Source organism: Planococcus maitriensis (assembly GCF_003289925.1).
Classification (GTDB): Bacteria; Bacillota; Bacilli; order Bacillales_A; family Planococcaceae; genus Planococcus; species Planococcus maitriensis.
Genome location: NZ_QLZQ01000010.1, coordinates 1 through 56,732, shown reverse-complemented (window position 1 = coordinate 56,732; position 56,732 = coordinate 1). Strand labels below are relative to the sequence as shown.

70 protein-coding genes and 2 other annotated features (1 of these 72 running past the window's edge) are annotated in these 56,732 nt (G+C 48.4%); all 70 genes read left to right on the top strand.

Features of this window, described 5'->3' with window-relative positions; translation table 11 throughout:
• Positions 1-137 carry the 3' portion of a 2-C-methyl-D-erythritol 4-phosphate cytidylyltransferase gene (gene ispD / locus DP119_RS15310; RefSeq protein WP_112233948.1) on the top strand. It extends 553 nt beyond the left edge of the window, so 137 of the gene's 690 nt are visible here — the last part of the coding sequence; the start codon falls outside the window, past its left edge; its stop codon occupies positions 135-137.
• A 2-nt stretch (positions 138-139) separates the two neighbouring features.
• Positions 140-640 (top strand): 2-C-methyl-D-erythritol 2,4-cyclodiphosphate synthase, encoded by a 501-nt coding sequence (ispF, locus tag DP119_RS15305; protein ID WP_058382195.1) that lies wholly within the window; start codon positions 140-142, stop codon positions 638-640.
• Between the two features lie 42 nt (positions 641-682).
• Positions 683-2,146, top strand: a complete 1,464-nt coding sequence (gltX, locus tag DP119_RS15300) for a glutamate--tRNA ligase (RefSeq protein WP_112233947.1) — start codon at positions 683-685, stop codon at positions 2,144-2,146.
• A 45-nt stretch (positions 2,147-2,191) separates the two neighbouring features.
• Positions 2,192-2,404: a binding site (T-box leader), on the top strand.
• Positions 2,405-2,455: 51 nt separating this feature from the next.
• On the top strand, positions 2,456-3,130 hold the full coding sequence (gene epsC / locus DP119_RS15295; protein ID WP_112233946.1) for a serine O-acetyltransferase EpsC: 675 nt from the start codon (positions 2,456-2,458) through the stop codon (positions 3,128-3,130).
• Positions 3,127-4,524, top strand: a complete 1,398-nt coding sequence (gene cysS, locus DP119_RS15290) for a cysteine--tRNA ligase (RefSeq protein WP_112233945.1) — start codon at positions 3,127-3,129, stop codon at positions 4,522-4,524. Before epsC ends, cysS begins: the two co-directional genes overlap by 4 nt.
• 5 nt (positions 4,525-4,529) lie before the next feature.
• Complete coding sequence (locus DP119_RS15285) at positions 4,530-4,946, top strand: Mini-ribonuclease 3 (RefSeq protein ID WP_112233944.1); 417 nt, start codon at positions 4,530-4,532, stop codon at positions 4,944-4,946.
• Positions 4,943-5,692: a 23S rRNA (guanosine(2251)-2'-O)-methyltransferase RlmB gene (rlmB, locus tag DP119_RS15280; protein ID WP_112233943.1), complete on the top strand. Its 750-nt coding sequence runs from the start codon at positions 4,943-4,945 to the stop codon at positions 5,690-5,692. The genes DP119_RS15285 and rlmB overlap by 4 nt, the downstream gene beginning before the upstream one ends.
• Positions 5,693-5,696: 4 nt before the next feature.
• On the top strand, positions 5,697-6,206 hold the full coding sequence (locus DP119_RS15275) for an NYN domain-containing protein (RefSeq protein WP_112233942.1): 510 nt from the start codon (positions 5,697-5,699) through the stop codon (positions 6,204-6,206).
• 113 nt (positions 6,207-6,319) lie between these two features.
• A complete protein-coding gene (gene sigH / locus DP119_RS15270; RefSeq protein ID WP_240616455.1) occupies positions 6,320-6,928 on the top strand; it encodes an RNA polymerase sporulation sigma factor SigH in 609 nt (202 codons plus the stop codon).
• A 69-nt stretch (positions 6,929-6,997) separates the two neighbouring features.
• Positions 6,998-7,144, top strand: a complete 147-nt coding sequence (gene rpmG, locus DP119_RS15265) for a 50S ribosomal protein L33 (RefSeq protein WP_058382187.1) — start codon at positions 6,998-7,000, stop codon at positions 7,142-7,144.
• 59 nt (positions 7,145-7,203) lie between these two features.
• On the top strand, positions 7,204-7,389 hold the full coding sequence (gene secE, locus DP119_RS15260; protein WP_058382186.1) for a preprotein translocase subunit SecE: 186 nt from the start codon (positions 7,204-7,206) through the stop codon (positions 7,387-7,389).
• A gap of 96 nt (positions 7,390-7,485) precedes the next feature.
• The gene (nusG, locus tag DP119_RS15255) at positions 7,486-8,019 is read left to right on the top strand and encodes a transcription termination/antitermination protein NusG (protein ID WP_112233940.1); all 534 of its coding nucleotides are present in this window, start codon (positions 7,486-7,488) and stop codon (positions 8,017-8,019) included.
• Between the two features lie 173 nt (positions 8,020-8,192).
• Positions 8,193-8,618, top strand: a complete 426-nt coding sequence (rplK, locus tag DP119_RS15250) for a 50S ribosomal protein L11 (RefSeq protein WP_058382184.1) — start codon at positions 8,193-8,195, stop codon at positions 8,616-8,618.
• Positions 8,619-8,724: 106 nt separating this feature from the next.
• Positions 8,725-9,423 carry a 50S ribosomal protein L1 gene (rplA, locus tag DP119_RS15245; RefSeq protein WP_112233939.1) on the top strand — a complete coding sequence of 233 codons (699 nt, stop codon included), beginning with the start codon at positions 8,725-8,727 and terminating at the stop codon, positions 9,421-9,423.
• Positions 9,424-9,465: 42 nt separating this feature from the next.
• Positions 9,466-9,616: a sequence feature (ribosomal protein L10 leader region), on the top strand.
• A gap of 35 nt (positions 9,617-9,651) precedes the next feature.
• Positions 9,652-10,152 carry a 50S ribosomal protein L10 gene (gene rplJ / locus DP119_RS15240; protein ID WP_068871323.1) on the top strand — a complete coding sequence of 167 codons (501 nt, stop codon included), beginning with the start codon at positions 9,652-9,654 and terminating at the stop codon, positions 10,150-10,152.
• A gap of 56 nt (positions 10,153-10,208) precedes the next feature.
• A complete protein-coding gene (gene rplL, locus DP119_RS15235) occupies positions 10,209-10,568 on the top strand; it encodes a 50S ribosomal protein L7/L12 (RefSeq protein WP_112233938.1) in 360 nt (119 codons plus the stop codon).
• Between the two features lie 114 nt (positions 10,569-10,682).
• Entirely contained in the window at positions 10,683-11,285 is a 603-nt protein-coding gene (locus DP119_RS15230; protein WP_112233937.1) for a class I SAM-dependent methyltransferase, read from the top strand.
• Positions 11,286-11,501: 216 nt separating this feature from the next.
• Entirely contained in the window at positions 11,502-15,056 is a 3,555-nt protein-coding gene (gene rpoB, locus DP119_RS15225; RefSeq protein WP_112233936.1) for a DNA-directed RNA polymerase subunit beta, read from the top strand.
• 110 nt (positions 15,057-15,166) lie between these two features.
• Positions 15,167-18,772 carry a DNA-directed RNA polymerase subunit beta' gene (rpoC, locus tag DP119_RS15220; protein WP_112233935.1) on the top strand — a complete coding sequence of 1,202 codons (3,606 nt, stop codon included), beginning with the start codon at positions 15,167-15,169 and terminating at the stop codon, positions 18,770-18,772.
• A gap of 305 nt (positions 18,773-19,077) precedes the next feature.
• On the top strand, positions 19,078-19,497 hold the full coding sequence (rpsL, locus tag DP119_RS15215; protein ID WP_112233934.1) for a 30S ribosomal protein S12: 420 nt from the start codon (positions 19,078-19,080) through the stop codon (positions 19,495-19,497).
• Between the two features lie 44 nt (positions 19,498-19,541).
• On the top strand, positions 19,542-20,012 hold the full coding sequence (rpsG, locus tag DP119_RS15210; RefSeq protein WP_058382176.1) for a 30S ribosomal protein S7: 471 nt from the start codon (positions 19,542-19,544) through the stop codon (positions 20,010-20,012).
• A 50-nt stretch (positions 20,013-20,062) separates the two neighbouring features.
• Positions 20,063-22,141: an elongation factor G gene (gene fusA, locus DP119_RS15205; protein ID WP_112233933.1), complete on the top strand. Its 2,079-nt coding sequence runs from the start codon at positions 20,063-20,065 to the stop codon at positions 22,139-22,141.
• Positions 22,142-22,256: 115 nt separating this feature from the next.
• Positions 22,257-23,444 (top strand): elongation factor Tu, encoded by a 1,188-nt coding sequence (tuf, locus tag DP119_RS15200; RefSeq protein WP_068871334.1) that lies wholly within the window; start codon positions 22,257-22,259, stop codon positions 23,442-23,444.
• 422 nt (positions 23,445-23,866) lie between these two features.
• Positions 23,867-24,769, top strand: a complete 903-nt coding sequence (gene ilvE / locus DP119_RS15195; RefSeq protein ID WP_112233932.1) for a branched-chain-amino-acid transaminase — start codon at positions 23,867-23,869, stop codon at positions 24,767-24,769.
• Positions 24,770-25,108: 339 nt separating this feature from the next.
• Positions 25,109-26,842 carry a biosynthetic-type acetolactate synthase large subunit gene (gene ilvB / locus DP119_RS15190; RefSeq protein ID WP_112233931.1) on the top strand — a complete coding sequence of 578 codons (1,734 nt, stop codon included), beginning with the start codon at positions 25,109-25,111 and terminating at the stop codon, positions 26,840-26,842.
• On the top strand, positions 26,839-27,351 hold the full coding sequence (gene ilvN / locus DP119_RS15185) for an acetolactate synthase small subunit (protein ID WP_112233930.1): 513 nt from the start codon (positions 26,839-26,841) through the stop codon (positions 27,349-27,351). The genes ilvB and ilvN overlap by 4 nt, the downstream gene beginning before the upstream one ends.
• A gap of 34 nt (positions 27,352-27,385) precedes the next feature.
• Positions 27,386-28,414 (top strand): ketol-acid reductoisomerase, encoded by a 1,029-nt coding sequence (ilvC, locus tag DP119_RS15180; protein ID WP_112233929.1) that lies wholly within the window; start codon positions 27,386-27,388, stop codon positions 28,412-28,414.
• Positions 28,401-29,942: a 2-isopropylmalate synthase gene (locus DP119_RS15175; protein ID WP_112233928.1), complete on the top strand. Its 1,542-nt coding sequence runs from the start codon at positions 28,401-28,403 to the stop codon at positions 29,940-29,942. The genes ilvC and DP119_RS15175 overlap by 14 nt, the downstream gene beginning before the upstream one ends.
• 29 nt (positions 29,943-29,971) lie before the next feature.
• A complete protein-coding gene (gene leuB, locus DP119_RS15170) occupies positions 29,972-31,072 on the top strand; it encodes a 3-isopropylmalate dehydrogenase (RefSeq protein WP_112233927.1) in 1,101 nt (366 codons plus the stop codon).
• Positions 31,073-31,091: 19 nt separating this feature from the next.
• Positions 31,092-32,510 (top strand): 3-isopropylmalate dehydratase large subunit, encoded by a 1,419-nt coding sequence (leuC, locus tag DP119_RS15165; RefSeq protein WP_112233926.1) that lies wholly within the window; start codon positions 31,092-31,094, stop codon positions 32,508-32,510.
• A gap of 18 nt (positions 32,511-32,528) precedes the next feature.
• On the top strand, positions 32,529-33,122 hold the full coding sequence (gene leuD, locus DP119_RS15160) for a 3-isopropylmalate dehydratase small subunit (RefSeq protein WP_112233925.1): 594 nt from the start codon (positions 32,529-32,531) through the stop codon (positions 33,120-33,122).
• Between the two features lie 143 nt (positions 33,123-33,265).
• Positions 33,266-34,594, top strand: coding sequence for a Na+/H+ antiporter family protein (locus DP119_RS15155; RefSeq protein ID WP_112233924.1), 1,329 nt, complete (start codon positions 33,266-33,268; stop codon positions 34,592-34,594).
• 256 nt (positions 34,595-34,850) lie between these two features.
• Complete coding sequence (gene rpsJ, locus DP119_RS15150) at positions 34,851-35,159, top strand: 30S ribosomal protein S10 (RefSeq protein WP_068459695.1); 309 nt, start codon at positions 34,851-34,853, stop codon at positions 35,157-35,159.
• 49 nt (positions 35,160-35,208) lie between these two features.
• Positions 35,209-35,838: a 50S ribosomal protein L3 gene (gene rplC / locus DP119_RS15145; protein WP_058382164.1), complete on the top strand. Its 630-nt coding sequence runs from the start codon at positions 35,209-35,211 to the stop codon at positions 35,836-35,838.
• Between the two features lie 28 nt (positions 35,839-35,866).
• Positions 35,867-36,490: a 50S ribosomal protein L4 gene (gene rplD, locus DP119_RS15140; RefSeq protein WP_112233923.1), complete on the top strand. Its 624-nt coding sequence runs from the start codon at positions 35,867-35,869 to the stop codon at positions 36,488-36,490.
• The gene (rplW, locus tag DP119_RS15135; protein WP_058382162.1) at positions 36,490-36,774 is read left to right on the top strand and encodes a 50S ribosomal protein L23; all 285 of its coding nucleotides are present in this window, start codon (positions 36,490-36,492) and stop codon (positions 36,772-36,774) included. Before rplD ends, rplW begins: the two co-directional genes overlap by 1 nt.
• A gap of 47 nt (positions 36,775-36,821) precedes the next feature.
• Positions 36,822-37,652 carry a 50S ribosomal protein L2 gene (rplB, locus tag DP119_RS15130; protein ID WP_112233922.1) on the top strand — a complete coding sequence of 277 codons (831 nt, stop codon included), beginning with the start codon at positions 36,822-36,824 and terminating at the stop codon, positions 37,650-37,652.
• 60 nt (positions 37,653-37,712) lie between these two features.
• On the top strand, positions 37,713-37,991 hold the full coding sequence (gene rpsS / locus DP119_RS15125) for a 30S ribosomal protein S19 (RefSeq protein ID WP_112233921.1): 279 nt from the start codon (positions 37,713-37,715) through the stop codon (positions 37,989-37,991).
• Positions 37,992-38,010: 19 nt separating this feature from the next.
• The gene (rplV, locus tag DP119_RS15120) at positions 38,011-38,352 is read left to right on the top strand and encodes a 50S ribosomal protein L22 (RefSeq protein ID WP_058382159.1); all 342 of its coding nucleotides are present in this window, start codon (positions 38,011-38,013) and stop codon (positions 38,350-38,352) included.
• A gap of 3 nt (positions 38,353-38,355) precedes the next feature.
• Positions 38,356-39,012, top strand: a complete 657-nt coding sequence (gene rpsC, locus DP119_RS15115; protein ID WP_068871364.1) for a 30S ribosomal protein S3 — start codon at positions 38,356-38,358, stop codon at positions 39,010-39,012.
• Between the two features lies 1 nt (position 39,013).
• Positions 39,014-39,448 carry a 50S ribosomal protein L16 gene (gene rplP / locus DP119_RS15110; RefSeq protein ID WP_058382157.1) on the top strand — a complete coding sequence of 145 codons (435 nt, stop codon included), beginning with the start codon at positions 39,014-39,016 and terminating at the stop codon, positions 39,446-39,448.
• The gene (gene rpmC / locus DP119_RS15105; RefSeq protein ID WP_068871366.1) at positions 39,438-39,638 is read left to right on the top strand and encodes a 50S ribosomal protein L29; all 201 of its coding nucleotides are present in this window, start codon (positions 39,438-39,440) and stop codon (positions 39,636-39,638) included. Before rplP ends, rpmC begins: the two co-directional genes overlap by 11 nt.
• Positions 39,639-39,661: 23 nt before the next feature.
• The gene (gene rpsQ, locus DP119_RS15100) at positions 39,662-39,925 is read left to right on the top strand and encodes a 30S ribosomal protein S17 (RefSeq protein ID WP_058382155.1); all 264 of its coding nucleotides are present in this window, start codon (positions 39,662-39,664) and stop codon (positions 39,923-39,925) included.
• Between the two features lie 47 nt (positions 39,926-39,972).
• The gene (rplN, locus tag DP119_RS15095) at positions 39,973-40,341 is read left to right on the top strand and encodes a 50S ribosomal protein L14 (RefSeq protein WP_033542790.1); all 369 of its coding nucleotides are present in this window, start codon (positions 39,973-39,975) and stop codon (positions 40,339-40,341) included.
• A 36-nt stretch (positions 40,342-40,377) separates the two neighbouring features.
• Entirely contained in the window at positions 40,378-40,689 is a 312-nt protein-coding gene (gene rplX, locus DP119_RS15090; RefSeq protein ID WP_058382154.1) for a 50S ribosomal protein L24, read from the top strand.
• 27 nt (positions 40,690-40,716) lie between these two features.
• Positions 40,717-41,256, top strand: a complete 540-nt coding sequence (gene rplE / locus DP119_RS15085; protein ID WP_058382153.1) for a 50S ribosomal protein L5 — start codon at positions 40,717-40,719, stop codon at positions 41,254-41,256.
• A gap of 19 nt (positions 41,257-41,275) precedes the next feature.
• The gene (locus DP119_RS15080) at positions 41,276-41,461 is read left to right on the top strand and encodes a type Z 30S ribosomal protein S14 (RefSeq protein WP_068489164.1); all 186 of its coding nucleotides are present in this window, start codon (positions 41,276-41,278) and stop codon (positions 41,459-41,461) included.
• Between the two features lie 29 nt (positions 41,462-41,490).
• Positions 41,491-41,889 (top strand): 30S ribosomal protein S8, encoded by a 399-nt coding sequence (rpsH, locus tag DP119_RS15075; RefSeq protein WP_112233920.1) that lies wholly within the window; start codon positions 41,491-41,493, stop codon positions 41,887-41,889.
• 30 nt (positions 41,890-41,919) lie between these two features.
• Entirely contained in the window at positions 41,920-42,459 is a 540-nt protein-coding gene (gene rplF / locus DP119_RS15070; RefSeq protein ID WP_112233919.1) for a 50S ribosomal protein L6, read from the top strand.
• 33 nt (positions 42,460-42,492) lie between these two features.
• The gene (gene rplR / locus DP119_RS15065) at positions 42,493-42,855 is read left to right on the top strand and encodes a 50S ribosomal protein L18 (RefSeq protein ID WP_112233918.1); all 363 of its coding nucleotides are present in this window, start codon (positions 42,493-42,495) and stop codon (positions 42,853-42,855) included.
• Between the two features lie 20 nt (positions 42,856-42,875).
• Complete coding sequence (gene rpsE / locus DP119_RS15060) at positions 42,876-43,376, top strand: 30S ribosomal protein S5 (RefSeq protein ID WP_058382149.1); 501 nt, start codon at positions 42,876-42,878, stop codon at positions 43,374-43,376.
• Positions 43,377-43,390: 14 nt separating this feature from the next.
• On the top strand, positions 43,391-43,573 hold the full coding sequence (gene rpmD, locus DP119_RS15055; protein ID WP_038701926.1) for a 50S ribosomal protein L30: 183 nt from the start codon (positions 43,391-43,393) through the stop codon (positions 43,571-43,573).
• Between the two features lie 33 nt (positions 43,574-43,606).
• Positions 43,607-44,047: a 50S ribosomal protein L15 gene (gene rplO / locus DP119_RS15050; RefSeq protein WP_058382147.1), complete on the top strand. Its 441-nt coding sequence runs from the start codon at positions 43,607-43,609 to the stop codon at positions 44,045-44,047.
• Positions 44,047-45,342, top strand: coding sequence for a preprotein translocase subunit SecY (secY, locus tag DP119_RS15045; RefSeq protein WP_112233917.1), 1,296 nt, complete (start codon positions 44,047-44,049; stop codon positions 45,340-45,342). Before rplO ends, secY begins: the two co-directional genes overlap by 1 nt.
• Positions 45,343-45,399: 57 nt before the next feature.
• Positions 45,400-46,053, top strand: coding sequence for an adenylate kinase (locus DP119_RS15040; protein WP_112233916.1), 654 nt, complete (start codon positions 45,400-45,402; stop codon positions 46,051-46,053).
• Between the two features lie 404 nt (positions 46,054-46,457).
• On the top strand, positions 46,458-46,676 hold the full coding sequence (gene infA / locus DP119_RS15035; RefSeq protein ID WP_006828950.1) for a translation initiation factor IF-1: 219 nt from the start codon (positions 46,458-46,460) through the stop codon (positions 46,674-46,676).
• A 37-nt stretch (positions 46,677-46,713) separates the two neighbouring features.
• A complete protein-coding gene (gene rpmJ / locus DP119_RS15030; protein ID WP_006828951.1) occupies positions 46,714-46,827 on the top strand; it encodes a 50S ribosomal protein L36 in 114 nt (37 codons plus the stop codon).
• A 24-nt stretch (positions 46,828-46,851) separates the two neighbouring features.
• On the top strand, positions 46,852-47,217 hold the full coding sequence (rpsM, locus tag DP119_RS15025; RefSeq protein ID WP_112233915.1) for a 30S ribosomal protein S13: 366 nt from the start codon (positions 46,852-46,854) through the stop codon (positions 47,215-47,217).
• A 25-nt stretch (positions 47,218-47,242) separates the two neighbouring features.
• Positions 47,243-47,632, top strand: a complete 390-nt coding sequence (gene rpsK, locus DP119_RS15020) for a 30S ribosomal protein S11 (protein ID WP_058382143.1) — start codon at positions 47,243-47,245, stop codon at positions 47,630-47,632.
• A gap of 127 nt (positions 47,633-47,759) precedes the next feature.
• Positions 47,760-48,704 (top strand): DNA-directed RNA polymerase subunit alpha, encoded by a 945-nt coding sequence (locus tag DP119_RS15015; RefSeq protein ID WP_058382142.1) that lies wholly within the window; start codon positions 47,760-47,762, stop codon positions 48,702-48,704.
• Positions 48,705-48,749: 45 nt separating this feature from the next.
• Positions 48,750-49,124 carry a 50S ribosomal protein L17 gene (gene rplQ, locus DP119_RS15010; RefSeq protein WP_058382141.1) on the top strand — a complete coding sequence of 125 codons (375 nt, stop codon included), beginning with the start codon at positions 48,750-48,752 and terminating at the stop codon, positions 49,122-49,124.
• 340 nt (positions 49,125-49,464) lie between these two features.
• Positions 49,465-50,313 (top strand): energy-coupling factor ABC transporter ATP-binding protein, encoded by an 849-nt coding sequence (locus DP119_RS15005; protein WP_112233914.1) that lies wholly within the window; start codon positions 49,465-49,467, stop codon positions 50,311-50,313.
• On the top strand, positions 50,289-51,161 hold the full coding sequence (locus DP119_RS15000; RefSeq protein ID WP_112233913.1) for an energy-coupling factor ABC transporter ATP-binding protein: 873 nt from the start codon (positions 50,289-50,291) through the stop codon (positions 51,159-51,161). The genes DP119_RS15005 and DP119_RS15000 overlap by 25 nt, the downstream gene beginning before the upstream one ends.
• Complete coding sequence (locus DP119_RS14995; protein WP_112233912.1) at positions 51,158-51,955, top strand: energy-coupling factor transporter transmembrane component T family protein; 798 nt, start codon at positions 51,158-51,160, stop codon at positions 51,953-51,955. Before DP119_RS15000 ends, DP119_RS14995 begins: the two co-directional genes overlap by 4 nt.
• A 61-nt stretch (positions 51,956-52,016) precedes the next feature.
• Complete coding sequence (gene truA, locus DP119_RS14990) at positions 52,017-52,754, top strand: tRNA pseudouridine(38-40) synthase TruA (protein ID WP_112233911.1); 738 nt, start codon at positions 52,017-52,019, stop codon at positions 52,752-52,754.
• A 216-nt stretch (positions 52,755-52,970) separates the two neighbouring features.
• Positions 52,971-53,408 carry a 50S ribosomal protein L13 gene (gene rplM / locus DP119_RS14985; protein ID WP_068871390.1) on the top strand — a complete coding sequence of 146 codons (438 nt, stop codon included), beginning with the start codon at positions 52,971-52,973 and terminating at the stop codon, positions 53,406-53,408.
• A gap of 29 nt (positions 53,409-53,437) precedes the next feature.
• Positions 53,438-53,830, top strand: a complete 393-nt coding sequence (rpsI, locus tag DP119_RS14980) for a 30S ribosomal protein S9 (RefSeq protein ID WP_058382135.1) — start codon at positions 53,438-53,440, stop codon at positions 53,828-53,830.
• Positions 53,831-53,922: 92 nt separating this feature from the next.
• On the top strand, positions 53,923-54,363 hold the full coding sequence (locus DP119_RS14975; RefSeq protein WP_112233910.1) for a VOC family protein: 441 nt from the start codon (positions 53,923-53,925) through the stop codon (positions 54,361-54,363).
• Between the two features lie 101 nt (positions 54,364-54,464).
• Positions 54,465-55,538 (top strand): Mrp/NBP35 family ATP-binding protein, encoded by a 1,074-nt coding sequence (locus tag DP119_RS14970; protein WP_112233909.1) that lies wholly within the window; start codon positions 54,465-54,467, stop codon positions 55,536-55,538.
• A gap of 146 nt (positions 55,539-55,684) precedes the next feature.
• Positions 55,685-56,365 (top strand): KinB-signaling pathway activation protein, encoded by a 681-nt coding sequence (locus DP119_RS14965; RefSeq protein WP_112233908.1) that lies wholly within the window; start codon positions 55,685-55,687, stop codon positions 56,363-56,365.
• The last annotated feature ends 367 nt before the right edge of the window (positions 56,366-56,732 follow it).

Genomic DNA, 56,732 nt, shown 5'->3' with positions numbered 1-56,732 from the left:
ACGAGGCGATGCTCGTTGAGCGCATGGGGCATCCGGTAAAGATTGTGGAAAGCACGTATGAGAACGTCAAGATGACGACACCGGATGATTTGATTTATGGAAAAGCGATTCTTGCGAGTCGATTACAGGAGGAATAATGATGATACGAATTGGACAAGGGTACGATGTGCATCAATTGGCAGAAGGACGCCCGTTTATTTTAGGCGGCGTTGAAATCGAACACGACCGCGGGCTTCTCGGTCATTCGGATGCGGATGTGTTATTGCATACGATCACGGACGCAGCACTCGGCGCGATCGGCGGAGGAGATATCGGCAAGCATTTCCCGGATACAGACCCGGAATTTAAAGATGCCGATTCCAAGAAGTTGCTGACGCATATTTGGGAATACGTCAAAGAGCAGGGCTATGAACTCGGCAATGTCGATTGCACGGTCATTGCGCAAAAACCGAAGCTTGCGCCTTATATCGAACAAATGCGCGCGTCGATTGCAGAACTTTTGGAGGCTGATATTTCACAAGTGAACGTCAAAGCGACGACGTCCGAACATCTCGGTTTTACCGGACGGGAAGAAGGCATCGCGGCGCTCGCGGTCATCCTTTTGAATCAGCGCCCGCTTTCGCTGGACGTTCCGGAGTGATAGAATAACTAAAGGATTAAGGCAATTTTAGGAGGAAATCAAATGACACAAGAAGTACGCGTACGCTATGCACCGAGCCCGACCGGACATTTACATATCGGCGGCGCCCGCACAGCGCTATTTAATTATTTGTATGCTCGCCATATGGATGGTAAATTCATCGTCCGCATTGAAGACACGGATACTGCACGCAATATCGAAACGGGCGTCATGTCCCAGCTTGATAATTTGAAATGGCTCGGCATCGAGCACGACGAGTCGATTGATGTGGGCGGGGAATACGGCCCGTATCGCCAGATGGAGCGTTTGGACGTCTATAAAAAATACGCCGATGAGCTACTGGAAAAAGGCGATATCTACAAATGCTTCTGCACGCCCGATACGCTCGAGAAAGAACGTGAAGCACAGCGTGCCTCTGGTGTTGCGGCACCTCAGTACAGCGGGACTTGCCGCAATTTGACGGCTGAAGAAGTCGCTGGCAAAGAAGCGGCTGGCGAGGCCTATTCCCTTCGCATGAAAGTGCCTGCCGATGTCACGTATAAATTCGATGACATGGTGCGCGGCGAGATTTCATTCGAATCAAAAGATGTCGGCGATTGGGTCGTCGTGAAGACGAACGGCATTCCGACATACAACTTCGCAGTGGTCATCGATGACCATTTGATGGAGATTACGCATGTGTTCCGCGGGGAGGAGCATCTGTCGAATACGCCAAAACAGCAAATGGTCTACGATTCATTTGGCTGGGACCATCCAACCTACGGACATATGACCTTGATCGTCAATGAAGACCGCAAGAAGCTGTCGAAGCGTGACGAGTCGATCATCCAGTTCATTTCCCAGTACAAAGACCTCGGTTATATCCCGGAAGCGCTGTTTAACTTCTTTGCGCTGCTCGGCTGGTCCCCGGAAGGCGAAGAGGAGATTTTCTCGAAAGAAGAATTGATCCGCATTTTCGACACTGAGCGTTTGTCGAAATCACCGTCGATGTTCGATAAACAGAAATTGACGTGGATGAACAACCAATACATCAAGCAAATGTCGCTTGAAGAAGTCGTCGGGCTGGCGTTGCCGCATCTTCAAAAAGCAGGCAAGCTGCCGGAGGAGTTATCTGAAGAGCAAGCGCAGTGGGCAGAGAAATTGATCGCCCTGTACCACGACCAATTGAGCTTCGGCGCAGAAATCGTCGAGTTGTCCGAGCTGTTCTTTACGGACGATCTTCATTACGGCGAAGCCGAAAAAGAAGTCTTGAGCGGCGAACAGGTACCGGAAGTCATGGCTGCTTTCAAAGAGCAGCTGGCCTCTTTAGATGCGTTCGAACCGGCTGAAATCAAGTCCGCGATCAAAGCGGTACAAAAAGCGACTGGCCATAAAGGCAAAAACCTCTTCATGCCGATCCGTGTCGTGACGACAGGGCAGACACACGGCCCGGAATTGCCGGATGCGATCGCGCTGCTTGGCAAGGAAAAAGCGATTGCGCGCGTCGGCCAATACGCAGGGGCATAAAGTTTTGACTTATGCGCATAAGCGTGTACAATGAATTTACCAATTAGCAAAGCGTTGACGGGAAGAAGTAAGGAGAGCATGCTCCAAAGAGAGGGTCATCACCGGCTGCAAGTGACCTGTGCCGCTGCGCTCCTGAAATGCCTCCCCGAGTGCTGAGTCGAATCAAGTAGACCAGACGTTTGCCTGCGTTAAAGGCTTCGAGAGAAAAGGACATGTCCTTTTAATCAGAGTGGAACCGCGCGGGAAAGCGTCTCTGTCAAGCAATTGACAGGGGCGCTTTTTATATTGGAATAGAAAGGAGAATGCCGAATGTGGAAATTATTGAAAGAAGATATTGACGTTATTTTTGAACAAGACCCTGCTGCCCGCAGTTATTTTGAAGTGGTACTGACTTACGCTGGATTGCATGCCATCTGGGCCCACCGTTTGGCGCATTTCTTCTTCAAGAAGAAATTGTTTTTCATCGCGCGTGCCATTTCCCAGATCAGCCGTTTTTTCACGGGGATTGAAATCCATCCAGGCGCCGTCATCGGCCGTCGGTTGTTCATCGACCACGGTATGGGGGTTGTCGTCGGGGAAACTTGTGAAATCGGGGATAATGTGACGCTTTACCAAGGCGTGACGCTTGGGGGAACCGGCAAGGAGCGCGGGAAACGCCATCCGACCCTCGCAGATAACGTGCTAGTCGCAACAGGGGCCAAGGTGCTCGGCTCGATTACTGTCGGTGAGAATTCCAAAGTCGGAGCGGGATCTGTCGTCTTGAAAGACGTGCCGCCTAACTCGACGGTCGTGGGCATTCCGGGGAAAGTCGTCATCCAGGACGGCGTCAAAGTGAAAAAACCGGATTTGAATCACCAGAATATGCCGGATCCGGTCATGGATAAATGTGATGGCATGGAAATGAAGATCGCTGCCTTGCAGCGCGAAGTGGAACAATTAAAACAACAAAACAACGAGCAGCAGGAAGAAGGGAAATTGTTATGAGTATCCAGATTTTTAATTCATTAACGCGCCAAAAAGAAGCGTTCGTGCCGCTTGAAGAAGGCAAAGTGAAAATGTATGTGTGCGGCCCGACTGTCTACAACTACATCCATATCGGCAACGCGCGCCCGGTCATCGTTTATGATACGGTGCGCCGTTACTTGGAATACCGCGGATACGACGTGAAATACGTATCGAATTTCACCGATGTCGACGATAAATTGATCAAAGCGGCAAATGAACTCGGCGAGGAAGTGCCGGAAATCGCGGAACGCTTCATCAAGGCTTATTTCGATAACACGAAAGCACTTGGCTGCGCAGAAGCGGATGTGCATCCGCGCGTCACGGGGCATATGCCGCAAATCGTAGAATTTATTGAAGCACTCATCGAAAAAGGCTATGCATATGAATCGCAAGGCGATGTTTATTATCATACTCGTAAATTCGATGGATATGGTAAATTATCCCACCAATCAGTAGATGAATTGAAAATCGGCGCCCGTATCGAAGCGGGGGATAAAAAACAGGATGCCCTGGATTTCGTTTTGTGGAAATCGGCAAAACCTGGTGAAATTTCCTGGGAAAGCCCATGGGGCAAAGGACGCCCGGGCTGGCATATTGAGTGCTCGGTGATGGCAAGAGAACATCTTGGCGATACAATCGACATCCATGCCGGGGGGCAGGATCTGACCTTCCCGCACCATGAAAATGAAATCGCCCAATCGGAAGCCTATACAGGCAAGCCGTTTGCGCGTTATTGGATGCATAACGGGTATATTAATATTGAAAACGAGAAAATGTCCAAGTCATTGAATAACTTCGTGCTCGTCAATGACATATTGAAAGAACTCGACCCGCAAGTGCTGCGCCTCTTCATGCTGTCGGTCCATTACCGCCATCCAATCAATTATTCCAAAGGATTGGTAGAAGATGCGCAAGCAGGGATGGAGCGGATCCGTACGGCTTATGGCAATGTCAAACACCGTTTGGAGCATTCAGCCGGGCTTGGCGACCATAACGATATTTGGCTGGCGAAAATCGAAGCGATCAAGCAGGAGTTCATCGAAACGATGGACGACGACTTCAATACGGCGAATGCCATTTCGAAGCTGTTCGACTTGTCGAAACTCGCGAATACCTACTTGCTCGAGAAACAGACGGCTGAACCGGTTCTTCAAACCTTCATCGATGTGTTCGATGAGTTGGCGGGAGTTCTTGGCTTGCCATTCGCACAATCAGAGCTTTTGGATGCGGAAATCGAAGCGTTGTTGGAAGAGCGCATCGAAGCACGCAAAAACCGTGATTTCGCAAGATCGGATGAAATCCGTGACCACTTGAGAGAACAGAACATCATTTTGGAAGATACGGCGCAAGGCACGCGCTGGAAGAGAGGCTAAGGCGGATGGCGTTAAGAAAACAAGACGTTGATCAATTGAATGCCTTGGCACTTGCTTATATGGGCGATGCGGTGTACGAGACGGCAGTGCGTGCACACTTGCTCCATGCGGGCCGCGTCAAGCCGAATATCCTTCACCGGTCGTCGACGGCGTTCGTGTCAGCCAAGTCCCAAGCACTGATCTTGAAGCGCTTTGTCGATGAAGGCGTCCTGACCGATGCGGAACTTGCCGTCATGCGCCGGGGCCGCAATGCGAAATCCGGTTCAGTGCCAAGGAATACAGATGTCCAGACCTATAATTTCAGTACAGCTTTTGAAGCGGTGCTTGGCTGGCTATATTTAAAAGAAGAGCAGGAGCGGCTGGATGAATTGATCAATTACGCGATCACCATTGCCGAAGAGCCGAGAGGAGTGGTCAAATGACAGAGGAAACGCCTGAAATCATCGGAGGCAAAAATCCGGTGCTGGAAGCATTGCGCGCCAAGCGCGACATCAATAAAATCTGGATCGCGGAAGGCGTCCAGAAAAAAGGCATTGCAGAACTTCTGCAATTGGCGAAAGATCAGAAAGTGCTGGTGCAGTTCGTGCCGAAAAAGAAAATCGACGGGTTGACCGACACGAATCACCAAGGAATCGCCGCGGCAGTCGCGGCATACCGCTACGCAGAACTGGAAGAGTTGTTTTCAAAAGCCCAAGACAAGCAGGAAGATCCATTCTTCCTCATCCTGGATGAACTGGAAGACCCGCATAATCTCGGGTCGATCATGCGCACAGCGGATGCAGTCGGCGCCCACGGCTTGATCATCCCGCAGCGCCGTGCAGTCGGTTTGACCGGCGTCGTCGCGAAATCATCGACAGGGGCGATTGAACACGTGCCGGTTGTACGCGTCAATAATTTGTCGCAGACCGTCGATGAATTGAAAAAGCGCGGCGTGTGGATTGCAGGAACCGATGCTAAAGAATCGGTGGACTATCGGCGCATGGATGCGACCTTGCCGCTTGCCGTCATCATCGGCAGCGAAGGCAAAGGCATGAGCCGCATCCTGCGCGACAAATGCGACTTCCTTTATCAATTGCCGATGGTCGGGCATGTGACCTCCTTGAACGCGTCGGTGGCGGCGAGCCTGTTGATGTACGAAGTCTACCGCAAGCGCCATCCACTCGGGTGATACCATGAATATCCTGCTGGTGGATGGTTATAACATCATTGGCGATTGGGCAGAACTGAAAGCGCTGAAGAAAGAACGCCTGGCAGACGCGCGCGACCGGCTGATCGAACGGATGGCCGAATATCAAGGGTTCAAAGGTTGGCGCGTCATCATTGTGTTCGATGCCCATCTGGTGCCGGGCATCGAAGCGAAGAACTTGCACAGTGAGGTGGAAGTCATCTTCACCCGCTCAAGCGAGACGGCCGATGAACGGATCGAAAAACTGGCGATCAGCCTGAATAGCCGGCGCGACCAAATTTACGTCGCCACATCCGATTCAACCGAACAATGGGTAATTTTTGCGAAAGGGGCTCTGCGGATTTCCGCGCGCGAGCTGGAAATCGAAATGGAAGAAATCGATCAGCGCATCGCCCAGAAAGTGCTGGAAATCCAAGAGCAGCGCTCCATATCGAAGATTCCCCTTAAAGGAGAAGTGGCAGAAATTTTCGAAAAATGGCGGAGAGGCCTCAAATGAACTGTTGACGCTCAAATTTTTCTTCCTGTATACTGGAAATATCGAGGCTCACCCAATCGGAGGGATCACCCGTGGAAAATTTTGAGCAAGTTCGCAACCGTAACTTTACTGAAATGGCAGATGAAGAACTTGTCGGTCTGGTCCATAGCGGCAACACGGAAGCCTTGGATTTTCTAATAACCAAGTTCCGCCCGTTTGTGCGGATGAAAGCCCGTTCCTATTTTCTCATTGGCGCAGATAAGGAAGACATCATCCAGGAAGGAATGATCGGCTTGTATAAAGCCATCCGTGACTTCAGGAGTGATAAACTGTCTTCATTCCGCGCATTCGCGGAGCTTTGCATCGTCCGCCAGATTATCACGGCGATCAAGACAGCTACACGCCAGAAGCATATTCCACTGAATTCCTATGTCTCTCTCGACAAGCCGATTTATGACGAAGAGTCGGACCGGACACTGATGGATATACTTGCCGGAAGCGGCGCAGACGATCCGGAAGAGTTGATGATCCACAACGAGGAATTCCGTTATATGGAAGGCAAAATGGATGAGGTGCTGAGTGAGCTAGAGCGGGAAGTCCTGACGCTATATCTCGATGGGCAGTCTTACCAGGAAATCTCTGAAAAGCTGGAACGGCATGTAAAATCAATCGATAATGCCTTGCAGCGCGTCAAGCGGAAACTTGAGCGGCATCTGCAGGCGAGTGAAAGCCGGTCCTCGTAAGTACTATTGACAGCAAGTTTTTATGATGATACTCTTGAAAAAGCTGTAAAATAGAGCAAGGTGAGAATAATGGCTAAAAAAATCGTGTTGAGCTGCTCGAAATGTGCTTCCCGCAATTATGCGGTACCTGCGAAAGCGGATTCAAGCACACGTTTGGAACTCAAAAAATTCTGTGCTCATTGCAACGAGCATACCGTGCATAAACAAACGAAATAACATTGCTTTGAATGCCGGACGATATAGAGTGATTTTGAAATTCGGAGGTTTTTACGATAATGGGTAACATTGGCGATTTCTTTAAAAATGTCGTTTCGGAAATGAGAAAAGTCAGCTGGCCAAAACGCAAGGAATTGACGCGCTATACAATCGTCGTCCTGTCAACGGTCATCTTCATGGCTCTTTTCTTCGCATTGATCGATACCGGCATATCGGAATTATTCCGTTGGTTCCTGGCACTGTAACACAGTCATCAGAATAACGAAAAATAGCCCGTCATTCCATGGAACGGGTTTTTTCATTTGTAAAAAAGGAGGGATGGACGCTTAGTCCGCTCGAATATGGAGAAAAATTGGTATGTAGTCCATACGTATTCCGGTTACGAAAACAAGGTGAAAGCAAACCTGGAAAAGCGCGTAGAAACAATGGGAATGGAAGATTTGATTTTCCGCGTCATCATCCCTGAAGAACAGGAAACAGATTTCAAAGACGGCAAAAAACGCACAGTGATGCGCAAAACCTTCCCCGGTTATGTGCTTGTCGAATTGATCATGACGGATGAGTCCTGGTATGTCGTCCGCAACACGCCGGGTGTGACCGGGTTTATCGGCTCATCAGGCGGGGGAGCGAAACCGACGCCTCTTCTAGAAGAAGAAGTCGATTTCATCCTCAAGCAAATGGGCATGACCGAACGCAAAGTGGACATCGATTTTGCAGTCGCGGATACAGTCGAAGTCATGGAAGGGCCATTCGCCAACTTCCAGGGCAAGGTCGAAGAAATCGACGACACGAAAGGCAAAGTCAAAGTGTCGATCGACATCTTCGGGCGCGAAACGAAAATGGAGCTCGATTTCGAGCAGGTCCAAAAAGTATAATAAGGCCCCTTGCTATTTTTTTGCAATGGTGGTATCATTTCATAGGTCAGACTGCCAAAGGGCAGCATCTGTACAAACCAATTAATTCTATCAACGAAAATCAAGTTGACGGACAGATATGAGTGGGAGGGGCAACCCTATTACCACATCACGGACTTAAGGAGGTGTGTTTCGTGGCTAAAAAAGTAGTTAAAGTCGTAAAATTGCAGATTCCTGCAGCAAAAGCTAACCCAGCGCCGCCAGTAGGACCAGCACTAGGTCAAGCAGGCGTCAACATCATGGGCTTCTGTAAAGAATTTAACGCGCGTACTGCTGAACAAGCAGGACTTATTATTCCGGTTGAGATTTCGGTATTTGAAGACCGTTCATTTACTTTCATTACGAAAACTCCGCCAGCTGCAGTTCTATTGAAGAAAGCAGCAGGTATTGAATCAGGTTCAGGCGAACCGAACCGCAATAAAGTAGCGACTGTGAAACGCGACCAAGTTCGCGAAATCGCAGAAACTAAGATGCCAGATCTAAATGCTGCTTCAGTTGAAGCTGCAATGTTGATGGTTGAAGGTACTGCTCGCAGCATGGGCATTACAATCGAAGACTAATTTCAAGAAGTTGTTTTTGGATGGGTTGCGCAGTTCAACGCGAACAGCGCAGCCCTTAATCGTGGGAGGTTCAATCCGTTAGACCACAACAAGGAGGACGTTTAAAATGGCTAAAACAGGCAAAAAGCTGCAAGAAGCAGCAAAATTGATCGACCGTTCTAAGTTCTACGAAGCGCAAGAAGCTATCGAACTTGCGAAAAAAACAAGCACAGTTAACTTCGACGCTACTGTAGAAGTCGCTTTCCGCCTAGGAATCGACACGCGTAAAAACGACCAGCAAATCCGTGGGGCAGTCGTGCTTCCAAACGGTACTGGTAAAACTCAAAGCGTTTTGGTTTTCGCTAAAGGCGACAAACTGAAAGAAGCTGAAGAAGCAGGAGCTGACTATGTCGGCGATGCTGAGTACATCCAAAAAATCCAACAAGGCTGGTTCGATTTCGACGTTATCGTCGCAACTCCGGACATGATGGGCGAAGTTGGTAAACTTGGGCGCGTTCTTGGGCCAAAAGGTTTGATGCCAAACCCGAAAACAGGAACTGTTACATTTGATGTAGCTAAAGCTGTTCAGGAAATCAAAGCTGGTAAAGTGGAATACCGTGCTGACAAAGCCGGAATCATCCACGCGCCAATCGGCAAAGTGTCTTTCGAAGACAGCAAACTTGCTGAAAACTTGCAAGCAATCTATGACGTGATCTTGAAGGCCAAGCCATCTGCTGCTAAAGGCACGTACATGAAATCCCTAAACGTAACGACTACAATGGGACCTGCTGTCAAAGTAGACCCTGCAAAAGTAGCTGTTAAATAAAATATTGACATTCTTTCACAACTTCGTTATACTGGCGAAGTTGTGAAATAACCATTTGTACCGCAGACAGCAGGGGCGGCTTGCCGCTTAATGAATCCCTGCCGAGGACATGATGAATTCAGATTCCATCTTAATTGATGCTGATTTTATGCCTCTGTGTCTGCACTGGACCAGAGGCTTTTCTTATGGACGGACGGTATGAATGACAAATCTATAGGAGGTGCCCACATGAGCAAAGCAATTGAAACGAAAAAAGTTGTTGTGCAAACAATCGCTGATAAGTTCGACGCTGCAGCATCAGTTGTCGTTGTTGACTACCGCGGTTTGAACGTTGCCCAGCTTACAGAACTTCGTAAACAGCTTCGTGAGGAAGGCATCGAGTTTAAAGTTTACAAAAACTCAATGACTCGCCGCGCGACAGAAGTCCACGGCCTTGAAGCGATCAACGAACACTTCACAGGACCGAACGCTATCGCATTCTCGAACGAAGACGTCGTTGCTCCTGCGCGAATCATCAACAACTTCGCAAAAGACAACGAAGCACTAGAAATCAAAGCCGGTATCATCGAAGGCAATGTTGCATCTGCAGATGAAATGAAAGCTCTTGCTGAACTTCCATCACGCGATGGCCTATTGTCTATGCTACTCAGCGTACTACAGGCTCCAGTCCGCAACTTCGCTGCTACAACAAAAGCAGTTGCAGACCAAAAAGAAGAACAGGGCGCTTAATCTCTTAGCATCCTGAGCATTACAAAAAAAATTACCTATCATAGGAGGAAATTATAATGACACAAGAACAAATTCTAGACGCAATCAAAGAAATGACAGTTCTTCAACTTAACGACCTAGTAAAAGCAATCGAAGACGAGTTCGGCGTAACTGCTGCTGCTCCAGTTGCTGCAGCTGCTGCTGGTGGCGCTGCTGAAGCAGAGCAAACAGAATTCGACGTAATCCTAGCTTCTGCTGGCGACCAAAAAATCAAAGTCATCAAAGTCGTTCGCGAAGTTACAGGTCTTGGCCTGAAAGAAGCGAAAGGTCTTGTTGACGAAGCTCCTAAAGCTCTTAAAGAAGGCGCATCTAAAGAAGAAGCTGAAGAAATCAAAGCTAAACTCGAAGAAGTTGGCGCTTCTGTAGAATTCAAATAAGATAATTTCACAATAAGAAAGAAAGCTCGTCAGTATTTACCGACGGGCTTTTTCTTCTTTTTAAATTCAATCCGGCGAGAACTTTGTGATTGTATGATAGAAGGAGGGCTCCGTATGTCCCAGCATTATTATTCCAAAAATCCTCAAACTAAAAGCAAACCCCAAGAGTGGACCTACACATTGCGGGGCGAGACGTTCCGGTTTCAAACGGATTCAGGCGTGTTCAGCAAAAATGAAGTCGACTTCGGTTCGCGGCTATTGATTGAGGCGTTTGATGAACCAGTTATAGAAGGCCCTATCCTCGATGTGGGCTGCGGATATGGACCAATCGGAATGGCTATCGCCAAAGCATTTCCACAAAGACACGTGCACATGGTCGACATTAATGCCAGAGCCATCGAACTTGCACAAAAAAACACCGTGTTAAACGGCGTTGAGAATGTTTCAGTCTATGAAAGCGACGGCTTGTCCAATGTCGAACAGCAAGAATTCGGCGCTATCCTGACAAACCCGCCGATTCGTGCGGGAAAAGAGACGATTTTCCGTTTTTACGAAGAAGCGCATGCAAAGCTTGCGGCTTCTGGATCGTTGTGGGTAGTCATACAAAAAAAGCAGGGTGCCCCGTCGACTCAAGAGAAATTGCAGAAGTTGTTCGGCGACGTTCGGGTGGCCGATAAGAAGAAAGGTTACTTTATTTTCGAGGCTAGAAAAGTTTGACTTGACAAAACGCCTGTGATATTATAATAAAATGCAAAAAATATTATTTTGAGGTCGTTTGCCCTTTTTCGGGCAGAGCATGGCGGCCAGTTTTAACATGTGTAAACCGAAAATGAGCTCATATGCGGTCTCGTTTTCTTTTTGTCTTTTCGATATCATACACTATTTTACAGATATCGCAAAGTCCTATAATCGTTTTATTGAGGGGTGAATAAGTTGACAGGTCAACTAGTTCAGTACGGTCAGCATCGTCAACGCAGAAGTTTTTCGAGAATCAGTGAAGTTCTAGATCTCCCGAATCTGATTGAGATCCAATCGTCTTCTTACGAATGGTTCTTAGAAGAGGGGCTTCGTGAAATGTTCCGCGACATTTCACCAATCGAAGATTTCACAGGAAACCTTTCCTTGGAATTCGTCGACTACAGCCTAGCGGATCCTAAGTACCCGGTTGATGAATCGAAAGAACGGGATGTTACTTACGCAGCGCCGCTTCGCGTAAAAGTGCGTCTTCACAACAAAGAGACGGATGAAGTGAAAGAACAGGACGTCTTCATGGGCGATTTCCCATTGATGACAGAAACTGGGACTTTCGTCATCAACGGCGCAGAGCGCGTCATCGTTTCGCAATTAGTACGCTCACCAAGCGTCTATTTCCACGACAAAACAGATAAAAACGGCAAACGAGGTTTTGGCGCTACTGTCATTCCAAACCGTGGTGCATGGCTTGAGTATGAAACCGATGCAAAAGATGTCGTATACGTACGCATCGACCGCACACGCAAATTGCCTGTAACGGTTCTTCTGCGTGCATTAGGCTTTGGTTCCGACCAGGAAATCATCGAATTGCTCGGCGATAACGAGTATTTACAGAACACTTTGGATAAAGACAATACCGAAAACACGGAAAAAGCGCTTCTTGAGATTTATGAGCGCCTGCGCCCTGGAGAACCGCCAACAGTAGAAAGCGCTAAGAGCTTACTCTACTCACGTTTCTTCGACCCGAAACGCTACGATTTGGCGAATGTCGGCCGCTACAAGATGAACAAAAAGCTTCATATTAAAAACCGCTTGTTCAATCAAACGATTGCTGAAACACTCGTCGATCCTGAAACGGGCGAAATTTTAGTAGAAGCTGGAACTGTTATTGACCGCCGTGTCCTCGACCGCTTGATCCCTAACTTGGAAAATGGCGTCGGTTTCCATACCGTTTCCCAAGCTGGAGGCGTGCTTGAAGACGACGTGACACTCCAATCCATTAAAATCTATGCACCGAACGACGATGAGCAAAAAGAAATCACCGTTATCGGCAATGCATATATCGAAGATAAGATCAAAAATGTAACGCCTGCGGATATCATCTCGTCCATCAGCTATTTCTTCAACTTGCTGCATGGCGTCGGCAACACAGATGATATTGACCATCTTGGTAACCGCCGTCTGCGTTCAGTCGGCGAACTTCTGCAGAACCAATTCCGTATCGGCTTGTCCCGTATGGAACGCGTGGTGCGTGAGCGTATGTCGATCAACGACACGCAATCGATCGTACCTCAGCAATTGATCAATATCCGCCCGGTTATTGCATCGATTAAAGAGTTCTTCGGCAGCTCCCAATTGTCCCAGTTCATGGACCAAACGAACCCGCTTGCTGAATTGACGCATAAACGCCGTCTATCTGCGCTTGGGCCCGGTGGTTTGACGCGTGAGCGTGCCGGCTTTGAAGTTCGTGACGTTCACTACTCCCACTATGGCCGCATGTGCCCGATCGAAACGCCTGAGGGCCCGAACATCGGCTTGATCAACACGCTTTCAACATTTGCGAAAGTGAATAAATTCGGCTTTATCGAAACACCTTATCGCCGCGTCGATCCGGAAACGAATAAAGTTACCGACCAGATCGATTACTTAACGGCTGACGAAGAAGATAACTATGTTGTCGCTCAGGCGAATTCGCGCTTGAACGAAGACGGGTCGTTTGTCGAAGAAGAAGTCGTTGCACGCTTCCGTGGTGAAAACACAGTTTACAGCCGCTCTAGCATCGATTACATGGACGTCTCTCCGAAGCAAGTTGTATCCGTTGCGACGGCATGTATTCCTTTCCTTGAAAATGATGACTCCAACCGTGCATTGATGGGAGCGAACATGCAACGTCAAGCTGTGCCTCTATTGAACCCAGAAGCTCCGTTTGTCGGAACTGGCATGGAGCACTTAGCTGCACGTGATTCAGGCGCTGCCGTAATCGCGAAGCATGGCGGAATTGTTGAGTTCGTTGAGGCTAAAGAGATTCGCGTTCGCCGCATCGAAAATGTGGAAGGCAACGAAGTCAAAGGCGACTTGGATACGTACCGCCTGCAGAAATTCATCCGTTCAAACCAAGGTACCAGCTATAACCAGCGCCCAATTGTTAAAGTCGGCGATCGTGTAGAAAAACGCGACATCCTGGCTGATGGACCTTCAATGGAACGCGGTGAAATGGCGCTTGGCCGTAACGTGCTTGTCGGATTCATGACTTGGGACGGCTTTAACTATGAGGATGCGATCATCATGAGTGAGCGCCTCGTGAAAGATGATGTCTACACGTCGATCCATATCGAAGAATATGAATCAGATTCCCGTGATACAAAGCTCGGGCCTGAAGAAATCACGCGTGATATTCCTAACGTCGGCGAAGATGCTTTGCGCAACTTGGACGACCGCGGCATCATCCGTGTCGGTGCTGAAGTGAAAGACGGTGACATTCTAGTCGGTAAAGTAACGCCTAAAGGGGTTACGGAACTGACAGCGGAAGAACGCCTGCTTCATGCAATCTTCGGTGAAAAAGCGCGTGAAGTACGCGATACTTCCTTGCGTGTGCCTCACGGTGCAGGCGGGATCGTGCTTGATGTGAAAATCTTCAACCGTGAAGATGGCGACGAATTGCCACCGGGCGTTAACCAATTGGTGCGCGCTTATATTGTCCAAAAACGGAAAATCTCCGTCGGTGACAAAATGGCCGGACGCCACGGGAATAAAGGTGTTATCTCCCGCATCTTGCCGGAAGAAGATATGCCATTCATGCCGGATGGCACGCCGATCGATATCATGTTGAACCCGCTTGGTGTTCCGTCCCGCATGAACATCGGACAGGTGCTTGAGCTTCACCTTGGCATGGCTTCCCGCTCCCTAGGCCTTCATATGGCATCATCCGTATTTGATGGCGCGAATGAAGAAGATGTCTGGGAAACGATGGAAGAAGCCGGGATGCCACGCGACGGAAAAACCATCCTTTATGATGGCCGCTCCGGTGAGCCATTCGACAATCGCGTGTCTGTCGGGATCATGTACATGATCAAACTGGCACACATGGTTGACGATAAACTCCATGCACGTTCAACTGGACCTTACTCACTCGTTACACAGCAGCCACTTGGCGGTAAAGCGCAATTCGGCGGTCAGCGTTTCGGGGAGATGGAAGTTTGGGCACTTGAAGCATACGGTGCTGCGCATACACTCCAAGAAATCTTGACCGTTAAATCGGATGACGTGGTTGGCCGTGTGAAAACGTACGAAGCGATTGTCAAAGGTGAAAGTGTTCCAGAACCAAGTGTTCCGGAATCGTTCAAAGTATTGATCAAAGAGCTTCAAAGTTTGGGTATGGACGTCAAAATGCTCACAATCGACGATGAAGAGATCGAATTGCGCGATTTGGATGAAGAAGACGATCTTCAACCTGCAGATTCTCTTAACATCTTGCCGATTGCCGACGAAGAATCACCAGTAGGCACGATTGACTAAAGTATATATAGAAGAAACCGTCCGGCACAGCGCCGGGCGGAAACTTATCGATTTAGCCATAAACGAGGAAGAGCCGTACAGAAACTCGAGACAAAAGGGAGGTAGGCTCCTTGATAGATGTAAATAATTTTGAGTATATGAAAATCGGATTGGCATCACCCGATAAAATTCGCTCATGGTCCTATGGGGAAGTCAAGAAACCAGAAACAATCAACTACCGTACATTAAAACCTGAAAAAGACGGTTTGTTCTGCGAACGTATTTTCGGTCCTACAAAAGACTGGGAATGCCATTGCGGAAAATACAAACGCGTCCGTTATAAAGGTGTCGTCTGTGACCGCTGTGGAGTGGAAGTAACCCGTTCAAAAGTGCGCCGTGAGCGCATGGGCCATATCGAACTTGCAGCACCGGTTTCCCATATTTGGTATTTCAAAGGAATTCCAAGCCGCATGGGCCTTATCTTGGATATGTCCCCGCGTTCTTTGGAAGAAGTTATCTATTTTGCTTCTTACGTAGTAATCGACCCGGCGGATACGCCGCTCGAGAAAAAACAATTGCTTTCCGAAAAAGAATATCGCGCATACCGCGATAAATTCGGCAAGAAGTTCCAAGCAGCGATGGGTGCTGAAGCGATTAAACGTTTGCTTCAGGAAATCGACTTGGAACGCGAAACGGATGCATTGAAAGAAGAACTTAAATCTGCACAAGGCCAACGCCGCACACGTGCGATCAAACGCCTTGAAGTAGTCGAGTCTTTCCGCAACTCCGGCAACAACCCGGACTGGATGATCTTGGATGTCCTTCCTGTCATCCCACCGGAATTGCGTCCGATGGTTCAGCTTGACGGCGGCCGTTTTGCGACTTCTGACTTGAACGACCTTTACCGCCGTGTCATCAACCGCAACAACCGCCTCAAGCGTTTGCTTGACCTTGGTGCGCCAAGCATCATCGTCCAGAATGAAAAACGCATGCTTCAAGAAGCAGTCGATGCATTGATCGATAATGGCCGTCGCGGCCGTCCGGTTACAGGACCAGGTAACCGTCCGTTGAAATCTCTTTCTCACATGCTGAAAGGGAAACAAGGACGCTTCCGCCAGAACTTGCTCGGAAAACGTGTCGATTATTCCGGACGTTCTGTAATCGTCGTCGGACCGAACTTGAAAATGTACCAATGCGGCCTGCCTAAAGGCATGGCGATTGAACTCTTCAAGCCGTTCGTCATGAAAGAATTGGTTGAGCGCGGGCTCGCTCATAACATCAAGAGCGCGAAACGCAAAATCGAGCGTCTCCATTCGGAAGTTTGGGATGTGCTGGAAGATGTCATCAAGGAGCACCCGGTTCTTTTGAACCGCGCACCGACGCTTCACAGACTCGGCATTCAAGCATTTGAACCGACACTCGTTGAAGGTAAGGCGATCCGTCTTCACCCGCTCGTTTGTACAGCTTATAACGCCGACTTTGATGGTGACCAAATGGCCGTTCACGTACCGCTTTCATCTGAAGCACAAGCGGAAGCTCGTCTTCTTATGCTAGCAGCACAGAACATCTTGAACCCGAAAGACGGAAAACCAGTCGTAACGCCTTCTCAGGATATGGTTCTAGGAAACTACTACTTGACGCTTGAGCGCAAAGGCGCAACAGGCGAAGGGGCTACGTTCTCCGGACCGGAAGAAGTGCTGATTGCCTACCAAACTGGGCATGTGCATTTGCATACGCGCATTGCGGTTCAAGCCGGCTCTGTCAACAATCCAACGTTTACGGAAGAACAAAACAAAATGCTTCTTCTGACTACGGTCGGGAAAATCATTTTCAATGAAATTCTTCCGAAATCGTTCCCTTATATCAATGAACCGACGGATTACAACCTGCAAGTGGAAACCCCTGCGAAATACTTCGTCCCGACAACGACGGATGTACGCAAGCATATCCAGGAAGCAGAGCTTGTAACGCCGTTCAAGAAGAAAATCCTCGGGGAAATCATTGCGGAAGTGTTCAAGCGTTTCCACATTACGGAAACTTCACGCATGCTTGACCGCATGAAGAGCCTTGGATTCAAATATTCAACACAAGCCGGCATCACAGTCGGTGTTGCGGATATCGTCGTCTTGCCTGACAAAGGTGAAATTTTAGTTGAAGCCCAAAACAATGTAGATAAAGTGATGAAGCAATTCCGCCGTGGCTTGATTACGGAAGAAGAGCGCTACACACGCGTTATCTCCTATTGGAGCAATGCAAAAGATATCATCCAGGAAAAACTGATGGCATCCCTTGATACGCTGAACCCGATCTACATGATGAGTGATTCCGGAGCGCGTGGTAACGCGTCCAACTTCACGCAGCTTGCGGGTATGCGCGGGCTCATGGCCAACCCGGCCGGGCGCATCATCGAACTCCCGATCAAATCTTCATTCCGTGAAGGTCTGACGGTACTTGAATACTTCATCTCGACTCACGGTGCACGTAAAGGCCTTGCCGATACAGCGCTGAAAACCGCTGACTCCGGTTACTTGACTCGCCGTCTTGTCGATGTTGCACAAGATGCAATCGTGCGTGAAAATGATTGTGGAACTGACCGTGGTTTATTGGTTGGCGCACTCATGGAAGGCACGGAAGTCATCGAAGAGCTTGAAGAACGGATTGTCGGCCGTCATGCCAAGAAAACGGTCCGCCACCCGGAAACAAAAGAAGTGATTGTAGAAAGAGACGCACTTATTACGCAAGACTTGGCCCGCCTCGTAATCGAAGCCGGCATCAAAGAAGTGACGATCCGCTCTGCATTCACTTGTAATACAAAACACGGCATTTGCAAAAAGTGCTATGGTACGAACCTTGCGACAGGCGACGAAGTGGAAGTCGGCGAAGCAGTCGGAATCATCGCTGCCCAGTCCATCGGTGAGCCAGGTACACAGCTCACGATGCGTACATTCCACACAGGCGGCGTAGCAGGAGACGATATCACACAAGGTTTGCCGCGTATCCAGGAAATCTTCGAATCCAGAAATCCGAAAGGGCAAGCCGTCATTTCTGAAATCACCGGTACCATTACCGAGATTGATGAAATCCGCGAAGGCCAGAAGGAAATCACGATTCAAGGCGACGTGGAAACACGCAAATACTTGGCGCCTTACAATGCCCGTTTGAAAGTTCAAGTAGATGATACAATCAAGCGCGGTGAAGTGCTGACAGACGGCTCTATTGATCCGAAGCAATTGCTTCAAGTCAAAGAAGTGCAATCCGTCCAATTGTATCTATTGAAAGAAGTTCAAAAAGTTTACCGCATGCAAGGGGTAGAAATCGGCGATAAGCACGTTGAAGTTATGGTTCGTCAAATGTTCCGTAAAGTCCGCGTCATTGAAGCCGGAGATACTGACTTGCTGCCAGGTTCTCTTCTTGACATCCATCAGTTCACAGAAGCAAATGAAAAAGCAGTGCTAGCCGGCAACATGCCAGCAACTAGCCGACCTGTCATCCTCGGGATCACGAAAGCTTCCCTGGAAACAGAATCGTTCTTGTCTGCTGCGTCCTTCCAAGAAACGACTCGCGTTCTTACCGATGCGGCGATCAAAGGAAAACGCGACGAGCTTCTCGGACTGAAAGAGAATGTCATCATCGGGAAACTGGTTCCTGCGGGGACTGGCATGCAGCGCTACCGCCAGATCGAAATCGAGCAGAGCGAAAAAGCCCAGCAAGAAGAGATTGTCGGAAGCGAATCATAAGCTAGACAAACTAATCCCGGAGAGCGCTCAGCTCTCCGGGATTTTTTTTGAAGTTTCGGTTGACAGTTACACTTAAGGAATGATAGTATATTAAAGGTTGATGATTATCGATCTCTGCATGTCGGGAACATGATCGTCAGGTACGAAGCAAAAACAGTAAAAGCGTTCAGCTTTGCTGGATGTAGCCATTATGGCATTACTGGATACCGGTTTTTGTGTGAAATCACAAAGACTTTGTTTTTTACCCAAAAATGAACCACCTGGATATGTGGTATTAGAACACCTTTTGAGAGGAGGAAAAATCGATGCCTACAATTAACCAATTGGTTAACAAGCCTCGTAAACCGAAAAGCACTAAATCAGACTCACCAGCGTTGAACAAGGGGTATAACAGCTTCAAGAAGTCACAGACTGACTTGAGCTCTCCGCAAAAGCGCGGCGTCTGCACACGTGTTGGAACGATGACACCGAAAAAACCAAACTCCGCATTGCGTAAATATGCGCGTGTACGTTTGACAAACCAAATTGAGGTTAACGCATACATCCCGGGCGAAGGTCACAACCTTCAAGAGCACAGTGTTGTTCTTATCCGTGGAGGACGCGTAAAAGACCTTCCGGGTGTACGTTACCATATCGTACGTGGCGCACTTGATACTGCTGGAGTAAACGGCCGTATGCAAGGACGCTCTAAATATGGAACAAAACGCCCTAAAGCAAAAAAATAATAACAATGAATTAACGATAGTTTTCGTTGAAAGGAGGAACATACATGCCTCGTAAAGGTCCTGTAGCTAAACGTGACGTGTTGCCAGATCCGATTTATAGCTCGAAATTGGTAACTCGTTTGATTAACAAATTGATGGTTGACGGAAAAAGAGGTACTTCTCAAAAGATCCTCTACGGTGCGTTCGAACTAATTAAAGAACGCAGCGGGAAAGATCCAATCGAAGTATTCGAACAAGCTTTGGAAAACATCATGCCGGTTCTTGAAGTTCGCGCTCGCCGTGTCGGTGGTGCCAACTACCAAGTACCAGTTGAAGTTCGCCCAGAACGCCGTACGACTCTTGGACTTCGCTACCTAGTGAACTACTCACGTCTTCGTGGGGAGAAAACGATGGAAGAGCGTCTAGCTAACGAAATCCTAGATGCTGCCAACAATACTGGTGCTTCCGTTAAAAAACGCGAAGATATCCACAAAATGGCAGAAGCCAACAAAGCATTTGCTCATTACCGCTGGTAATTTCTTGCAAAACTTAAAATCTTATTTCGAAACGGAAGGAGAAAGACCATATGCCTAGAGAGTTCTCCTTAGACCATACACGTAATATCGGAATCATGGCTCACATCGATGCCGGTAAAACGACTACTACGGAGCGTATTTTGTATTACACTGGCCGCATTCACAAAATCGGCGAAACGCATGAAGGTGCTTCTCAAATGGACTGGATGGAGCAGGAGCAAGAGCGTGGAATCACGATCACTTCTGCTGCGACTACAGCTTCATGGGAAGGCCACCGCGTTAACATCATCGATACTCCTGGACACGTAGACTTCACTGTTGAAGTTGAACGTTCATTGCGCGTACTTGATGGTGCTGTTACGGTACTTGATGCCCAATCAGGTGTTGAACCACAAACAGAAACTGTATGGCGCCAAGCGACAACATACGGAGTACCGCGTTTGGTATTCATCAACAAGATGGATAAAATCGGTGCAGACTTCCTGTATTCAGTAGGCACTCTTCATGATCGCCTGCAAGCTAACGCACACCCGATTCAATTGCCAATCGGCGCAGAAGATGAGTTCTCAGGGATCATTGACCTTGTAAACATGAACGCACGCTTCTACGCAAACGATTTGGGAACTGAAATCACTGAAGGGGAAATTCCTGAAGAGTACAAAGAGCAAGCGGAAGAATACCATACGAAATTGCTAGAAGCAGTCGCTGAGCTTGATGAAGACTTGATGGAAAAATACCTTGGCGGCGAAGAAATCACTGTTGACGAACTTAAAGCTGCAATCCGTAAAGGAACGCTTGACGTTGAGTTCTACCCAGTAGTTTGCGGAACTGCTTTCAAAAACAAAGGGGTTCAATTGATGCTTGATGCAGTAATTGACTACCTTCCATCTCCACTTGACGTACCGCCAATGACAGCGGTCCGTCCGGATTCAGAAGAAGAAGTATTGCGTAAAGCGGACGAAGACGAGCCGTTCTCTGCACTGGCATTCAAAGTAATGACAGACCCATATGTAGGGAAATTGACGTTCTTCCGTGTTTACTCCGGTACTTTGAAATCTGGTTCATACGTTCAGAACTCTTCTAAAGGCAAGCGTGAGCGTGTAGGACGTATCCTGCAAATGCATGCAAACTCCCGTGAAGAGATCGCTGAAGTTTATTGCGGAGATATCGCTGCTGCGATCGGTTTGAAAGATACTTCAACAGGCGATACGCTATGCGACGAAAAAGATCAAGTAATCCTTGAGCGCATGGTCTTCCCGGAACCGGTTATCTCACTTTCAGTAGAGCCGAAATCCAAAGCGGACCAGGATAAGATGGGCCAAGCCCTTGCAAAACTGCAAGAAGAAGACCCAACTTTCCGTGCGCATACAGACCAGGAAACTGGCCAAACGATCATCGCTGGTATGGGTGAACTTCACCTTGATATCCTAGTTGACCGTATGAAACGCGAATTCAACGTTGAAGCTAATGTCGGCGCTCCTCAGGTATCTTACCGTGAGACATTCCGCCAGTCTGCTAAAGTTGAAGGTAAATTTGTACGTCAATCCGGTGGCCGCGGTCAGTTCGGACACGTTTGGATCGAATTCTCTCCAAACGAAGAAGGCGCTGGTTTTGAGTTCGAAAATGCTATTGTCGGTGGTGTTGTTCCACGTGAATACATCCCAGCAGTTGAAGCGGGTCTTCGCGACTCTCTTGATAACGGTGTTGTTGCCGGTTATCCATTGATCGACATCAAAGCAAAATTGTTTGACGGATCTTACCATGATGTTGACTCCAACGAAATGGCGTTTAAAGTAGCTGCTTCTATGGCACTTAAAAACGCTGTATCTAAAGTTAACCCGGTAATCCTTGAGCCGCTCATGAAAGTTGAAATTGTAATCCCTGAGGAATACCTTGGCGATATCATGGGTGACGTTACGTCACGCCGTGGACGCGTAGAAGGTATGGACGCTCGCGGAAACGCGCAAGTTGTCCGTGCAATGGTTCCACTTTCTGAAATGTTCGGTTATGCAACAAACTTGCGTTCTAACACGCAAGGACGCGGTGTGTTCTCTATGCACTTCGACCACTATGAAGAAGTGCCGAAATCCATCGCTGAAGAAATTATCAAGAAAAATAAAGGCCAATAATTGAATTTTGACCTTTAATCAAGTATAAATAGTTTGTATGCCCAACATGCAGCTTGCTGCATGTTGGGTGATCAAACTACTACTATTAACTTACATTCTGAGGAGGATTTTTCTAATGGGTAAAGCTAAATTTGACCGTTCTAAAACACACGCTAACATTGGTACAATCGGACACGTTGACCATGGTAAAACAACTTTGACTGCAGCAATCGCTACAGTTCTTGCTAGAGCATCAGGCGGGGAAGCTCGTTCTTACGACCAAATCGATAACGCACCTGAAGAAAAAGAGCGCGGTATCACAATCAACACTTCTCACGTTGAGTACGAAACTGAAACACGCCACTATGCACACGTTGACTGCCCAGGTCACGCTGACTATGTTAAAAACATGATCACTGGTGCTGCACAAATGGACGGCGGGATCCTAGTAGTATCTGCTGCTGACGGCCCAATGCCACAAACTCGTGAGCACATCTTGCTTTCACGTCAAGTAGGCGTACCTTACCTTGTAGTATTCATGAACAAATGCGACATGGTAGACGACGAAGAGCTTCTTGAGCTAGTTGAAATGGAAGTTCGCGACCTATTGTCTGAATATGACTTCCCTGGCGATGACATCCCAGTCATCAAAGGTTCTGCTCTTAAAGCTCTTGAAGGAGAGCCAGAGTGGGAAGAAAAAATTCTTGAATTGATGGCTGCAGTTGATGAGTACATCCCAACTCCAGAGCGCGACACTGACAAACCATTCATGATGCCAGTTGAGGACGTATTCTCAATCACTGGCCGTGGTACAGTTGCAACTGGACGTGTTGAGCGTGGACAAATCAAAGTCGGCGACAACGTTGACATCATCGGTCTTACTGAAGAACCAAAATCTACAACTGTTACAGGTGTAGAAATGTTCCGCAAATTGCTTGACTATGCTGAAGCTGGCGACAACATCGGCGCACTTCTTCGCGGTATTTCCCGTGACGACGTTCAGCGTGGACAAGTTCTTGCTAAACCAGGCTCAATCACTCCACACACAAACTTCAAAGCTGAAGTTTATGTTCTTTCAAAAGAAGAGGGTGGACGTCACACTCCATTCTTCACAAACTACCGTCCGCAGTTCTACTTCCGTACAACTGACGTAACTGGCGTTTGTAACCTTCCTGAAGGCGTAGAAATGGTTATGCCTGGCGACAACATCGAAATGGATGTTGAGCTTATCTCACCAATCGCGCTTGAAGAAGGTACTAAGTTCTCTATCCGTGAGGGTGGACGTACTGTAGGCGCTGGCGTTGTAGCTTCTATCCAGAAGTAATTCGCTTTCGCGAACCCCCTAACTCATAATGAGTTAGGGGGTTTTTTGTGTTCTTTTTCAAATGAAATTGAACATTTCGTGACGATATTGCTGAATCCTGTGGATTATAATCCGGAAGATCCGTGCATTAATCGATGGTCATTTGACTAAAATGAAAAAGAATCATCGGGCTTTTCTATTTTTCGTACGCAATATATCGCATTTTCATAAAATATTCAAACTTTTTTAAAAACATTCCAAACCGCGCTGCAACAACAATGTAAACGGATACAAATGATTTCAATGTTCAGAATTAGCAAAAAAATCTCATTTTGTTTGTTGACACCCTTTGGAATAGGCGATATGATAGCAACAATTTAACAGAACAAAGCATTTACAGCGCTAATCTTCATAAAAAAATTTCGGAGAAAGAAGTGGACATCATGACTGAACAAGTAATCTATATGAATGGTGAATTTGTAAAAAAGGAAGATGCCAAGGTTTCAGTTTATGATCATGGCTTCCTCTACGGCGATGGAGTCTTCGAAGGCATTCGTTCTTACAACGGAAATGTCTTTCGCTTAGAAGAGCATCTTGAGCGTCTTTACGATTCGGCTAAATCAGTGATGCTTGAAATTCCGCACACTTTCGAAGAAATGACGCAGCTGGTTGTGGAAACACTCCGGCAAAACAAATTGAAAGATGCTTATATCCGCTTAGTCGTCTCACGCGGTGTCGGAAATTTAGGGCTCGATCCATTCAGCTGTGCAAAGCCGAATGTCATCGTTATTGCAGAGCCGCTCTCTTTATTCCCGAAAGCCTTGTACGACAGCGGCATTGAAATCGTCTCGGTCGCTTCAAGAAGAAGCCGTTCAGACGTCCTTAGCCCGAAAGTGAAATCACTCAACTATATGAACAATATCCTCGTAAAAATCGAAGCGAGTCTCGCTGGTGTTTCTGAAGCGCTGATGCTGAACGATCAAGGCTATGTGGCTGAAGGGTCTGCCGATAATATCTTCATCGTCCGCAAAAACAAATTGCTGACGCCTCCCGGTTATGTGGGAGCGCTTGAAGGAATTACACGCAACGCGATCATGGAAGTGGCTGCTGAAAAAGGCTATCAAATCGAAGAGGGCGTCTTTACAAGACACGATGTCTATGTTGCAGATGAAGTATTCCTGACTGGGACGGCCGCAGAGGTCATCGCCGTCATTAAAGTGGATGGACGCGTAATCGGTGATGGCAAGCCAGGGCCTGTCACTAATGACCTTCTGGAAGCGTTCCGGGAATTGGTGCAGCAAGATGGCGTCAAAGTTTACAACGAAGAACATCTGAATGCAGTATAAATTCATACAATCAATTCAATGACGAGGTTAAAGCAAATGGAACACAGCATTTACAGAGAGCCGGGGCGGTGGAAGCCGGCAATGCTGCCAGATGCGACATCCCCTCTGAGTGGAATGCTGAACGGCTTCGGCCTTCTAGGTGTTTCCGGTAACTGCAAGCGACGGGTTATCGTTATCAACGGATAAGAAATTATCCATGAGGCTGCAGCTCGCAGCGAAATAGGGTGGTACCATGAAGCTTTTTCATCCCTATGCAAAGAAGAGGTCTTCTTTGTGTAGGGATGGAAAAGCTTTTTCATTTGGCACTTCCGAAGACTTAAGAAGAAGGAGGCGGAAAGATTGGGAGTAAACGTAAAGGTCAGAGAAGAACTCAAACAAGGATTATCCGGCAGCGGGGCGGACGTATTAATTCAATCATTGAAACAGCAGGGTGTTGAGATCATTTTTGGCTACCCGGGAGGCGCGGTTCTGCCAATCTACGATGCCTTGCATCGAAACCCGATCCGCCACATATTAGCTAGACATGAACAAGGCGCGATCCATGCAGCGGAAGGTTACGCCAGAGTATCCGGGAAAGCGGGAGTGGTCATTGCAACGTCTGGGCCTGGGGCCACGAACCTTGTTACAGGCATTGCAGATGCGATGCTCGATTCATTGCCGCTCGTCGTCTTCACTGGGCAAGTTGCTACATCGGTCATCGGAACCGATGCTTTCCAGGAAGCAGACATCGTCAGCATCACACAGCCGATCACGAAACACAATTACCAGGTGAAAAAAGCGGAAGACTTGCCCCGGATCATCAAGGAAGCATTCTTTATCGCTTCGACAGGGCGTCCGGGACCGGTCGTCGTCGATATCCCGAAGGACGTGTCCACGATGCTATTTGCCGGAAGTGAAGAACAAGCGGATGCGGATGTTTACTTGCCAGGCTATCAACCGACCATCTCGCCGAATTATCTGCAGATCCAAAAAGCAGTGCAATTGCTGTCCGAAGCGAAAAAGCCGGTGATTCTCGCCGGTGCTGGGGTACTTGCAGCGAGAGCTTCAGAAGAGCTTCAAGCCTTCGCGGAACACCACCAAATCCCGATTGTGAATACCTTGCTGGGGCTTGGAACAGTCGGAGGCGATCATGAATTGTTCCTCGGCATGGGGGGCATGCACGGAACATATGCAGCGAACACGGCAATTTGTGAATGCGATGTGCTAATGAATATCGGGGCCCGCTTTGACGACAGGCTCACCGGCAACTTGGCATCATTTGCACCGAATGCGGAAGTTATCCATATCGACATCGATCCGGCGGAAATCGGAAAGAACGTCCCGACAGCCATCCCGATCGTGTCAGATGCTAAAGCGGCTTTGGTTGAGCTGTTGAAGAGCAATTTCGAAAGCCCGAATACAGAAGAATGGCGCATCAAGCTTAATGCCTACCAAGAAGCTTACCCGCTTCAGTATCACCAAAAAGAGCGCCAGGGCATCATGCCCCAGCAAGCCGTCGAGTTGATCCACTGTTTGACGGGGGGCGATGCCATCGTGACGACGGATGTCGGCCAGCACCAAATGTGGACGGCTCAGTATTACCGCTTCAATAACCCGCATAACTGGGTGACATCCGGTGGCCTTGGAACGATGGGCTTCGGCTTCCCGGCAGCGATCGGGGCGAAGTTCGCAAGACCGGAAGAAACGGTCGTTGCAGTCGTCGGCGATGCCGGTTTCCAGATGACGATGCAGGAATTGTCGCTATTGCAGGAATACCGGTTGCCAGTGAAAATCGTCATCCTGAACAATCAAAGCCTCGGGATGGTTCGCCAGTGGCAGGAAACCTTCTACGAGGAACGTTATTCCCAATCGATGATGCCGGTGCAGCCCGATTTCGTGAAACTGGCAGCCGCTTATGATCTCGACGGCTATAAGGTCGAAACGATGGAAGAAGCGGAAGAAGTGTTCAAAAAAGCGTTTGAATCAGATGGCCCAGCGCTCATTGATTGCCGGGTAATCCAGCTCGAATGCGTATACCCGATGGTGGCGCCAGGCAAAGGGCTCAACGAAATGATCGGAGTGAAAGGCGAATGAAGCGAGTAATCACAACGACGGTAATCAACCAGAGCGGCGTCTTGAACCGTGTCACAGGGCTATTGATGAAACGCCAATTCAATATTGAAAGCATTTCAGTCGGCCATACCGAGCAAGCAGGTATTTCCAAAATGACATTTGTCGTCAATGTGGAAGATGAACGAAAACTCGAACAGTTGCTCAAGCAGCTGCAAAAACAAATTGATGTCTTGAAAGTGAACGACATAACAGACAAAGCGATGGTCATGAGGGAACTCGCCTTGATCAAAGTGGTCGCACCGCCGGCAGCGCGCAGCGAGATTTACAGCATCGTGGAACCGTTCCGTGCGACAGTGGTCGATATGAGTAAAAACGTTACCACATTCCAAGTAACAGGCGATCCCGAAAAAATCGAAGCCTTCATCGATTTAATGAAGCCATACGGCATCAAAGAATTAACAAGAACCGGGGTATCCGCTTTTGTCAGGGAAACACAAAAAGCCCATACACCGCAATTGAACATCCTATAAAAATAAAAACCCAAACCCGAGGAGGAAATTAAAAATGGCAAAAATGTATTATAACCAAGACGTAAACGAGCAGGCTTTAAAAGGGCAGACAATCGCGGTGATCGGCTACGGTTCACAAGGGCATGCCCACGCACAGAACTTAAATGATTCTGGCTTCAAAGTAGTGGTCGGCGTAAGACCTGGAAAATCATTCGACCAGGCAAAAGCAGACGGTCTGGAAGTGGCGACAGTAGCGGAAGCGGCGCAAGCAGGAGATGTCATCATGGTACTCGTGCCGGATGAGCGCCAGACGCAAATCTATGAAGAGTCGATCAAGCCGCATCTAACGGCTGGAAAATCACTCGTCTTCGCACACGGGTTCAATGTTCATTTCAACCAAATCGTGCCGCCTAAAGATGTGGACGTGTTCCTTGTCGCCCCTAAAGGCCCGGGACATCTTGTCCGCAGAACTTTCGAAGCAGGAGCGGGCGTACCGGCGTTGTTCGCGGTACATCAAGATGTATCCGGCAATGCAAAAGATACCGCTTTAGCTTACGCAAAAGGCGTCGGCGCTGCCCGTGCCGGAATCCTCGAGACAACGTTCAAGGAAGAAACAGAAACGGATCTATTCGGTGAACAAGCCGTTCTTTGCGGCGGGGTGACTTCACTCGTCAAAGCCGGATTCGAAACTTTGGTGGAAGCAGGCTATCAGCCGGAACTGGCATACTTCGAATGCTTGCACGAACTGAAATTGATTGTTGACCTCATGTACGAAGGGGGCATGTCCGGCATGCGCTATTCGATTTCCGATACAGCACAATGGGGTGATTTCGTATCCGGCCCGCGCATTGTCGATGCCGATACAAAAGCCCGCATGAAAGATGTATTGACGGATATCCAAACCGGCAAGTTCGCTAAAGGCTGGCTGCTTGAGAACCAATTGAACCGACCGGAATTCACGGCGATCGAAAACGCGGAAGCGGAACACCAAATCGAACAAGTCGGTCGCGAGTTGCGCGCCATGATGCCATTCGTCAATGAAAATAAAAAACCAAAAGAGGTGGCTGCTAATGTCTCAAATTGATATTTTCGATACGACACTACGGGACGGAGAACAGTCGGCCGGGATCAACTTGAATACAGCTGAGAAAATCGAAATCGCCCGCCAGCTCGAACGTCTAGGCGTGACGATTATCGAATCGGGGTTCCCGGCTTCATCGCCAGGAGACTTCGACGCAGTGCAGCGGATAGCCGGTACGGTGAAGAACTCTATCGTAACGGGACTGTCCCGCTCCATGAAAGCGGATATCGACCGGACATGGGAAGCCTTGAAGGGAGCGGAACAACCGCATATCCACATCTTCTTGGCGACATCGCCCATCCACATGGAACATAAATTGATGAAAACACCGGAACAGGTCGTCGACATCGCCGTCGAATCTGTCCGCTATGCGAAAAAATTCTTCCCGCTCGTCCAGTGGTCAGCGGAAGATGCTTCAAGGTCCGACCCTGAATTCTTGGCTTACATCATCAAGAAAGTGATCGAAGCAGGCGCTACGACAGTCAATTTGCCGGATACAGTCGGTTATGCGACACCGGAAGAATACGGTGCGATGTTCCGTTATATGACGGAAAACGTGCCGGGCATCGAGAACGTCAAGCTTTCTGCGCATTGCCACAACGATCTGGGCATGGCGACAGCAAATACGCTTGCTGCGATTGAAAACGGCGCGACACAAGTTGAAGGCACGATCAACGGCATCGGTGAACGCGCAGGGAACGTCGCATTGGAAGAAATTGCGGTGGCGCTCCATATCCGTAAGCAATTTTATGAAATCGAAACGGGCATTAATTTAAACGAAATCAAACGCTCGAGCCAATTGGTCAGCCAATTGACCGGCAGCATCATCCAGCCGAATAAAGCAGTGGTCGGGAAGAACGCTTTTGCGCATGAATCAGGCATCCACCAGGACGGTATGCTGAAAAACCCGCTGACATATGAAATCATCACGCCCGAATTGATCGGCGATGCGGCAACTGAACTGGTGCTTGGCAAACATTCCGGACGGCACGCATTCCGCGACCGTGCGGTGAAGATGGGCTTCGAGTTGCCTGACGCTAAATTGAATGAAGCATTCATCGAGTTCAAGAAACTCGCCGACCGCAAAAAGCAGATTACAGAAGACGATTTGTTCGTCTTGTTAACCGACCAGCAGATCAATGATAGCGAAACACCGGTATACGAACTTGAAAGCGTGCAGGTGCAATACGGCACAGCGAATATCCCAACGGCTACAGCATCCGCCATTGGCCCGGACGGCACCATGATCCACGAAGCGGCAACCGGCTCCGGTTCTGTCGAAGCGATATTCAATACACTTGAACGCATCGTCGAAGGAAAAGTGCACATCCTGGACTACCGGGTGACATCGATCGGCAAAGGCCGTGATGCACTTGGTGAAGCAGTCATCAACATGAGCTATGACGGGGAGACCGTCACAGGCCGCGACGTCGCGCAAGACGTCCTAGAAGCGACCGCGAAGGCTTATTTCAATGCAGTGAACCGCCAGCTGGTGAAAAAAGGAAACAAAACAAAGATTCAAGCCGTATAAAAAAGCAAACCCACAGAGGAGGAATTACTATGGAAAAGACAATCGCAGTATTGCCAGGAGACGGCATCGGACCAGAAGTAACAGAGGCGGCAGTAAAGGTGCTGAAATCCATTGCGATGCGCTATGGGCACACATTCCATTGGAAATTCGCGGAGATCGGGGGAGCGGCGGTCGATCATGCCGGCAGCCCGTTGCCGAAAGAAACCATCGAAGCGTGTGAAGCCAGTGATGCGATCCTCCTCGGTGCGGTCGGCGGCCCGAAATGGGACAATAACCCAGCAGAACAGCGCCCGGAAAAAGGGCTTTTGAATATCCGTAAACACTTTGATTTGTTTGCTAATGTCCGCCCGGTAAAAGCGGTGCCGGCACTTCTCGGTTCTTCGCCGTTAAAAGAAGAGATCGCGCGTGAAGTGGATATGGTCATCGTCCGCGAACTGACTGGCGGTTTGTACTTCGGGGAGCCGAAGCGCCATAATGAAAAATCAGCAGTCGATACACTTGTCTATACACGGGCGGAAATCGAACGCATTGTCGACCAGGCATTTGAAATGGCCCGTTCACGCCGCGGCAAATTGACATCCGTCGACAAAGCGAACGTTTTGGAATCCAGTAAGCTATGGAGAAAAGTCGTTGAAGAACGCAAAGCGGGCTATCCGGACGTAGAAGTCGAGCATATGCTGGTTGATGCAGCGGCGATGAAATTGATCACGAACCCGCGTGCATTCGACGTCATGGTGACAGAGAACATGTTCGGCGATATCTTGAGTGACGAAGGGTCGGTCATCACCGGGTCGCTTGGCATGCTGCCGTCCGCAAGCATCCGTTCCGACGGCTTCGGCTTGTACGAACCGGTACACGGCTCGGCACCGGACATCGCCGGCCAAAACAAAGCGAACCCATCTGCGGCGATGTTATCGGCAGCGATGATGCTGCGCCAATCGTTCGAGATGGATTCGGAAGCATCGGCCATCGAAGAAGCAGTCATGAGCGTATTGGATGACGGCTATTGCACAGGCGATTTGTCAGCTTGCGGCAATAAAGTCATCTCGACAGAACGCTTCGTGGAAAAAGTAATCGAAGAATTGGAACGGGAATTGGTGTCGGAACACATCATGTTTTCCTACGTGTAAATGGAAGGGGCATTCTGCTATGGCAAAAACGATTATTGAAAAAATCTGGGAACAGCATATTGTATTCGAAGAGCCGGGAAAACCCGACCTGTTGTATATCGACCTTCATCTCTTGCATGAAGTCACCTCCCCGCAGGCATTTGAAGGCTTGCGCTTGAATGGCCGAAAAGTGCGGCGTCCCGATCTGTGCTTTGCGACGATGGACCATAACGTGCCGACGCGCAACCGCTCGGTGATCAAAGACCCCATTTCCCGCAAGCAAATCAAGACGCTTCAGGAAAACTGCGACGAGTTCGGGGTGCCACTCGCGGGCATCAACCACCCGGACCAGGGCATCGTCCATGTTATCGGGCCGGAACTCGGCCTTACGCAGCCGGGCAAGACAATCGTCTGCGGCGACAGCCATACGTCCACGCACGGGGCCTTCGGCGCTTTGGCGTTCGGTATCGGGACGAGTGAAGTGGAGCATGTATTGTCGACGCAAACGCTTTGGCAATCCAAGCCGAAAACGATGGAAATCCGCATCGATGGCGAACTTGGTTTCGGCGTTTCCGCGAAAGACGTCATCCTCGCCGTCATCTCGAAGTTCGGGGTCGATATGGGGACAGGGCATATCATTGAATACACCGGCGAAGCGATCCGCAATTTGTCGATGGAAGAACGCATGACCATCTGCAATATGTCCATCGAAGCGGGCGCGCGCGCCGGGCTTGTCAGCCCAGATGAAACGACGGTCGAGTATTTGCGCGGCAGAAGAAACGTCCCGGAAGGCGAAGCGTTCGAAAAAGAAGCCGGGCGCTGGCTGGCACTGGCGACAGATGAAGGCGCAAGCTATGATGTGTCGCACACGATCCATGCCGATGACATTTCTCCGTTCGTCACCTGGGGCACGAACCCATCCATGGGTTCAGGCATTGCCGAAAGCGTGCCGAAAGCGGCGGATTACGACAAGCAGGAAGATAAAGATGCCTTGCGCCAGGCGCTTGCTTATATGCAATTGGAAGAAGGCGCTCCGCTCTCTTCCATCGCGATCCAGCACGTCTTTATCGGCTCTTGCACAAATGCCCGCCTGAGCGATTTGCGGGCAGCGAGTGAGATCGTCAAAGGCAGAACGGTACATCCGTCAGTCACCGCAATTGTTGTGCCGGGATCGGAAACCGTGAAACGCGCAGCCGAAGCGGAAGGGCTTGACCAGGTGTTCCTGCAAGCAGGTTTTGAATGGCGCGAAACAGGCTGCAGCATGTGCCTCGCGATGAATGAGGACGCTGTACCTGCGGGCGAGCGCTGCGCTTCCACGTCGAACCGCAACTTTGAAGGGCGCCAAGGGGCCGGCTCCATGACGCATTTGGTATCACCAGTCATGGCGGCGGCTGCTGCGATCGAAGGGCATTTGACTGATGTCCGCAACTATATGAAAGAACCTGTGCCCTCGGCATAGCGGAAGGAGGAACTGAATGTGAAACCCATCAATGAAATTTCGAGCGTCTTGACGCCGCTCGACCGCAAAAACGTCGATACGGACCAGATTATTTCAAAGGAATTCCTCAAGCGCATCGAACGTACGGGATTCGGGGAGTTTTTGTTCTACCATTGGCGTTTTAACGCCGATGGCACACCGAATAAAGACTTTGTCTTGAACGACCCGCGCTTCCAACATTCCGAGATCCTTGTGGCACAAGAAAACTTCGGCTGCGGTTCCTCCCGTGAACACGCGCCGTGGGCCATTCTGGACTATGGATTCCGTGTCGTCATCGCGCCTAGCTATGCGGATATCTTCTATAATAACTGCGTGAAGAACGGCATCCTGCCGATCCGCCTGGAAGAAGCGGAAGTGGCTGTCTTGCTTGAAAAAGGCAAACAGTCCCCCTACCGCCTTGATGTCGACTTGAAAAACCAGACGGTGACAGCAGAAGACGGCGTAAGCTATTCATTCGATATCGATCCGTACTGGAAAGAGATGTTGCTGAATGGCTGGGATGAGATTGCCTTGACCATTCAATACGACTCCTATATCCAGGCATATGAAGAAAAGATGCAACAAGCACAATAAATAACCCCCGCTCTTTGCCCTCGGGCTGAGAGCGGTTTTTTAGTGCCGTTGGGGAGCGGTTTTGCTGTGTTGACATCATTGTGCAGATTTGTTACTTTAGTAAAGTGCTTTAACGCTTTAGCAAACTAAAGGAGAAATGAACAATGAATGCAGTTATTATCGCAGTTTTAGTGATGCTCATATTGAGCCTGCTCCGGGTCAATGTCGTCTTCGCCTTATTGATCGGCGCACTCGCCGGAGGGCTAAGCGGGGGACTAAGCTTCACTGAAACGCTTACTTCCTATACAGACGGTCTCGGCGCGGGGGCGACTATTGCCCTCAGCTACGCCATGCTCGGCGGATTCGCCGTTGCGATTTCGCGCACCGGCATACCGGAGCTGCTCGTTGCGGGCGTGCTAAGACTGGTCAATAAAGACGGGGAGGCGACGCGCGAGAACTTGGCGAAAGCGCTCATTATCTTTGCGCTGTTCGCGATGGCGATCTTCTCGCAAAACTTGATCCCAATCCACATCGCCTTTATCCCGCTCTTGGTTCCGCCGATCCTGCACATCTTGAATGAGCTGCGCATCGACCGCCGCCTCATCGCCTCGGTCCTGACATTCGGCCTGACGGCACCGTATATTTTATTGCCGTATGGCTTCGGTCTGATTTTCCACGAGATTCTCGCCACGCAGATGGAACTTGCAGGCATGCCGATCGATATGGCGGATATCCCGAAAGCGATGGCGCTGCCGGTCGCAGGCCTATTCCTCGGCCTAGTTATTGCGGTCTTCGTTTCTTACCGCAAGCCGCGTGATTACCGGGCGGTGGAAGCAGCTACTATTATAGAAGAAACTCCGAAACGGACCGCTTCCGTAAAAGATATCATCGTAACGGTCATCGCTTTGATCGCAGCACTCTTTGCGCAGATCCAAAGCGACTCGATGATCATCGGTGCGCTCGCCGGCATTTTGATCCTCTACGTCTTCGGTGCAATGAAATGGAAAGAAGCGGACGATGTCCTGACGGCGGGGATGCGGATGATGGCATTCATCGGGTTCGTCATGATCTCGGCGAACGGGTTTGCTTCGGTCATCCAAGCGACAGGCGCGATCGACACCTTGGTCGAGAATGCAGCGAATATCTTCGGCGACAATAAAGGCCTAGCGGCACTTGCCATGCTGATCGTCGGCTTGTTCGTCACGATGGGCATCGGTTCTTCGTTCTCGACGATTCCGATCATCGCGGCGATATTCGTCCCGCTCAGTGTCGAGTTCGGATTCTCGACGCTCGCGATCATTGCCTTGATCGGGACAGCGGGTGCGCTCGGCGATGCCGGGTCGCCTGCTTCCGACTCGACACTCGGGCCGACAGCGGGCTTGAACGTCGACGGCCAGCATAACCATATCTGGGATACAGTCGTCCCGACCTTCATCCATTACAATATCCCGCTCGTGTTATTCGGCTGGATTGCCGTCATGTTTTTAAGCTGAGTCCGAAAGATTTCGACTATTACCGTATCGGTTGAAACTGAAAAGAATCCTGCTATACTAGTAAAAGCGAATGAAAAAGAATTTCGTGCAAAGTCTTGCGGAATTCTTTTTTATTTTGTATAATGGTGAATGTTGGTCTTTGACTGCGAAGAAGCGAGAGGTTACCGACACACCCGGCCGCTTTGCCATGGCGAGTGTGAGGAAAATTTTCGTGGAGAAGTCTATCCCAAAAATAGGCGAAAAGGGAGGGAAAATAATGGCAAAACAAAAAATTCGTATCCGTTTGAAAGCATATGATCACAGAATCCTGGATCAGTCTGCTGAGAAGATTGTTGAAACTGCTAAACGTTCAGGTGCTAGCGTATCAGGTCCGATACCGTTGCCGACAGAAAAGTCCGTTTACACAATCTTGCGAGCTGTCCACAAATACAAAGATGCTCGCGAACAATTCGAAATGCGCACACACAAACGTCTGATCGATATCGTTAACCCGACACCACAGACAGTTGACGCGCTAATGAAACTGGATCTACCATCCGGCGTTGATATTGAAATCAAACTATAATTGGTAAACGAAAATAAAAAACATAAAATTTTGCAGGAGGTGTGACGACATGACCAAAGGAATCTTAGGTAGAAAAATCGGTATGACGCAAGTTTTTGCTGAGAACGGTGATTTGATCCCTGTAACTGTAATCGAAGCTGCTCCAAACGTAGTGCTTCAGAAAAAAACAGTTGAAGTGGATGGCTACGAATCGGTACAACTTGGTTTTGATGACAAACGCGAAAAGCTTTCGAACAAACCAGAGAAAGGCCACGTAGCAAAAGCAAACACTGCTCCTAAGCGCTTCATTCGCGAACTTCGCAATGTAAACTTAGCTGATTACGAGATTGGTCAGGAAGTCAAAGTAGATGTATTCGCAGAAGGCGATGTAGTAGATGTAACAGGAACTACGAAAGGTAAAGGTTTCCAAGGTGTTATCAAACGCCACGGACAATCACGCGGACCAATGACTCACGGTTCACGCTACCACCGTCGTCCTGGTTCAATGGGGCCTGTTGCTCCGAACCGCGTATTCAAACAGAAGAAATTGCCTGGTCAAATGGGCGGCAACACGGTCACTATCCAAAACCTTCACATCGTGAAAGTGGATGCTGAGCGCAACTTGCTTCTTATTAAAGGGAATGTTCCTGGCGCACGTAAATCACTAATCCGTGTTAAGTCGGCTATCAAAGCTAACTAATCACATTTGAAGAAAGGAGGAAACAAGAATGCCTAAAGTAGCTTTACTAAACCAAACTGGTTCACAAGTTGGCGATATCGAATTGAACGATCTTGTCTTCGGCATTGAACCAAATGAATCTGTACTTTTTGATGCAGTCGTTGCACAACGTGCTTCATTGCGTCAAGGTAACCATAAAGTTAAAAACCGTTCTGAAGTAGCCGGTGGCGGAAGAAAGCCATGGCGTCAAAAAGGAACTGGACGTGCCCGTCAAGGTTCGATCCGTTCACCACAATGGCGCGGAGGCGGAGTCGTATTCGGCCCGACACCACGCAGCTACAGCTATAAACTCCCTAAGAAAGTCCGCCGCTTGGCTCTTCGTTCTGCATTGTCTTCGGCAGTAGCAAACGAAAACCTATTGGTACTTGAAGGATTGGCTTTCGACGCACCGAAAACAAAGGAATTCACTAAACTTGTGAATGACTTGTCTGTCGGCAAGAAAGCATTGTTCGTAACAGCTGACCTTGATGAGAACGTGGCACTATCTGCACGCAACATCAAAGGCATGACAGTCGTTCCGGCAAACGGAATCAACGTATTGGACTTGCTTGGCCATGACAAAGTCGTCATGACTAAAGGAGCCGTAGAAAAAATCGAGGAGGTGCTTGGTTAATGGAAGCACGTGACATTCTAAAGCGTCCAGTCATTACCGAGCGTTCTTCTGAGGTAATGGCGGAGAAGAAGTACACTTTCGAAGTGGACGTTCGCGCTAACAAAACTCAAGTTAAACATGCAGTTCAGGAAGTCTTCGGAGTTCAAGTTGAGAAAGTCAACATCATGAACTACAAAGGCAAATTCAAACGCATGGGTAAACACGCAGGCTACACGAACAAACGCCGCAAAGCGATCGTGAAATTGACTGCTGATTCAAAAGACATCGAACTATTCGAAATGTAATTGCATAAGTTCTGAACAAGAACTAATCAAAAAAGGAGGGAAACAACGTGGGGATTAGAAAATACAAACCTACCACTAACGGTCGTCGCAATATGACTACTTCGGATTTCGCTGAAATCACAACGAACAAGCCTGAAAAGTCGCTTTTGCAACCGACGAAGCGTAAAGGCGGCCGTAACAACCAAGGTAAAATCACTGTACGCCACCACGGGGGCGGACATAAGCGCCAATACCGCGTGATCGATTTCAAACGTAACAAAGATGGCATTCCAGGACGCGTTGCTACGATCGAATACGATCCGAACCGTTCTGCTAACATCGCACTTATCCATTACGCTGACGGAGAAAAACGTTACATCCTTGCACCTAAAGGTGTTCAGGTTGGCACGCAAATCATGTCAGGACCGGAAGCAGACATCAAAGCAGGTAACGCTTTGCCATTGCTTAACATCCCAATGGGTTCTACTATCCACAACATCGAATTGAAACCAGGCGGAGGCGGCCAATTGGTACGTTCTGCAGGAGCTTCAGCACAGGTGCTTGGTAAAGAAGGAAAATACGTAACAGTTCGCTTGCAATCAGGCGAAGTTCGCATGATCCTTGCTACTTGCCGCGCAACTATCGGCGCTGTCGGAAACGAGCAGCACGAATTGATCAACATCGGTAAAGCAGGACGTAACCGCTGGAAGGGCAATCGCCCAACTGTCCGCGGATCTGTTATGAACCCGAACGATCACCCACACGGTGGTGGTGAAGGACGTTCGCCAATCGGACGTAAATCGCCAATGTCTCCATGGGGCAAACCGACTCTTGGATACAAAACACGTAAGAAAACAAACAAATCCGATAAATTCATCGTACGTCGCCGCAAAAAATAATTTGATTTCGCTGCGGTTCACGATACGAACCGTGGTGCAATCACGAAGGGAGGATCCCAAATGGGTCGCAGCTTGAAAAAAGGACCTTTTGTAGACGATCATCTTATGAAGAAAGTCGAAGCGCAAAAGGATTCTGAGAAAAAACAAGTGATCAAAACTTGGTCTCGCCGTTCTACAATCTTCCCGACATTCATCGGGCTAACAATTGCAGTATACGATGGCCACAAACACATCCCTGTATATGTGACTGAAGACATGGTCGGCCATAAACTTGGTGAATTTGCCCCAACGCGCAAATACGCAAGCCATGGTGCAGACGATAAGAAAACAAGACGTTAATTGAGAGGAGGATTTCCCCATGCAAGCAAAAGCTGTTGCTAGAACAGTACGTATTGCTCCTCGTAAAGTCCGTTTAGTAGTAGATTTAATCCGAGGCAAGCAAATCGGTGAAGCGGTCGCAATTTTGAACCACACTCCTAAAGCAGCATCCATTGTTGTTGAGAAGTTGTTGAAATCTGCAGCTGCTAACGCTGAACACAATTACGAAATGAACATCGAGAACCTTGTCATCAGCGAAGTATTCGTTGACGAAGGGCCGACTTTGAAGCGTTTCCGTCCACGTGCAATGGGACGCGCAAGCGCGATCAACAAACGCACAAGCCACATCACACTAGTGGTATCTGAGAAGAAGGAGGGATAATTCGTGGGACAAAAAATTCATCCAATTGGAATGCGAATCGGAATCATCCGTGATTGGGAGTCGAAATGGTACGCTGAAAAAGACTACGCGACACTCCTTCACGAAGATTTGAAAATCCGTGAATACATCGAAACACGTTTGAAAGAAGCTTCAGTTTCGAAAATCGAAATCGAGCGCGCTGCAAACCGTGTAAACGTAACAATCCACACTGCGAAGCCAGGTATGGTAATCGGTAAAGGTGGCTCTGAAGTAGAAGTACTTCGTACGCAACTGAACGCGATGACTGGCAAGCGTGTCCACATCAACATCGTAGAAATCAAAAGAGCTGACCTTGATGCGAAATTGGTCGCTGAAGGAATCGCACGCCAGCTAGAAAACCGTGCATCTTTCCGCCGTGCTCAAAAACAAACGATCCAACGCACTATGCGTGCAGGCGCTAAAGGGATCAAAACTCAAGTATCTGGACGTCTAGGCGGAGCTGACATTGCCCGTGCTGAGTCCTATAGCGAAGGAACTGTTCCGCTCCATACATTGCGCGCTGACATCGACTATGCGCACGCTGAAGCAGACACTACTTATGGTAAGCTTGGCGTAAAAGTATGGATCTACCGCGGTGAAGTCCTTCCAACCAAGAAGAATTCTGAGGAAGGAGGCAAATAATATGTTATTGCCAAAACGCGTAAAATATCGTCGTGAACACCGTGGCAAGATGCGCGGGGAAGCGAAAGGCGGCAAAGAAGTCGCATTCGGCGAATATGGCCTGCAGGCTCTTGAGTCTTCATGGATCACTAACCGCCAAATCGAATCTGCCCGTATCGCTATGACACGTTACATGAAACGTGGCGGTAAAGTCTGGATCAAGATTTTCCCTCACAAGCCATACACGAAAAAGCCTCTTGAAGTACGGATGGGTTCCGGTAAAGGTTCACCTGAAGGATGGGTAGCGGTTGTAAAAACCGGTAAAATTATGTTCGAAATCGCTGGAGTATCTGAAGAAGTTGCACGCGAAGCATTGCGTCTTGCCTCTCACAAACTGCCAGTGAAAACGAAATTCGTAAAACGCGAAGAAATTGGTGGTGAATCGAATGAAAGCTAAAGAAATCCGTGACCTAACCACTGCTGAAATCGAACAAAAAGTGAAATCACTGAAAGAAGAGCTTTTCAACCTTCGCTTCCAATTGGCTACTGGTCAATTAGAAAACACGGCTCGCATCCGCGAAGTACGTAAAGCGATTGCCCGTATGAAAACTGTGATTCATGAAAGAGAACTCAGTGGCAACAACTGATAATTCGAGAGGAGGTTGCAAGTATGTCTGAGCGTAACCAACGCAAAGTATACACAGGCCGCGTCGTGTCTGACAAAATGGATAAGACCATCACAGTAATGGTTGAAACTCAAAAGAAGCACGCGCTTTATGGCAAACGTGTAAAATACTCTAAGAAATTCAAGACTCATGATGAGAACAACGAAGCGAAAATGGGCGACATCGTTCGCATCATGGAAACTCGTCCGCTATCAGCTACAAAACGTTTCCGTTTAGTGGAAGTCGTCGAAAAAGCTGTCATCATCTAATTTAAATAAGTTCGGAATCCTAAAAGTTCCGGAGGGAGGTTACCTAAGTGATCCAACAGGAAAGTCGTTTAAAAGTTGCAGACAACTCGGGTGCTCGTGAAGTACTTACGATTAAAGTGCTTGGTGGTTCTGGTCGCAAGACAGCAAACATCGGTGACGTAATCGTTTGTACCGTGAAAAAAGCAACACCAGGTGGCGTTGTTAAGAAAGGTGAAGTCGTTAAGGCTGTCATCGTTCGCACGAAAAGCGGAGCTCGCCGTAAAGACGGTACTTACATCAAATTTGATGAAAATGCATGTGTGATTATCCGCGACGATAAAGGTCCACGCGGAACACGTATCTTCGGACCAGTTGCACGTGAACTTCGTGACAACAACTTCATGAAGATCGTTTCACTTGCTCCTGAAGTTCTATAAAACATCCAACGTGCGATACCAAGGAGGTGCGACAGAATGCATGTAAAAAAAGGCGATACAGTTAAGGTCATCTCTGGGAAAGATAAAGGCAAAACAGGAGTTGTTTTGACTGCTCTACCTAAGAAAGACCGTGTGCTCGTTGAAGGTGTTAACATCGTCAAAAAGCATACAAAACCGAACCAGGCAAGCCCGCAAGGCGGAATTGTCAGCCAAGAAGCTGCGATCCACGTTTCCAACGTGATGGTAGTTGACCCTAAATCCGGCGAGCCGACTCGTGTAGGATACAAAATGGAAGACGGCAAAAAAGTTCGTGTTGCAAAAAAATCCGGTGAAAAATTAGATAAATAAAATTCCTGAATGAGGGGAGGTACAAACATGAACCGCCTACAAGAAAAATATGTGAACGAAATCACACCTGCTCTAGTGAGCAAGTTTGAATATTCCTCAGTAATGCAGGCACCGAAAGTTGACAAGATCGTTATCAACATGGGTGTCGGTGAAGCTGTACAAAACACAAAATCACTTGATTCTGCAGTTGAAGAATTGCAGACGATCACTGGCCAAAAGCCGGTCATCACAAAAGCTAAGAAATCTATCGCTGGCTTCCGCCTTCGTGAAGGCATGCCAATCGGATGTAAAGTCACTCTACGCGGTGAGCGTATGTATGACTTCCTGGATAAATTGATTGCTATCTCACTACCACGTGTTCGTGACTTCCGTGGCGTATCGAAAAAATCTTTCGACGGACGCGGCAACTACACACTTGGTGTGAAAGAACAATTGATCTTCCCTGAAATCGATTATGATAAAGTTTCTAAAGTACGCGGTATGGATATCGTAATTGTGACAACTGCGAACTCTGATGAAGAAGCTCGTGAGTTATTGACACAATTCGGTATGCCGTTCCAAAAGTAAAGATGAGGGAGGCGTAAACGTGGCTAAAAAATCGATGATTGCTAAACAAAAACGCACGCCAAAGTATAAAGTACAAGAGTACACACGCTGTGAACGATGCGGACGTCCGCATTCAGTACTGCGCAAATTCAAACTTTGCCGTATTTGTTTCCGTGAACTTGCATATGTGGGACAAATTCCTGGCGTCAAAAAAGCCAGCTGGTAATCCCCTAAATTGGGAAGGAGGTAAATGTAATGACAATGACAGATCCGATTGCAGATATGCTGACACGCATTCGTAATGCAAACATGGTTCGTCACGAGAAATTGGAGCTTCCGGCTTCTAACGTGAAGAAAGATATCGCTGAAATCTTGAAGCGTGAAGGTTTCGTTCGTGACGTTGAATATGTTGAAGATGATAAACAAGGCATGATCCGCATTTTCCTTAAATACGGTGCCAACAACGAACGCGTCATCACTGGCTTGAAACGCATTTCAAAACCAGGACTACGTGTTTACGCTAAAACTGACGAGGTGCCTCGTGTACTAAACGGTCTTGGAATCGCTCTAGTATCGACATCACAAGGTGTAGTAACTGATAAAGAAGCCCGCGCGAAAAAAATCGGCGGCGAAATCTTAGCTTACGTTTGGTAAGAAGCAACAAACGAATGGAGGTGCAACAGAATGTCACGTGTAGGTAAAAAACCAATCGAGGTTCCTGCTAACGTTACCGTTACTGTCGGAAACGGCAACGACGTAACAGTAAAAGGGCCTAAAGGCGAGCTTACTCGCTCGTTCAACTCAGATATCACAATCACGCAGGAAGACAATGTGTTGACATTGTCACGCCCATCAGATTCCAAAGAACACCGCACAATCCACGGCACAACCCGTGCATTGCTAGCGAACATGGTTACTGGAGTATCTGAAGGCTTCTCCCGCTCACTTGAACTAGTCGGTGTAGGTTACCGTGCCCAGCTGCAAGGCAAGAAATTGGTCTTGAACGTTGGATACTCTCACCCGGTGGAATTCACTCCGGAAGAAGGAATCGAAATCGAAGTACAAGGCAACACGAAAGTCGTCATCAAAGGGATCAACAAAGAGATGGTCGGAGCACTTGCTTCAAACATCCGCGCTACGCGCCCGCCAGAGCCATACAAAGGCAAAGGGATTCGTTATGAAGACGAAAAAGTTCGCCGCAAAGAAGGTAAAACAGGTAAATAATGCTGCTTAGGCAGGCTGAAAGGAGTGACCTCAGTGATTACGAAACTCGATAAAAACGCATCCCGTAAAAAACGTCACGCTCGCGTACGTTCTAAAATCACGGGAACGGCTGAACGTCCGCGTTTGAACGTTTTCCGTTCAAATAAATACATCTACGCTCAATTGATCGACGATGTAAACGGCGTAACGCTTGCTAGCGCATCATCTGCAGATAAAGATTTTTCTCTTGAATCGAAAGGCAACGTCGAGGCGGCTGCTCTAGTCGGCGAAACGATTGCAAAACGCGCAGTGGAAAACGGCTTGAAATCAGTTGTTTTTGACCGCGGTGGTTATCTATATCATGGACGTGTAAAAGCCTTGGCTGAATCTGCACGTGAAAACGGCTTAGAATTTTAAAAGAAGGAGGGACACATATAATGCGTCGTATTGATCCAAACAAACTTGAACTTGAAGAACGCGTAGTTACGATTAACCGCGTAGCGAAAGTTGTAAAAGGTGGACGTCGTTTCCGTTTCTCCGCATTGGTTGTTGTAGGCGACAAAAATGGTAAAGTCGGTTTTGGTACTGGGAAAGCACAAGAAGTTCCAGAAGCAATCCGTAAAGCTATTGAAGATGCGAAGAAGAACTTGATCGAAGTACCTATGGTTAAAGGTACTACTCCACATCTAGTGACCGGGCGCTTCGGTGCCGGCTCGATTCTTATTAAACCTGCTTCACCAGGTACTGGTGTTATCGCTGGTGGTCCTGTTCGTGCGGTATTGGAGCTTGCAGGAGTACAAGACATCTTGTCTAAATCTCTTGGATCCAACACACCGATCAACATGGTCCGTGCTACTATCAACGGTTTGACTCAACTGAAGAGCGCTGATGAAGTTGCAAAACTTCGCGGTAAAACTACAGAAGAGTTATTCCAATAAGGGAGGGAAATTACATGGCTACTAAACTAGAAATTACCCTCACTAAGTCTGTGATCGGTTCAAAGCCGGCACAGCGTAAAACAGTCCAGTCACTAGGCCTGCGTAAAATGCATCAAACAGTTGAGCACCAAGACAACGCAGCAGTTCGCGGAATGCTTGATAAAGTCGCTCACTTAGTCACTATTAAAGAAGTTTAATCCCTGATTTCTATAGAAGGAGGTGCCAACCACATGAAACTTCACGAATTAAAACCAGCAGAAGGTTCACGCAGCTCACGCAAGCGTATCGGACGCGGAATCGGTTCAGGTACTGGTAAAACAGCCGGTAAAGGTCATAAAGGTCAAAAAGCCCGTTCAGGCGGCGGTGTCCGTCCAGGATTCGAGGGTGGCCAAAACCCATTGTTCCGTCGTTTGCCTAAGCGTGGATTCACGAACATCAACCGTAAGGACTACACTGTTGTAAACCTTGACGTGTTGAACCGTTTCGAAGAAGGCACAGAAATTACACCTGCATTGTTGATCGAAACAGGTGTTGTGAGCAAGGAGCGTTCTGGTATCAAGATCCTTGGTAACGGAAGCTTGGACAAGAAATTGTCTGTACAAGCCCACAAATTCTCTGCATCAGCTAAAGAAGCAATTGAAGCTGCCGGCGGTCAAACCGAGGTGCTTTAATGTTTCAGACAATCTCTAATCTTATGCGCGTATCTGATATTCGAAATAAAATTTTCTTTACTTTAGCAATGCTCATCATCTTCCGTATCGGGACATTTGTTCCGGTGCCGAACGTTGATGCGTCAGTACTCCAGGCTACTGATCAGATGGGTCTGATCGGTTTCTTGAATACTTTCGGCGGAGGCGCCCTGGCCAACTTCTCGATTTTGGCGATGGGAATCATGCCTTATATCACAGCATCGATCATTGTGCAGCTTCTGCAAATGGATGTTGTGCCGAAATTTGCTGAGTGGGCGAAACAAGGCGAAGTCGGAAGACGGAAACTTGCTCAATTCACTCGTTACTTTACAATCGTTCTTGCATTTATCCAGGCGATCGGCATGTCTTATGGATTTAACCAAATGTACGGAGGTACATTGATCCAAGACGATTCGATTGCGACTTATGTGGTAATCGCCATCGTACTGACAGCAGGAACAGCATTTCTATTGTGGCTTGGTGAGCAGATCACGGCAAAAGGCGTGGGGAACGGTATTTCGATTATCATCTTCGCAGGGATTGTCGCTGCAGTACCAGGAGCAATTAACCAACTTTATGCGCAGCAGATCCAAGGGGCTGGCGACCAGCTTCCGATTAACATTGCCATCATGGCATTGCTCGCACTCGCAGTTGTTGCAATTACTGTATTGGTCATTTACGTCCAACAAGCGTTGCGTAAAATCCCGATCCAGTATGCCAAACGTGTCGCTGGCCGTGGCCAGAGCTCGAATGGGCAGCAAACGCATTTACCTTTGAAAGTAAACGCGGCCGGAGTTATCCCGGTAATCTTTGCAGTGGCATTCATCATCACGCCGCAAACTATCGCTTCTTTCTTTGGTGCCAACGCGTTTACGGAGGCAATCCAGAATACGTTTGATTACACGCGTCCTGTCGGCATGATCATTTATGTCGCCTTGATCATCGCATTCACGTATTTCTATGCATTCATTCAGGTCAATCCTGAAAACGTGGCGGACAACTTGAAAAAGCAAGGTGCATACATTCCGGGAATCCGTCCGGGTAAAAATACGCAAGATTATTTAACAAGTGTGCTTTACCGGTTAACTTTCGTGGGAGCGATCTTCCTGTCAGTTATCTCGGTTCTGCCGATTTTCTTCATCAACATCGCAAACCTGCCTCAATCTGCACAGATTGGCGGCACCAGTTTGCTGATCGTCGTCGGGGTAGCCCTCGAAACGATGAAGCAATTGGAATCACAACTTGTGAAACGTCATTACAAAGGCTTTATGAAATAATCAATGGAGGGGAACGTGAAAACGTTCCTTATCCACTTGTCTGAGGGGGCAAAACGTATGAATATTGTGTTGATGGGTCTACCAGGTGCCGGCAAAGGCACGCAAGCAGACGAAATTGTCAAGAAGTACGACATCCCTCATATTTCGACAGGCGACATGTTCCGTGCAGCCATTAAAGGCGGTACGAAACTTGGCCTGGAAGCAAAGTCGTTCATGGATCAAGGTGCCTTGGTGCCTGACGAAGTGACGATCGGTATCGTCCGAGAGCGACTCAGCCAAGCGGATTGTGAGAAAGGCTTCCTATTGGATGGCTTTCCGCGCACGGTTCCTCAGGCTGAGGCGCTGGAATCTCTTCTGGCTGATCTTGGCAAACGAATCGAGCATGTCGTAAACATCCAAGTTGAACAAGACGAATTGATTGCACGTTTAACAGGCCGTTGGATTTGCAAAGTTTGTGGAACTGCTTACCATACTGTTTTCAATCCACCTGCAGTAGCAGGCGTGTGCGATAAGGATGGCGGAGAGCTCTACCAACGCGAAGACGACAAGCCTGAAACCGTCACGAAGCGTTTAGAAGTTAACATGCAACAAACTCAGCCGCTTCTCGACTTCTACGAGGAAAAGAACGTGCTGACCAATATAGATGGACAGCAGGACATTGATAAAGTATTTGCTGACATTGATGCTCTTCTAAAGGGCGGCCGAGGCTAAGTCCCGGCGCCGGGCGCAGTTAGTTGCCTCCATGTGGCTTTAAGGAGCACCGGAGATATGAATTTTCGTGAGCTGCAAAAGCAAACAAGGCCTGATTATATGAAACCGGTGAGGCTCGTTGCTCCGTGCAATTCCGCACCGGAGGTAGTATAATGGGTTTCGTGGAAGCATCTGTGTAACGGGTTTGGAACTCATCCAAGGCAGTCCGGGCAGTCGAGGATACGTGGGTCAGACTGATTCAACCGGAACCCCCGAACTCCGCTGTCATAAGTGGGGAGAGGAACCCGGAGAAGGTCTTTCAAATGTCACTCATGCATTCCTTGTGAATGGATAAGAATTATTCAATCAGCAAATACTGTTTGAAGATGAGTACCTGATTTGTATACAGAAGGGAGACTGGGTCGATGGCGAAAGACGATGTAATTGAAATCGAAGGAACAGTCGTTGAGACTTTGCCTAACGCGATGTTTAAAGTGGAGCTTGAAAACGGCCATACGATTCTTGCGCACGTATCAGGCAAGATTCGCATGCATTTCATCCGCATTCTGCCAGGAGATAAAGTGACAGTGGAACTTTCTCCTTACGATTTAACACGCGGTCGCATCACATACCGTTTTAAATAATCTTTTGCACTCCGGACTACTAAGGAGGTTGGGTTAGATGAAAGTGAGACCATCTGTTAAACCGATCTGCGAAAAATGTAAAGTTATTCGCAGAAACGGTAAAGTAATGGTAATCTGTGAAAATCCGAAACATAAACAAAGACAAGGTTAATAAAGAAGGAGGTGCATCGCACACATGGCACGTATTTCTGGTGTTGACATTCCGCGCGACAAACGCGTTGTAATTTCATTGACTTATATCTACGGTGTTGGGAAAACGACTGCTCAGAAAGTTCTTTCTGGTGCTGGTGTTTCTGAAGAGACTCGCGTTCGCGATCTTACAGAAGACGAGTTGAACAATATCCGTGAACAATTGGATCAGTACAAAATCGAAGGTGACCTTCGCCGTGAAGTTTCCATGAACATCAAACGTTTGATGGAAATCGCTAGCGTCCGTGGTATCCGCCACCGTCGCGGTCTTCCGGTCCGTGGTCAAAACACGAAGAACAACGCGCGTACGCGTAAAGGTCCTCGTAAAACTGTAGCTAACAAGAAAAAATAATCAGTAAAGGAGGTTGTTTCTTAACATGGCACGTAAACAACAAACTCGTAAGCGTCGTGTGAAAAAGAATATCGAATCCGGTATTGCTCACATCCGCTCAACATTCAATAACACAATTGTTACGATCACTGATATGCAAGGTAACGCAGTATCTTGGTCTTCGGCTGGTGCTCTAGGATTCCGTGGTTCACGTAAATCCACTCCATTCGCTGCCCAAATGGCTGCTGAAACTGCTGCAAAAACTTCCATGGAACACGGTTTGAAAACTTTGGAAGTAACTGTTAAAGGTCCTGGTTCAGGTCGCGAAGCCGCTATTCGTGCGCTTCAAGCTGCTGGATTGGAAGTTACTGCAATTAGAGACGTAACTCCGGTTCCTCACAACGGCTGCCGCCCGCCAAAACGCCGTCGCGTATAATCGTTGGTCTGAATAGGATTTTTGAACATCACGACTTACTCAATGTGTTCTGAATCGTAGCGAAAGTCTGTGACTATCGAATTCTTATGCAACGAAAATACCGACGTTTTGAAGGAGGGTAAACTGAATGCTCGAAATAGAAAAACCAAAAATTGAAACGGTTGAGATCGACAGCAATGCCAAATATGGCAAATTCGTTGTTGAACCCCTTGAGCGTGGATATGGTACCACTTTAGGTAACTCCTTACGTCGAATCCTACTTTCATCTTTACCTGGCGCAGCTGTTACTTCGATCCAAATTGATGGCGTCTTGCATGAATTCTCCACTGTCGAAGGTGTAGAAGAAGATGTAGCCTCTATCATTTTGAACATCAAGAAGCTCGCTTTGAAAATTTACTCTGACGAAGAAAAAGTCATTGAAATTGATGTAAAAGGTGACGGAACGGTTACGGCTGCAGATATCACTCACGATAGTGACGTGGAAATTCTGAATCCGGATCTATATATTGCAACAATCGCGAAAGACGGCCACTTGCGCATGCGCATGTATGCTAACCGCGGCCGTGGGTATGCCCGTGCAGATCAGAACAAACGTGAAGATCTTCCGATCGGCGTTATCCCGATTGACTCTATTTACACGCCAGTTTCACGCGTCAATTTCCAAGTGGAAAATACCCGTGTGGGCCAACTCGCTCATTTCGATAAATTAACCCTCGATGTCTGGACAGATGGAAGCATCGGTCCCAAAGAGGCAATTGCGCTTGGCGCGAAAATTTTCACTGAACATCTGAACATCTTCGTAGGATTGACGGATGAGGCTCAAACAGCTGAAATCATGGTTGAAAAAGAAGAAGACCAAAAAGAGAAAGTGCTTGAGATGACTATCGAAGAGCTCGATCTTTCTGTTCGTTCTTATAACTGCCTGAAACGTGCCGGCATTAACACTGTCCACGAATTGGCCAACAAGTCGGAAGACGACATGATGAAAGTTCGCAACCTCGGACGCAAATCACTTGAAGAAGTGAAAGTGAAGTTGGAAGATCTAGGTCTTGGCCTTCGTAAAGAAGACTGATTGCCCGAGTCTTTCTGAACTATTCAACAAAGGAGGGAAACTTCAATGAGAAAACTTCAACGTACAAGTTCTCAACGTAAAGCGCTTTTGCGTGACCTTACGACTGACCTAATCGTTCACGAACGCATTCAGACAACTGAAGCACGTGCTAAAGAAGTCCGTTCAACTGTAGAAAAAATGATCACGCTTGGTAAGCGCGGAGACATCCACGCACGCCGTAAAGCTGCAGCATACATTCGCCGTGAACTCGTGACTTCTACTGACGAAGAAGGCAACGAAAACACAATCTTTGCTTTGCAAAAATTGTTCGATGATGTTGCACCACGTTACGCTGACCGTCAAGGCGGCTACACGCGCATCATGAAAATGGGGCCTCGTCGCGGAGATGGCGCACCAATCGTAATTATTGAATTGGTTTAATCAGTTGAAGAGGGTTCATAGCCCTCTTCTTTTAGCATCATGATTTATACGACAATATGAAAAGCTGAGTGTTATGATGAGCGAGCCCTTGCGGCGGCGTCTCGTCTAGCTCTACGCACCTCATTCAACCGGCGGCTTAAGCACCCGCAGGAGCCATAGAGACAGAAAAGCGCATACTCTGAATGAGGTGCGCGCTTTTTTTATTTATTGATCAATTAATTTCCAGTGTTGATATTCCGCAGAAGGGAATATGAACAGTGCAAATTAAGCGTGGCTAGAGAGTTCCCGTTTTACAGCACATGAGGGTAGAGTAGAGAAAGTTTAGAGGAGGCTTCAACACATGAAAGGAAGCATTTTGTCATTCGAACAAGTGACCTTCACATACGTACCGGAAGACGAGGCGGTCAAGCCGGCTGTCTCGGACCTGTCATTCTCGATTGGAGAAGGGGAATGGGTAGCGCTTGTCGGCCATAACGGCTCCGGCAAATCGACAATCGCCAAACTGATGAATGGCCTATTGTTTCCCCAGCAAGGCACCGTCCAGGCGATGGGCTTAAAAATGTCTGAAGAAAGCTTATGGAATATCCGCTCGCAGATGGGGATGGTGTTCCAGAATCCAGACAACCAATTTGTCGGGGCGACGGTGCAGGATGATGTAGCGTTTGCACTCGAGAATAACGGCGTTCCCCACGAAGAAATGGTGGTGCGTGTCCGTGAATCTTTGCAGCAAGTGAAGATGGCGGACTATCTCGATCATGAACCGCATCACCTATCGGGCGGGCAAAAGCAGCGTGTGGCGATTGCCGGGGCACTTGCTTTGCGCCCCCGCCTGCTCATTTTGGATGAAGCTACATCGATGCTCGACCCTCAAGGGCGCCGGGAAGTGATCGAGACTATCCGCGAATTGCGTGAAGCAACAGGCCTGACTGTGCTGTCGATTACCCATGACCTTGAGGAAGCGGCACTCGCTGACCGTGTGCTGGTGATGAATGCCGGGCATAAACAAATGGAAGGCACTCCCGATGAAGTGTTTTCCTCGGGTGAAGAGTTGACCGAAATGGGGCTGGACTTGCCGTTTGCGATGCGGATGGCCGGTTTACTGAAACAAGCCGGAGTGCCGATGACCGGTGAATCTATGACAGAACATGAGCTGGTGGAGGAATTATGGACATATTACTCAAGCAAGTAGGATATAGCTACGCGAAAGATACCCCTTTTGAAAAGCGGGCGCTGACGGATGTCACGCTGCACATACCATCGGGCTCTTACACAGCGATCATCGGGCACACGGGTTCCGGGAAATCGACCGTGCTGCAGCATTTGAATGCCTTATTGCAGCCGACTGAAGGCAGTGTACTGATCGGCGAGCGGAAAATCGAGGCAGGGACGAAAGCGAAGAACTTGAGGGATGTGCGGAAAAAAGTCGGCATAGTCTTCCAATTCCCGGAGCAGCAGCTATTCGATGAAACGGTCCTGAAAGACATCATGTTCGGCCCGCTGAATTTCGGTGTACCCGAAGAGGAGGCCCGCAGACGGGCAATCGCTTTGGTCGAACAGCTTGGGCTTCCGGAAGGCGTGCTGGAGAAATCGCCTTTTGACTTATCCGGGGGGCAGATGCGCCGCGTCGCGATAGCAGGAGTCTTGGCGATGGAGCCGGATGTTTTGGTGCTGGATGAACCGACAGCAGGACTCGATCCGCGAGGACGCCGGGAAATCATGGATCTGTTTTACCGCCTGCATCAAGAGAAAGGCTTAACGACTGTGCTTGTGACCCACAGCATGGAAGATGCGGCGCGTTATGCGGATACGGTGGCCATCATGCATGGCGGCAAATGCGTCGCCACAGGTGATGTGCGGGACGTCTTCGCCAATGAAGAGCAACTCGGCGATTACCGGCTGGAGCCGCCGCGCACCGTGCGCATGCAGCGGGAGTTTGAAGAGAAAACCGGCTTGACACTCGATGAGCTTGCGCTGACTGAAGAGGCGCTGGCGCGGTCCATTGCGCAGGCACTCACGGAAGGGCGTGAGCCAAAATGATGGAGAAGATGATTTTTGGTCGCTTTATTCCAGGAGATTCGATCGTCCACCGGCTGGACCCAAGGGCAAAAATCCTATTTGTCTTTTTGTTTATTGCGATCGTTTTTATCGCGAATAACGCCATTACTTATGCGATTTTGCTCGGATTCACCTTGCTGGCCGTGTTTTTATCGAAAATTCGGTTGTATTTCTTGATCAATGGCTTAAAACCGGTCTTTATTTTGATGGCCTTCACGTTTTTCCTGCATTTATTCTTCACCGAAGGCGGGGCGTTGCTCTTCAGTGTCGGTTTTGTGGATGTCTATGAAGAGGGATTGCGGCAAGGGATATTCATTTCGATCCGGTTTTTAGTCTTGGTGTTCATGACGAGCATACTGACATTGACCACTTCGCCGATTTCGATCACGGACGGCATCGAGGTGCTGCTCGGGCCATTCAAGCGCATCAAACTGCCGGTCCACGAACTGGCCTTGATGATGTCCATTTCACTGCGGTTTATCCCGACCTTGATGGATGAAACCGGAAAGATCTTGAAAGCGCAAATGGCACGCGGCTCGGATATCGGCTCAGGGCCTATTAAAGAACGGGTAAAAGCGGTCGTGCCGCTATTGATCCCTTTGTTTGTCAGCGCCTTTAAACGGGCGGAAGATCTAGCGACCGCCATGGAAGTGAGAGGCTACCGCGGCGGAGAAGGCCGTACACGCTACCGCCAGCTCAACTGGCGCTTTATGGATACGCTAAGCTTATTGCTGCTCGTTGGATTTGCCGGATTGCTCTGGTATTTCCGGAGTTAACCAAAAGAGATGGCGATTCACTTAATTAGATTACGAAAGCTGCATTAAAAGGAGAGACCCCATGAAACGAATGAAAGCGACGATTGCCTATGACGGCAGCGGATTTGCAGGCTATCAAATCCAGCTGAAGACCCGCACTGTCCAACTGGAGCTGTTGCGCGCATTGAAAGAATTGCATAAAGGCGAACCGGTCGAAGTGGTGGCAAGCGGACGGACGGATTCGGGTGTGCATGCCACCGGGCAAGTGATCCATTTCGATACGCCGTTTTCCATGCCGAAAGAGTCCTGGATGCGTGCGCTCAATGTCCGCTTGCCACAAGACATCCAGGTCTACGATATCGAAGAAGCGGATGCCGATTTTCATGCCCGCTATCATGCCAAGGGCAAGATTTACCGGTATAAATGGAACCGCAGCAAACTCATCAATCCATTCCACCGCAACCATCTCGTCCACGTGCCGCAGAAAATCGATGTGGGGCGCATGGAAAAAGCGGCTGAAGCCTTTATCGGCACACATGATTTTTCGAGCTTTTGTGCAGCTAATACCAATGTGGTCGATAAAGTAAGGAGCATTTGGCGGATTGATTTCGAAGAGCATGGCGAAGAATTGCATATGGTGATCGAAGGGTCGGGTTTTCTCTATAACATGGTCCGCATCATTGCAGGCACCTTGCTGGAAGTCGGGTTGAATAGAAGGGAACCGGAAGAACTGGCTGAAATCATCGCTGCCTGTGATCGCGACGCTGCAGGGAAAACAGCGGCAGCGCACGGGTTGTACTTAGAAAAAGTGCATTATTGAAAATGAAGCAACTTTTCCAGGTGTTTTTCCTGAATTCCCTTGACTTAAAGTGCAATCCGTTATATGATGATGTATGGTATTTTCATTACCCCCACGATATGCCCCGGAAGGTTATTTGTGTTAAGGGATAACGAAAACACGGAACAACGGAACCAACATGGAACACTTGGAACTGAATTCTAAAAAAAGAGACGATTCATTAGGAGGACAATATACATGCGTACAACATTCATGGCTAAAGGTCACGAAGTAGAGCGTAAATGGTTGGTTGTCGATGCAGAAGGGCAAACTCTTGGACGTTTGGCTTCTGAAGTCGCTTCAATCTTGCGCGGGAAATACAAACCAACATTCACACCGAACGTCGACACTGGCGATCATGTCATCATCATCAATGCTGACAAAATCCACTTGACAGGTAAGAAACTTACCGACAAAATCTACTACCGCCACACGCAATATTCAGGCGGGCTTAAGCAGCGCACAGCTCTTGAAATGCGCACGAAATACCCAACAAAAATGCTTGAACTAGCAATCAAAGGCATGCTTCCAAAGAACTCTTTGGGCCGTCAAATGTTCAAGAAACTTCACGTATACGCTGGACCAGAGCATAACCACCAAGCACAACAGCCGGAAGCTTACACGCTTCGCGGATAATAATCAGTAAATAAGAGGAGGATACACCTTTGGCACAAGTTCAATATATCGGTACAGGTCGCCGTAAAAACTCAACAGCTCGCGTACGTTTGGTACCAGGAGATGGTACGATCACAATCAACAACCGTGACGTATCTGACTACGTTCCATACGAAACGCTTGAGCAAATCATCAAACAACCACTAGTAACTACTGAAACTCTTGGTAGCTACGATGTATTGGTAAACGTAAAAGGCGGCGGGTTCACTGGACAAGCCGGCGCAATCCGTCACGGAATCGCACGCGCTCTACTAACAGTAGACCCTGAATTCCGTGGAGCACTTAAATCTGCTGGATTCCTAACACGTGACCCACGTATGAAAGAACGTAAAAAATACGGTCTTAAAGCGGCTCGTCGCGCACCACAATTCTCAAAACGTTAATTTTTCCATTCAAAAGCACTTTCCGGTTTTCCGGGAGGTGCTTTTTTGTGTTCTGGCGAATTTTACAGGAAACCGAAAAAAGGGGTGGTAGAATGAACCGCATTAATTTAATCTGCCTGGGCGTACAGGATATGGAAAGGTCCGTGAAGTTCTACAGGGATGGGCTCGGCTTCCAAACGGATGAAACAAGCGATAAACCGGATATCATTTTCTTCAATAGCTCAGGTACCAAGTTGGAATTATACCCTTTAGAAGAATTGGCAAAAGATATTCAGGCAGATAACCCGCCGGTGAAAAATGGTTTCTCGGGGATCACCTTGGCGTATAATGCTAAATCCCGCGATGAAGTAGACCAAGTGATGGAATTGGCTGTAAAAGCGGGAGCGGTAATCGCAAAGGAGCCCGTGGACGTCTTTTGGGGAGGATATTCCGGCTATTTTCAGGATCCTGATGGCTATTACTGGGAGGTTGCTTACGGTGCGGATTTCCAATTCGACAGTAAAGATATGCTTGACTTCGGACCGCGCAAATAACGGCGCCGGATGTGCAAGATAAGGAAAAGGCAGAATGGATTTAAAAACGGATTGCCTATGTTATACTTGACTGTAGCAAAAGCCATAAGGAGTGTAGTGATATGTTGAGTGAAACACAAGTGCGAGAAGCAGTCGGAGCTCTAGAAGATCCGTTTTTACATAGAACGCTTGCAGAAACGAACGGCATCGTGTCCGTGAAGATCAAGGAAGAGAAAAAGTATGTCAGTGTTAAATTGGCAATCGCCAAAACGAACACGCCGGAGCAAATGCAGCTTCAGATGAAAGTGGTAGACGCGATCAAAGGAGTCGGGGCAGATTCTGTCGGCATCCGCTTTGAAGAACTGCCACCAGAAGCATTGGCGCAGTTCCGCGGAACCGCAAGTGAATCAGAAGCACAAGATCTCTTATCGCCATTGAATAAAGTTGAATTCATTTCCATCGCCAGCGGTAAAGGTGGCGTCGGCAAATCGACCGTCTCTGTCAATTTGGCGATTGCGCTTGCCCGTGCAGGGAAAAAAGTTGGGCTCGTCGATGCAGATATCTACGGCTTCAGCGTGCCAGACATGATGGGCATCGATAAAGCGCCGGTTGTGCGCGGCGATACGATCATCCCGGTTGAGCGCTTTGGCGTTAAAGTCATTTCCATGGGCTTCTTTGTCGAAGACAATATGCCAGTCGTGTGGCGCGGCCCGATGCTCGGGAAAGTACTGGATCAATTCTTCCGCGATGTGGAGTGGGGCGATCTAGACTATCTTCTGCTGGACTTGCCTCCTGGAACAGGCGACGTAGCACTTGATATCCATCAAATGCTGCCTGCTTCAAAAGAAATCGTTGTGACAACGCCGCACCCAACAGCGGCATTCGTCGCAGCGCGCGCCGGAGCGATGGCTTTGCAGACTGACCACGAAGTGCTCGGTGTCATCGAGAACATGTCTTGGTTCGAGAGCCAAGAATCCGGCAAAAAAGAATATGTCTTCGGAAAAGGCGGTGGCCCAAAACTTGCGGAAGAATTACAAGTGCCACTGCTCGGCCAGATTCCGCTCGGCCAGCCAGACTGGAACGAGGAAGACTTCGCCCCGTCTGTCTACGCAGAGGATCATCCTACCGGGAAAATCTACGGAGACATCGCACAACAAGTCCTCCAGCAATTCGCGAACAAACAGAACAAGCAGTAAAATATGTGATCCGGAGACCGGCTTTCGGTTTCCGGATTTTTATTTAACGATAATCGACTTTCAAGGTTTGTTCACAACTGCTCCTGCAGATAGGAGGGTTTGTTGATACAATCGAAAGGAACTTTAAATTAACGGGGGCAATATACGTGACTATACGAAATTGGGTTAAGTTTGCATTAACTGCATTATTGATAGGCGGAGGGATTACCGGCTTGCTCGGCATTTTCATCCGCTGGAACGATGTCTTCGCTGAAGCTGCGCAAAATGGGCAATGGGGAGAATTCATCGCGGGCTTCGTGTGGATGATCGTGGTTGGATTGACGATGAGCTTGATAGCACAGATGGGCTTCTTCGCCTATTTGACGATTCACCAGTTCGGCCATAATATGTTCCGCTCGCTGCGGCTATGGAATTGGGTGCAGCTTTTGATCATCGCCATCGTCATTTTCGATTTGATTGTGTTCCGCTTCCTGCCGAATGTGGAAACGGGTGGGCAAGGATTCCTTTATGGAACGTTGCTGTTCATTCTGTTGGCGGTGTCACTCACCACAGCTTATTTCAAGGCGAAATGGACAGCGAAGTCAGCATTCATTTCAGCGCTGTTCTTCATGATTGTCGTCACGACACTGGAGTGGCTGCCGGCTTTAATGGTAAGAGCGGGCAATGTAGACAGCTGGGTGACCTTGTTGTTGTTCCCTTTGCTTGCAGTGAACGCCTATCAACTTCTCGTCTTGCCGAAATATAATGAGAAATCTGAGGAAGACCGTTTGAAACTTGAAGCGCGCCGTGCTGCCAGAAAAGCGCAGGCAGCTGAAGAGAAGAAATGATTTTTCAGAAAAGTTCCGCTTTCTGCCTTCGAGGTGGGGAGCGGATTTTCTTGTTTGGCGCCGCGTTTTCTTGAAAAGCCAGAAACGCTGTATTTACAAGGTTTGAGCCTTCTTGCTGAGTGATTTAAGGGAAGGAGAAAGTTCTTTTGAAAAAAGTTTAGTAAATGCGTTGACATATATTTAAACATGCTTTAATATAATAAAAGTCGTCAGGAACGACAGCAAACATGAACCTTGAAAACTGAACAGCAAAACGTCAATAATACAGCCGCGAGCGATCGCGGCAAACTTACTGATCAGCTTCGGCAGATCAAAGCGAATCGCGCGTCTTATGACGGCGATACGCCAGCAGTATTGAGCAATCAAC

Coding starts and splice junctions, on each gene's coding strand:
- rplP (WP_058382157.1), top strand. CDS start 39,014: ATGTTATTGCCAAAACGCGTAAAATATCGTCGTGAACACCGTGGCAAG.
- epsC (WP_112233946.1), top strand. CDS start 2,456: ATGTGGAAATTATTGAAAGAAGATATTGACGTTATTTTTGAACAAGAC.
- DP119_RS14970 (WP_112233909.1), top strand. CDS start 54,465: ATGTTGAGTGAAACACAAGTGCGAGAAGCAGTCGGAGCTCTAGAAGAT.
- rplO (WP_058382147.1), top strand. CDS start 43,607: ATGAAACTTCACGAATTAAAACCAGCAGAAGGTTCACGCAGCTCACGC.
- DP119_RS15000 (WP_112233913.1), top strand. CDS start 50,289: ATGGACATATTACTCAAGCAAGTAGGATATAGCTACGCGAAAGATACC.
- tuf (WP_068871334.1), top strand. CDS start 22,257: ATGGGTAAAGCTAAATTTGACCGTTCTAAAACACACGCTAACATTGGT.
- rplQ (WP_058382141.1), top strand. CDS start 48,750: ATGAGAAAACTTCAACGTACAAGTTCTCAACGTAAAGCGCTTTTGCGT.
- DP119_RS15005 (WP_112233914.1), top strand. CDS start 49,465: ATGAAAGGAAGCATTTTGTCATTCGAACAAGTGACCTTCACATACGTA.
- secE (WP_058382186.1), top strand. CDS start 7,204: ATGGGTAACATTGGCGATTTCTTTAAAAATGTCGTTTCGGAAATGAGA.
- cysS (WP_112233945.1), top strand. CDS start 3,127: ATGAGTATCCAGATTTTTAATTCATTAACGCGCCAAAAAGAAGCGTTC.
- rplC (WP_058382164.1), top strand. CDS start 35,209: ATGACCAAAGGAATCTTAGGTAGAAAAATCGGTATGACGCAAGTTTTT.
- rpmD (WP_038701926.1), top strand. CDS start 43,391: ATGGCTACTAAACTAGAAATTACCCTCACTAAGTCTGTGATCGGTTCA.
- rplE (WP_058382153.1), top strand. CDS start 40,717: ATGAACCGCCTACAAGAAAAATATGTGAACGAAATCACACCTGCTCTA.
- rplF (WP_112233919.1), top strand. CDS start 41,920: ATGTCACGTGTAGGTAAAAAACCAATCGAGGTTCCTGCTAACGTTACC.
- rpsE (WP_058382149.1), top strand. CDS start 42,876: ATGCGTCGTATTGATCCAAACAAACTTGAACTTGAAGAACGCGTAGTT.
- rpsH (WP_112233920.1), top strand. CDS start 41,491: ATGACAATGACAGATCCGATTGCAGATATGCTGACACGCATTCGTAAT.
- rplW (WP_058382162.1), top strand. CDS start 36,490: ATGGAAGCACGTGACATTCTAAAGCGTCCAGTCATTACCGAGCGTTCT.
- rplA (WP_112233939.1), top strand. CDS start 8,725: ATGGCTAAAACAGGCAAAAAGCTGCAAGAAGCAGCAAAATTGATCGAC.
- rplV (WP_058382159.1), top strand. CDS start 38,011: ATGCAAGCAAAAGCTGTTGCTAGAACAGTACGTATTGCTCCTCGTAAA.
- fusA (WP_112233933.1), top strand. CDS start 20,063: ATGCCTAGAGAGTTCTCCTTAGACCATACACGTAATATCGGAATCATG.
- ilvN (WP_112233930.1), top strand. CDS start 26,839: ATGAAGCGAGTAATCACAACGACGGTAATCAACCAGAGCGGCGTCTTG.
- DP119_RS15230 (WP_112233937.1), top strand. CDS start 10,683: ATGTCCCAGCATTATTATTCCAAAAATCCTCAAACTAAAAGCAAACCC.
- DP119_RS14995 (WP_112233912.1), top strand. CDS start 51,158: ATGATGGAGAAGATGATTTTTGGTCGCTTTATTCCAGGAGATTCGATC.
- sigH (WP_240616455.1), top strand. CDS start 6,320: ATGGCAGATGAAGAACTTGTCGGTCTGGTCCATAGCGGCAACACGGAA.
- DP119_RS15040 (WP_112233916.1), top strand. CDS start 45,400: ATGAATATTGTGTTGATGGGTCTACCAGGTGCCGGCAAAGGCACGCAA.
- leuC (WP_112233926.1), top strand. CDS start 31,092: ATGGCAAAAACGATTATTGAAAAAATCTGGGAACAGCATATTGTATTC.
- rpsS (WP_112233921.1), top strand. CDS start 37,713: ATGGGTCGCAGCTTGAAAAAAGGACCTTTTGTAGACGATCATCTTATG.
- rpmG (WP_058382187.1), top strand. CDS start 6,998: ATGGCTAAAAAAATCGTGTTGAGCTGCTCGAAATGTGCTTCCCGCAAT.
- rplL (WP_112233938.1), top strand. CDS start 10,209: ATGACACAAGAACAAATTCTAGACGCAATCAAAGAAATGACAGTTCTT.
- DP119_RS15015 (WP_058382142.1), top strand. CDS start 47,760: ATGCTCGAAATAGAAAAACCAAAAATTGAAACGGTTGAGATCGACAGC.
- rplX (WP_058382154.1), top strand. CDS start 40,378: ATGCATGTAAAAAAAGGCGATACAGTTAAGGTCATCTCTGGGAAAGAT.
- gltX (WP_112233947.1), top strand. CDS start 683: ATGACACAAGAAGTACGCGTACGCTATGCACCGAGCCCGACCGGACAT.
- DP119_RS15285 (WP_112233944.1), top strand. CDS start 4,530: ATGGCGTTAAGAAAACAAGACGTTGATCAATTGAATGCCTTGGCACTT.
- ispF (WP_058382195.1), top strand. CDS start 140: ATGATACGAATTGGACAAGGGTACGATGTGCATCAATTGGCAGAAGGA.
- secY (WP_112233917.1), top strand. CDS start 44,047: ATGTTTCAGACAATCTCTAATCTTATGCGCGTATCTGATATTCGAAAT.
- rplJ (WP_068871323.1), top strand. CDS start 9,652: ATGAGCAAAGCAATTGAAACGAAAAAAGTTGTTGTGCAAACAATCGCT.
- leuB (WP_112233927.1), top strand. CDS start 29,972: ATGGAAAAGACAATCGCAGTATTGCCAGGAGACGGCATCGGACCAGAA.
- rpsL (WP_112233934.1), top strand. CDS start 19,078: ATGCCTACAATTAACCAATTGGTTAACAAGCCTCGTAAACCGAAAAGC.
- rpmC (WP_068871366.1), top strand. CDS start 39,438: ATGAAAGCTAAAGAAATCCGTGACCTAACCACTGCTGAAATCGAACAA.
- rpsG (WP_058382176.1), top strand. CDS start 19,542: ATGCCTCGTAAAGGTCCTGTAGCTAAACGTGACGTGTTGCCAGATCCG.
- DP119_RS15175 (WP_112233928.1), top strand. CDS start 28,401: ATGTCTCAAATTGATATTTTCGATACGACACTACGGGACGGAGAACAG.
- DP119_RS15275 (WP_112233942.1), top strand. CDS start 5,697: ATGAATATCCTGCTGGTGGATGGTTATAACATCATTGGCGATTGGGCA.
- rplD (WP_112233923.1), top strand. CDS start 35,867: ATGCCTAAAGTAGCTTTACTAAACCAAACTGGTTCACAAGTTGGCGAT.
- ilvE (WP_112233932.1), top strand. CDS start 23,867: ATGACTGAACAAGTAATCTATATGAATGGTGAATTTGTAAAAAAGGAA.
- DP119_RS14975 (WP_112233910.1), top strand. CDS start 53,923: ATGAACCGCATTAATTTAATCTGCCTGGGCGTACAGGATATGGAAAGG.
- infA (WP_006828950.1), top strand. CDS start 46,458: ATGGCGAAAGACGATGTAATTGAAATCGAAGGAACAGTCGTTGAGACT.
- DP119_RS15155 (WP_112233924.1), top strand. CDS start 33,266: ATGAATGCAGTTATTATCGCAGTTTTAGTGATGCTCATATTGAGCCTG.
- nusG (WP_112233940.1), top strand. CDS start 7,486: ATGGAGAAAAATTGGTATGTAGTCCATACGTATTCCGGTTACGAAAAC.
- rpsQ (WP_058382155.1), top strand. CDS start 39,662: ATGTCTGAGCGTAACCAACGCAAAGTATACACAGGCCGCGTCGTGTCT.
- truA (WP_112233911.1), top strand. CDS start 52,017: ATGAAACGAATGAAAGCGACGATTGCCTATGACGGCAGCGGATTTGCA.
- rlmB (WP_112233943.1), top strand. CDS start 4,943: ATGACAGAGGAAACGCCTGAAATCATCGGAGGCAAAAATCCGGTGCTG.
- rplM (WP_068871390.1), top strand. CDS start 52,971: ATGCGTACAACATTCATGGCTAAAGGTCACGAAGTAGAGCGTAAATGG.
- rpsM (WP_112233915.1), top strand. CDS start 46,852: ATGGCACGTATTTCTGGTGTTGACATTCCGCGCGACAAACGCGTTGTA.
- rpmJ (WP_006828951.1), top strand. CDS start 46,714: ATGAAAGTGAGACCATCTGTTAAACCGATCTGCGAAAAATGTAAAGTT.
- rpsK (WP_058382143.1), top strand. CDS start 47,243: ATGGCACGTAAACAACAAACTCGTAAGCGTCGTGTGAAAAAGAATATC.
- ilvC (WP_112233929.1), top strand. CDS start 27,386: ATGGCAAAAATGTATTATAACCAAGACGTAAACGAGCAGGCTTTAAAA.
- rpsJ (WP_068459695.1), top strand. CDS start 34,851: ATGGCAAAACAAAAAATTCGTATCCGTTTGAAAGCATATGATCACAGA.